This window comes from Pseudoalteromonas pernae, assembly GCF_039831865.1.
In the GTDB taxonomy this organism is placed as follows: domain Bacteria; phylum Pseudomonadota; class Gammaproteobacteria; order Enterobacterales; family Alteromonadaceae; genus Pseudoalteromonas; species Pseudoalteromonas pernae.
Map to the genome: position 1 here is coordinate 1 of NZ_JBDODM010000010.1, position 44,483 is coordinate 44,483.

At 45.0% G+C, this 44,483-nt stretch carries 46 protein-coding genes and 2 rRNA genes; 18 read left to right on the top strand and 30 right to left on the bottom strand.

Translation table 11 applies throughout. The features are described 5' to 3' along the window. Nucleotides 1–119: ribosomal RNA gene (locus tag V1358_RS17335) — 16S ribosomal RNA — on the bottom strand; the annotation flags it as partial. 640 nt (nucleotides 120–759) lie between these two features. Between V1358_RS17335 and V1358_RS17340 the strand changes: the two genes are divergently transcribed. Next, entirely contained in the window at nucleotides 760–1,227 is a 468-nt protein-coding gene (locus V1358_RS17340; protein ID WP_347392093.1) for an RNA recognition motif domain-containing protein, read from the top strand. A gap of 41 nt (nucleotides 1,228–1,268) precedes the next feature. On the opposite strand, the gene V1358_RS17345 is transcribed toward V1358_RS17340, so the two are convergent. The 5 genes from V1358_RS17345 to V1358_RS17365 all read right to left on the bottom strand — a co-directional run bounded on the left by V1358_RS17345 (nucleotide 1,269) and on the right by V1358_RS17365 (nucleotide 7,277). Beyond that, nucleotides 1,269–2,009, bottom strand: coding sequence for a phosphoadenylyl-sulfate reductase (locus V1358_RS17345; RefSeq protein WP_347394336.1), 741 nt, complete (start codon nucleotides 2,007–2,009; stop codon nucleotides 1,269–1,271). A 20-nt stretch (nucleotides 2,010–2,029) separates the two neighbouring features. Beyond that, entirely contained in the window at nucleotides 2,030–3,748 is a 1,719-nt protein-coding gene (cysI, locus tag V1358_RS17350; protein ID WP_347394337.1) for an assimilatory sulfite reductase (NADPH) hemoprotein subunit, read from the bottom strand. A 33-nt stretch (nucleotides 3,749–3,781) separates the two neighbouring features. Continuing rightward, nucleotides 3,782–5,596 carry an assimilatory sulfite reductase (NADPH) flavoprotein subunit gene (locus V1358_RS17355; RefSeq protein ID WP_347394338.1) on the bottom strand — a complete coding sequence of 605 codons (1,815 nt, stop codon included), beginning with the start codon at nucleotides 5,594–5,596 and terminating at the stop codon, nucleotides 3,782–3,784. 293 nt (nucleotides 5,597–5,889) lie between these two features. Next, a complete protein-coding gene (locus V1358_RS17360) occupies nucleotides 5,890–6,273 on the bottom strand; it encodes a hypothetical protein (RefSeq protein WP_347392089.1) in 384 nt (127 codons plus the stop codon). Nucleotides 6,274–6,392: 119 nt separating this feature from the next. Beyond that, the gene (locus tag V1358_RS17365) at nucleotides 6,393–7,277 is read right to left on the bottom strand and encodes a LysR family transcriptional regulator (protein WP_347394339.1); all 885 of its coding nucleotides are present in this window, start codon (nucleotides 7,275–7,277) and stop codon (nucleotides 6,393–6,395) included. 126 nt (nucleotides 7,278–7,403) lie between these two features. Here V1358_RS17365 and V1358_RS17370 point away from each other — a divergent pair, with 126 nt between their 5' ends. After that, the gene (locus tag V1358_RS17370; RefSeq protein WP_347392087.1) at nucleotides 7,404–7,973 is read left to right on the top strand and encodes an NADPH-dependent FMN reductase; all 570 of its coding nucleotides are present in this window, start codon (nucleotides 7,404–7,406) and stop codon (nucleotides 7,971–7,973) included. A gap of 33 nt (nucleotides 7,974–8,006) precedes the next feature. Here the strand turns inward: V1358_RS17370 and V1358_RS17375 are convergent, their stop codons facing one another. Continuing rightward, a complete protein-coding gene (locus V1358_RS17375; RefSeq protein WP_347392086.1) occupies nucleotides 8,007–8,450 on the bottom strand; it encodes a tellurite resistance TerB family protein in 444 nt (147 codons plus the stop codon). 72 nt (nucleotides 8,451–8,522) lie between these two features. Here V1358_RS17375 and V1358_RS17380 point away from each other — a divergent pair, with 72 nt between their 5' ends. Further along, nucleotides 8,523–8,864, top strand: coding sequence for a hypothetical protein (locus tag V1358_RS17380; RefSeq protein ID WP_347394340.1), 342 nt, complete (start codon nucleotides 8,523–8,525; stop codon nucleotides 8,862–8,864). Here V1358_RS17380 and V1358_RS17385 read toward each other — a convergent pair. From V1358_RS17385 to fabR, 6 genes are all read right to left on the bottom strand, one after another. Then, the gene (locus V1358_RS17385) at nucleotides 8,861–9,457 is read right to left on the bottom strand and encodes a hypothetical protein (protein ID WP_347392084.1); all 597 of its coding nucleotides are present in this window, start codon (nucleotides 9,455–9,457) and stop codon (nucleotides 8,861–8,863) included. The genes V1358_RS17380 and V1358_RS17385 overlap by 4 nt on opposite strands. A gap of 84 nt (nucleotides 9,458–9,541) precedes the next feature. Next, nucleotides 9,542–10,141 carry a 3-isopropylmalate dehydratase small subunit gene (leuD, locus tag V1358_RS17390; RefSeq protein ID WP_347392083.1) on the bottom strand — a complete coding sequence of 200 codons (600 nt, stop codon included), beginning with the start codon at nucleotides 10,139–10,141 and terminating at the stop codon, nucleotides 9,542–9,544. Continuing rightward, nucleotides 10,138–11,541 (bottom strand): 3-isopropylmalate dehydratase large subunit, encoded by a 1,404-nt coding sequence (leuC, locus tag V1358_RS17395; RefSeq protein WP_347392082.1) that lies wholly within the window; start codon nucleotides 11,539–11,541, stop codon nucleotides 10,138–10,140. Before leuC ends, leuD begins: the two co-directional genes overlap by 4 nt. An 11-nt stretch (nucleotides 11,542–11,552) precedes the next feature. Continuing rightward, a complete protein-coding gene (gene leuB / locus V1358_RS17400; protein WP_347392081.1) occupies nucleotides 11,553–12,629 on the bottom strand; it encodes a 3-isopropylmalate dehydrogenase in 1,077 nt (358 codons plus the stop codon). Next, on the bottom strand, nucleotides 12,626–14,173 hold the full coding sequence (gene leuA / locus V1358_RS17405; RefSeq protein WP_347394341.1) for a 2-isopropylmalate synthase: 1,548 nt from the start codon (nucleotides 14,171–14,173) through the stop codon (nucleotides 12,626–12,628). The genes leuB and leuA overlap by 4 nt, the downstream gene beginning before the upstream one ends. 388 nt (nucleotides 14,174–14,561) lie before the next feature. After that, nucleotides 14,562–15,176: an HTH-type transcriptional repressor FabR gene (gene fabR / locus V1358_RS17410; protein ID WP_347392079.1), complete on the bottom strand. Its 615-nt coding sequence runs from the start codon at nucleotides 15,174–15,176 to the stop codon at nucleotides 14,562–14,564. Nucleotides 15,177–15,275: 99 nt separating this feature from the next. On the opposite strand from fabR, the gene V1358_RS17415 reads away from it, so the two are divergent. From V1358_RS17415 to V1358_RS17425, 3 genes are all read left to right on the top strand, one after another. Then, nucleotides 15,276–16,406, top strand: coding sequence for an acyl-CoA desaturase (locus tag V1358_RS17415; protein WP_347394342.1), 1,131 nt, complete (start codon nucleotides 15,276–15,278; stop codon nucleotides 16,404–16,406). Nucleotides 16,407–16,423: 17 nt separating this feature from the next. Further along, a complete protein-coding gene (gene sthA / locus V1358_RS17420) occupies nucleotides 16,424–17,857 on the top strand; it encodes a Si-specific NAD(P)(+) transhydrogenase (RefSeq protein ID WP_347394343.1) in 1,434 nt (477 codons plus the stop codon). A gap of 131 nt (nucleotides 17,858–17,988) precedes the next feature. Next, nucleotides 17,989–19,365 (top strand): TonB family protein, encoded by a 1,377-nt coding sequence (locus tag V1358_RS17425; RefSeq protein WP_347394344.1) that lies wholly within the window; start codon nucleotides 17,989–17,991, stop codon nucleotides 19,363–19,365. 48 nt (nucleotides 19,366–19,413) lie between these two features. Here the strand turns inward: V1358_RS17425 and hemE are convergent, their stop codons facing one another. Next, on the bottom strand, nucleotides 19,414–20,478 hold the full coding sequence (hemE, locus tag V1358_RS17430) for a uroporphyrinogen decarboxylase (RefSeq protein ID WP_347392076.1): 1,065 nt from the start codon (nucleotides 20,476–20,478) through the stop codon (nucleotides 19,414–19,416). 622 nt (nucleotides 20,479–21,100) lie between these two features. Here hemE and rsd point away from each other — a divergent pair. Continuing rightward, a complete protein-coding gene (gene rsd, locus V1358_RS17435) occupies nucleotides 21,101–21,568 on the top strand; it encodes a sigma D regulator (protein ID WP_347392075.1) in 468 nt (155 codons plus the stop codon). A gap of 55 nt (nucleotides 21,569–21,623) precedes the next feature. On the opposite strand, the gene fkpA is transcribed toward rsd, so the two are convergent. Beyond that, nucleotides 21,624–22,382, bottom strand: a complete 759-nt coding sequence (gene fkpA / locus V1358_RS17440; protein WP_347392074.1) for an FKBP-type peptidyl-prolyl cis-trans isomerase — start codon at nucleotides 22,380–22,382, stop codon at nucleotides 21,624–21,626. Nucleotides 22,383–22,601: 219 nt separating this feature from the next. Between fkpA and V1358_RS17445 the strand changes: the two genes are divergently transcribed. After that, nucleotides 22,602–23,588 (top strand): WD40 repeat domain-containing protein, encoded by a 987-nt coding sequence (locus tag V1358_RS17445; RefSeq protein WP_347394345.1) that lies wholly within the window; start codon nucleotides 22,602–22,604, stop codon nucleotides 23,586–23,588. Next, complete coding sequence (locus V1358_RS17450) at nucleotides 23,585–23,800, top strand: SlyX family protein (RefSeq protein ID WP_347392072.1); 216 nt, start codon at nucleotides 23,585–23,587, stop codon at nucleotides 23,798–23,800. Before V1358_RS17445 ends, V1358_RS17450 begins: the two co-directional genes overlap by 4 nt. Before the next feature lie 13 nt (nucleotides 23,801–23,813). Here the strand turns inward: V1358_RS17450 and V1358_RS17455 are convergent, their stop codons facing one another. Further along, nucleotides 23,814–24,014, bottom strand: a complete 201-nt coding sequence (locus V1358_RS17455; protein ID WP_347392071.1) for a YheV family putative zinc ribbon protein — start codon at nucleotides 24,012–24,014, stop codon at nucleotides 23,814–23,816. Between the two features lie 123 nt (nucleotides 24,015–24,137). On the opposite strand from V1358_RS17455, the gene V1358_RS17460 reads away from it, so the two are divergent. From V1358_RS17460 to V1358_RS17495, 8 genes are all read left to right on the top strand, one after another. Then, nucleotides 24,138–26,054, top strand: a complete 1,917-nt coding sequence (locus V1358_RS17460) for an ATP-binding cassette domain-containing protein (protein ID WP_347394346.1) — start codon at nucleotides 24,138–24,140, stop codon at nucleotides 26,052–26,054. After that, nucleotides 26,038–26,514, top strand: coding sequence for a TIGR02444 family protein (locus V1358_RS17465; protein WP_347392069.1), 477 nt, complete (start codon nucleotides 26,038–26,040; stop codon nucleotides 26,512–26,514). Before V1358_RS17460 ends, V1358_RS17465 begins: the two co-directional genes overlap by 17 nt. 85 nt (nucleotides 26,515–26,599) lie before the next feature. Further along, nucleotides 26,600–26,746, top strand: a complete 147-nt coding sequence (locus V1358_RS17470) for a hypothetical protein (protein WP_347392068.1) — start codon at nucleotides 26,600–26,602, stop codon at nucleotides 26,744–26,746. Nucleotides 26,747–26,891: 145 nt separating this feature from the next. After that, the gene (locus V1358_RS17475) at nucleotides 26,892–27,896 is read left to right on the top strand and encodes a hydrolase (RefSeq protein ID WP_440589909.1); all 1,005 of its coding nucleotides are present in this window, start codon (nucleotides 26,892–26,894) and stop codon (nucleotides 27,894–27,896) included. Beyond that, nucleotides 27,893–28,156 (top strand): YheU family protein, encoded by a 264-nt coding sequence (locus V1358_RS17480; protein WP_347392067.1) that lies wholly within the window; start codon nucleotides 27,893–27,895, stop codon nucleotides 28,154–28,156. Before V1358_RS17475 ends, V1358_RS17480 begins: the two co-directional genes overlap by 4 nt. A 118-nt stretch (nucleotides 28,157–28,274) precedes the next feature. Continuing rightward, nucleotides 28,275–28,592 carry an antibiotic biosynthesis monooxygenase family protein gene (locus tag V1358_RS17485; RefSeq protein WP_105190305.1) on the top strand — a complete coding sequence of 106 codons (318 nt, stop codon included), beginning with the start codon at nucleotides 28,275–28,277 and terminating at the stop codon, nucleotides 28,590–28,592. A 27-nt stretch (nucleotides 28,593–28,619) separates the two neighbouring features. Further along, nucleotides 28,620–29,282 (top strand): hypothetical protein, encoded by a 663-nt coding sequence (locus V1358_RS17490; protein WP_347394347.1) that lies wholly within the window; start codon nucleotides 28,620–28,622, stop codon nucleotides 29,280–29,282. Nucleotides 29,283–29,344: 62 nt separating this feature from the next. After that, nucleotides 29,345–29,647 (top strand): antibiotic biosynthesis monooxygenase family protein, encoded by a 303-nt coding sequence (locus V1358_RS17495; RefSeq protein WP_347392094.1) that lies wholly within the window; start codon nucleotides 29,345–29,347, stop codon nucleotides 29,645–29,647. A 2-nt stretch (nucleotides 29,648–29,649) separates the two neighbouring features. Here V1358_RS17495 and V1358_RS17500 read toward each other — a convergent pair whose 3' ends face one another. Both V1358_RS17500 and V1358_RS17505 read right to left on the bottom strand, forming a co-directional pair. Next, complete coding sequence (locus tag V1358_RS17500) at nucleotides 29,650–29,865, bottom strand: TIGR02450 family Trp-rich protein (RefSeq protein WP_347394348.1); 216 nt, start codon at nucleotides 29,863–29,865, stop codon at nucleotides 29,650–29,652. 101 nt (nucleotides 29,866–29,966) lie between these two features. Next, nucleotides 29,967–30,431, bottom strand: coding sequence for a nuclear transport factor 2 family protein (locus tag V1358_RS17505; protein ID WP_347394349.1), 465 nt, complete (start codon nucleotides 30,429–30,431; stop codon nucleotides 29,967–29,969). Between the two features lie 210 nt (nucleotides 30,432–30,641). On the opposite strand from V1358_RS17505, the gene V1358_RS17510 reads away from it, so the two are divergent. Next, nucleotides 30,642–31,835 (top strand): dipeptidase, encoded by a 1,194-nt coding sequence (locus V1358_RS17510; RefSeq protein WP_347392063.1) that lies wholly within the window; start codon nucleotides 30,642–30,644, stop codon nucleotides 31,833–31,835. A gap of 65 nt (nucleotides 31,836–31,900) precedes the next feature. On the opposite strand, the gene V1358_RS17515 is transcribed toward V1358_RS17510, so the two are convergent. From V1358_RS17515 to rrf, 12 genes are all read right to left on the bottom strand, one after another. Continuing rightward, nucleotides 31,901–33,328, bottom strand: a complete 1,428-nt coding sequence (locus V1358_RS17515) for a protein adenylyltransferase SelO (protein ID WP_347394350.1) — start codon at nucleotides 33,326–33,328, stop codon at nucleotides 31,901–31,903. Between the two features lie 8 nt (nucleotides 33,329–33,336). Then, a complete protein-coding gene (locus tag V1358_RS17520) occupies nucleotides 33,337–34,041 on the bottom strand; it encodes a DNA-3-methyladenine glycosylase I (RefSeq protein WP_347394351.1) in 705 nt (234 codons plus the stop codon). 99 nt (nucleotides 34,042–34,140) lie between these two features. Continuing rightward, on the bottom strand, nucleotides 34,141–35,085 hold the full coding sequence (locus V1358_RS17525; protein WP_347392060.1) for a hypothetical protein: 945 nt from the start codon (nucleotides 35,083–35,085) through the stop codon (nucleotides 34,141–34,143). Further along, a complete protein-coding gene (locus V1358_RS17530; RefSeq protein WP_347394352.1) occupies nucleotides 35,082–36,149 on the bottom strand; it encodes a vWA domain-containing protein in 1,068 nt (355 codons plus the stop codon). Before V1358_RS17530 ends, V1358_RS17525 begins: the two co-directional genes overlap by 4 nt. Nucleotides 36,150–36,155: 6 nt before the next feature. Beyond that, nucleotides 36,156–36,926 (bottom strand): MotA/TolQ/ExbB proton channel family protein, encoded by a 771-nt coding sequence (locus V1358_RS17535; protein WP_347394353.1) that lies wholly within the window; start codon nucleotides 36,924–36,926, stop codon nucleotides 36,156–36,158. A gap of 133 nt (nucleotides 36,927–37,059) precedes the next feature. After that, nucleotides 37,060–39,048, bottom strand: coding sequence for a PEGA domain-containing protein (locus V1358_RS17540; protein WP_347394354.1), 1,989 nt, complete (start codon nucleotides 39,046–39,048; stop codon nucleotides 37,060–37,062). 5 nt (nucleotides 39,049–39,053) lie between these two features. Further along, entirely contained in the window at nucleotides 39,054–40,496 is a 1,443-nt protein-coding gene (locus tag V1358_RS17545) for a hypothetical protein (protein WP_347394355.1), read from the bottom strand. A 42-nt stretch (nucleotides 40,497–40,538) separates the two neighbouring features. After that, nucleotides 40,539–41,807, bottom strand: a complete 1,269-nt coding sequence (locus V1358_RS17550) for a hypothetical protein (protein ID WP_347394356.1) — start codon at nucleotides 41,805–41,807, stop codon at nucleotides 40,539–40,541. 16 nt (nucleotides 41,808–41,823) lie between these two features. Then, entirely contained in the window at nucleotides 41,824–42,405 is a 582-nt protein-coding gene (locus tag V1358_RS17555) for a hypothetical protein (RefSeq protein WP_347392054.1), read from the bottom strand. Nucleotides 42,406–42,656: 251 nt separating this feature from the next. After that, a complete protein-coding gene (locus V1358_RS17560) occupies nucleotides 42,657–43,382 on the bottom strand; it encodes a hypothetical protein (protein WP_347394357.1) in 726 nt (241 codons plus the stop codon). Nucleotides 43,383–43,434: 52 nt separating this feature from the next. Then, on the bottom strand, nucleotides 43,435–43,659 hold the full coding sequence (locus tag V1358_RS17565; RefSeq protein WP_347392052.1) for a hypothetical protein: 225 nt from the start codon (nucleotides 43,657–43,659) through the stop codon (nucleotides 43,435–43,437). Between the two features lie 705 nt (nucleotides 43,660–44,364). Next, nucleotides 44,365–44,479: ribosomal RNA gene (gene rrf / locus V1358_RS17570) — 5S ribosomal RNA — on the bottom strand. Nucleotides 44,480–44,483: the final 4 nt, after the last annotated feature.

The following is a 44,483-nucleotide window of genomic DNA, read 5'->3' on the forward strand; positions in this document are numbered from 1 at the left end:
ATTACTCACCCGTCCGCCGCTCGTCATCTTCTAGCAAGCTAGAAATGTTACCGCTCGACTTGCATGTGTTAGGCCTGCCGCCAGCGTTCAATCTGAGCCATGATCAAACTCTTCAATTAAAAGTTTTTTGAATCCGAAGATTCGGCGCTCATTGAATTCTGATTTTGATATCTTTCGATATCGAATTGACTGTGCTGAAACAAGTAAACTTGTTTCCGTTGGTCACTCAGTTCAATTGAGACTCTAAATTTGTTTGCGTCATCTAGCGAACTAGAATCTGCTGTTAGAACTCAACCTGTACGAGTGCCCACACAGATGATTGCTTCATATTTTTAAAGAACAGTCCGGTTACCCGGTTTCGAGTTGCTTTCGCGTCTCGAGGGCTGTGCATTCTACTCAACCCTGATTTGTTGTCAACACTTAATTTTGAGAAAATTTAAAGTTTCTTAAAACCCAGTTTTACTTGACTCAACCTTCACTTCGTATTGCTTGTTTGTAAGCAGTCCGCCGTGTCGGTGGATGCGCATTATAGGGAGATCCAAAATCAGATCAACACTTTTTTTAAAGATCTTTTCCGTTCGCTCAAAATACATACAAAAAGTCTTTTTTTGATGTTTTTTCACTCAAAATTAGCGTTAGATCAACCAATATAAGCGAAGTTAACTGCTTTATCTGTTGCTATGTGAAGGAATCTCGTTAAGATAAGACTTTGCATTTTGTTAACTTAATGTTTATTTCATGTATATCTGGTAGATCACAATGACATCACCCAATCTAAAAACAATTATAATTACAGTTTGTATCGCGGCATTAGGCTATTTAGTTTTAGCTTTCGCTTTGTCAGCTTCTGCTTTTTCTTCACCTCTTTCTTTCGCATTAGGCGCATTGATCACAGGAATCGCTTTAGTATTGGCTAACAGCAATAGTAGTGGCAGCACTACCTCTAGTAATACAGAGGATGCCGACACCAAGACCTTATATGTAGGTAATTTGCCTTATCGTGCAAACGAGCACATGGTTAAAGAGCTGTTTGAACAGCATGGTACGGTATTTAGCGTGCGTCTCCTTAAAGACAAACACACAGGTAAGCGCAGAGGTTTTGGTTTCGTAGAAGTCGCAATGAATGATGCGAGCGCTATGATTTCAAAGTTGAACGACAATGAATATCAAGAGCGCACCCTAAAGGTGCGTGAAGCCAAACAAAAGCAAGACGGTAACGACGAATAAAAAAGAGGGCTTAGCCCTCTTTTTTATTTCTATATCCGCAATTAAATACCATCGCCGTCTATATGAAGTCCACATTCCCGGCCAATACCAAAGAATCTCGTTTCTTCCTCTGTCATACCTGGCTCTAGTTTTCTGGTGGTGTGCACATCTCCCATAGACACATAACCTTGCTCCCATAATGGGTGGTACGGTAAATCATGTTGGGTCAGGTATTGGTAAACGTCACGGTTATGCCATTCAATGATAGGATACACCTTAACTGTGCCACGACTGATCTCAACAATGTTCTTGTCTTGACGAGTACTTGACTGTTGTCTGCGCAAGCCACTAAACCAAGTACCGACATTTAGATCTTTTAATGCCTGTGTCATTGGCTCAACTTTATTCATTTGATTGTACAGCTTGATACCGCCTTCACCTTGCTCCCACAACTTACCGTACTTCGCTTCTTGCCATGCGGGACTATACTTAGCTTTATATACTTTCAGATTCAGTTTCAACCTATCTGTCATTTGATCTATAAATTGATAGGTTTCAGGAAACAAATAACCTGTGTCAGTTAATACAACTGGTATATCTTTTTTCACACTAGTAACCATGTGCAGCATGACAGCTGATTGGATACCAAAACTCGAGGACAAGATATGGCTGTCAGGTAAGTGGCCCACAGCCCATTCGACACGCTCAACAGCTGATTTATCAGCCAAAATTGCGTTTACATTAGCTAACTTTGCCTTTCGTGCATTGTCATCGAGCGTCAAAATGTCTTTAAACTCGCTCATTAACCTGCCCTCTTACCTATTTATGCGTGAAAGTCTGTTTTTGAGACTCTAACTTCTGCAACGATCCCCTGACGGATCACAAAATCACCGAAACCTTCATCTTGATTGCGCTCTTTTGCCCAACGTCCGATTAGTTCATCCAGTGCCTCGAGATATACCTCTTCACCAACGTTTTCCAAATACAATTTCGGAATACGCGTACCCTCTCGGTTACCACCAAGGTAAAGGTTGTACTTTCCAGGGCCTTTACCTACCAAACCGGCTTCTGCCAGCATTGCGCGGCCACAGCCGTTCGGGCAACCTACCACGCGAAGGATAATGTGCTCATCTGCGACATCATGCTTCTCAAGTAGTGCTTCTGTTTTTTCGATCAATTCAGGTAAATAGCGCTCAGCTTCAGCCATTGCTAATGGACAAGTCGGCAGTGATACACACGCCATTGATGCTTTGCGCTGCTCTGTGTGACTATCATCAATCAAACCATGCTCACGAGCGAGTTGTTCAATCACGTATTTCTGATCAGCTGGTACACCTGCGATGATCAAGTTTTGGTTCGCCGTCATGCGGAAATCACCTTGGTGGATTTCTGCAATTTTGCGACAGCCCGTTTTCAGAGCTTTATCAGGGAAATCAAGAATACGGCCATTTTGAATGAACACAGTCAGGTGATGCTTACCATCGATCCCTTCGACCCAACCAAAGCGGTCACCGCGATGCGTGAATTCATAAGGACGACTGTCTTCAAACTTTACGCCCGCACGCTTTTCAACTTCGGCTTTAAACGCATCACTGCCGAATGTATCGAGTGTATATTTAGTTTTCGCATTCTTACGATTTACACGGTTACCCCAATCACGCTGCACTGAAACCACATGCTCAGCGATTGCTAAAGTGTGCTCAAGTGGCACAAAACCAAAATCATCAGCTTTGCGCGGATAGGTATTTACGTCACCGTGTGTCATTGCCAAGCCGCCACCAACGAGTACGTTAAAACCAACAAGCTTGCCGTTGTCAGCAATAGCGACAAAGTTCAGATCGTTGGCATGCACATCAACTTCGTTGTTCGGCGGAATGGTCACGGTAGTTTTAAACTTACGTGGTAAGTAAGTCGAACCTAAGATGGGCTCTTCATCCGTTGTTTCTGACTTTTCACCATTTAACCAAATCTCTGCATAAGCGCGTGTTTTAGGTAGCAAGTGCTCTGAAATTTTTGCTGCCCACTCATACGCTTCTTGGTGCAATTCAGATTCAACAGGATTGGTGGTGCACAAAACATTTCGGTTTACGTCACCAGCTGTCGCAATTGAGTCAATGCCCACGCTGTTCAGCATTTGGTGCATATCTTTGATGTTTGGCTTTAACACACCATGGAACTGAAATGTTTGGCGTGTAGTTAAACGAATAGAACCATACATGGTCTTCTCGTCAGCAAACTTATCAATCGCAAGCCATTGCTCCGGCTTGATGATGCCACCAGGCATACGTGCACGCAGCATTACGTTGTGCAGCGGCTCAAGCTTTTGCTTCGTTCGCTCTGGACGAATGTCACGATCATCTTGTTGGTACATACCGTGGAAACGAATCAGTTGGAAGTTATCCGCAGTAAAACCACCTGTAATTTGGTCTTTGAGATCAGCTTCTATGGTACCGCGTAAAAAGTTGCTCTGGGTTTTTAGACGCTCATTGTCAGCAAGTTTCGCTTGTGGATCGTGCTTGCTATTTGGCTTGTAATCGCTCATATCAATTCCTACATTAACTGCGCTGACGGGCGCTTAATAAACATCTTTTTGATAACGGTTGGCACTGCGCAAATCTTTTAGGTATTGCTGTGCACCTTCATCGTCTTTGTTGCCAAATTCTTTAACTACATCAATCAGTGCTTGGTGAACGTCTTTGGCCATGTGATTTGCATCACCACAAATATAGAAATGTGCACCTTGCTCTAGCCATGCAAATACTTGTTCGCCTTGCTCACGGATACGATCTTGTACATACACTTTCTGTGCTTGATCGCGACTCCAGGCAACATCAACACGGCTTAATAAGCCTGATTTCAAATAGCCTTGGATTTCTGTTTGGTATAAGAAATCTTGGGTGAAATGCGGATTCCCAAAGAACAACCAGTTTTGACCTTCTGCTTCGCGGGCATCGCGCTCTTGCAGGAATGCTCTAAATGGTGCAATCCCTGTCCCAGGACCCACCATGATAATCGGTGTATTGTCGTCCACTGGTAAACGGAAGTTATCATTGTGCTCGGTAAACACCTTGATTTGTGTGCCTTCTTCAGCAAATCGGCATAAATAACCAGAACAGCCGCCTAGGTGTTGTTCACCAAAGCTTTCGAACTCGACCACACCGACTGTCAGGTGCACTTCTTCTTCCACTTCAGCTTGGCTTGACGCTATCGAATAAAGACGAGGCTGAACTTTGCGCAGGCTATCCACCAACTCTTGAGCACTTATTTTTGCAGGATTCTGTAAGATTACGTCGTAAGTTTGACGCGCTTCGATGTACTCACGCATCGCAGCTTTGTCATCGACTAAAGCTAACAGATCTGCGGCTTGTGTTAATTGCGCGTATTTTTCAACAAAACCTGGATAAGACTGAGTTAGCTCTAGCTTTTCAATCAGCGCTTCACGCAGGCTCAAAGATTCATCGCCCAGTTTGATTTGCGTTTCGCCATCTAATGCGAGCGCATTCAACACGCTATCCACCTTATTTTCATCATTAAGGAAGTAAACGCCCAACGAGTCACCCGGCTGATATTGAATATCCGACCCTTCTAGTGAAATTTCGATATGGCGCACATCTTTTGTTGAGTCACGACCAGTAATTTTTTGTACCGTTGCTAACTCTGCTGTAAATGGGTTTTGCTTGTTGAATTGACTGTGACTGGCAACACCCGCCGTTAATGGCATACTGACGACATTAGCGTCATTTTGTTGCGCTTTTAGGTCTGGCTCGAATGCATCCAACGCACCTGAGATCCACGCTTCGCTATGATCTTCGTAATCAACGTCGAGATCAGCACGCTGGTGAATTACTTCGGCTCCCAGTTTCACTAGGCGCTCTTCAAAATCTTTTGCTGTTTGACAGAAGAATTCGTAACTAGAGTCTCCCAAACCAAGTACAGCAATTTTGACGCCATCCAGCTTAGGTGCTTTCTTAGTTGTTAAGAACTCATGCAAGGTTTCAGCATCTTCAGGTGGTTCACCCTCACCATAAGTTGAAACCACAATGCTGATAAACTGCTCTTTTTTCAGTGCAGTGGGTTTGTAATCTGCCATGCTAACGAGCTTCACAGCTAAACCACGTGATTGCGCTTGCTGTTGCAACTTGGTCGCAACACTTTTCGCGTTACCAGTTTGCGAGCCATATAAAATTGTCAGGGTTGCAGCTTCGCCTGCTTGCGCGGCAGGTGCTGTTGTTAAACCACCAGCAAGTGCTGCAGTATTTGCATTGGCAGCTAGGTAACCACTCACCCACGCTTGCTGAATTGGATTTAGTTCGGCCACCAAACCTTGAAGCTTTTGCACCTGTTCGGGTGATAACGGACTGGCTGCGGCACTCAGCTGGTTTAACAACATCTTCTTTCCTCTAACCCATAGCTGTGCCCTTGTTATCGACACAGATAAATAAATTCCTACCTAGGTGAGTGAAGATTCACGGCTAGGCTATTGTGAGCATGAAGAATACCTAGATGACGGGTTATAAAAAAAGAATAGAAAATGCTTTGATATTCCATTTGGTTATTAATTTAGATTTTTTCCAAAGAAAACAGTTTATAGCCAATTGGGAAGGGGGAAGTTTTGAATAAACATTGATGGTCACAACGCCCGTAGGCGCTGCGCCAACCGCTCAAAGGAGTTTTTGAAAGAAATTAAGACTCTTGGACAGGATAAATCGTTACTTCGATACCCGCACCAATTGCAGAGATGCGTAATAAAGTATCGGCGCTGATTGCTTCATTGAAACATTTAGGTGAGTGACCAGAGTTAAACCCTAAATCAAACGTTCGACGCGAGCAGCTAAGCCATTGTTTAAGGCCCGCTTTAGAGCATGATTCAATGATTTCGCACAATTCATTAATGGCTTTATCCGGACTCATGGCATCGCTTTTTGCTTCTATGCGCGCTAATTGACGAGTTTCATCTTTGTCGTAATGCAGCACTACAGCACGTTTATCTAAATCCGCCACCAGCGCACTGATGTCATGCTTAGATTCCAACTCAAGATCAACATTAAGAAATTGAATATCTGCCATGTACGGTATTACTCCAATCAACGCATTTGCGTAAGAATTAATTAAGACCTTGTCATTGTGTCATATTGACCATGAATAACAAGGGCACACTGGGCTGTGTGCATGCGAATAAAGCGCAATTAAGCACGAAAATACTGTTTCAGTAATTGTGCAAAAGCCTGCACTTTCGCACTGCGGTGCATTTGGTGATGAGTCACCAACCAGATATCACTGCGCCAACTGAGCTCGCTTTCAAGAATAGGCCGCAACTCGGGGTACAACTTCGCGGCCTCTTTTTGCATACCACCAATACCTAAGCCTCCAGCAATAGCGCGATTCGCATCGGAGGTTTCTGACACCCGCAAAGAAATCTGCGAAGCGGGTATATGTTCATCTACCCAAGCAAAATAAGGAACGCGATTGTTGTATCCCGCGACACCGGAAATAAAGTGATGCTCTCGCAAATCAGCCAACGATTTTGGTTCGCCCATCCTTGAAAGGTATCGCTCATGAGCGAAAAGGCCAGATTCATTGCTACACAAATGTTGTGCAATATAGTCACCTTCATCAGGACGCGGACCAGCTCGCACAGCAATATGTGCTTGCCCATGGTCAAGACGCAAACGCTTTTGATCGAGCAAAATTTCAAGCTGTACATTAGGGTGCTGCTGCTGGAACTGTTCGCACACAGGAGCGAGCAAATCGATAAAGCCACTCACCGTAGTCACTAACAACGAACCTGACAAGGTCGTATCTGCCGCCATAATACTGTTGTGTAAAGACTCGAGCTGCTCATTGATTTGCTCGGCTGTGCTAAACAACTTTTGCCCTGTTTCTGTGACAGTGTAACCGCGAGCATGGCGGTGAAATAACCGCGCGTTTAAGCTTTGCTCGAGGTGATTGATACGCCTGAGTACCGTGCTGTGGTGCACGCCTAATGCTTCAGCGGCTGAAGTGAGCGTCCCTCGACGAGCCACCTCAAACGCCACTTTGATATCCTGCCAATCATTAAACTCAATCGCCATACCCTGCACCTTATGTGTATATACGCACACAAGCTTTGCGTTTTTTGCGCTTTTTTGCAAGTCGGTTTTCTATTAAAGTTACAAACACGCAAACAGTCATCATTGCATCGAATAAGGATCACTATCATGGCAAACGCAAAAATTATCGCCCTAGCAGGCAGCCTTCGTAAAAATAGTTTTAACCACGCTGTGATTGAACACGCAGCAGAGCTTGCAAAGCAACAAGGTGCTGAAGTGGAAATTCTGTCACTGGCTGAACTTGATCTCCCTATGTTCAATGAAGATGTTGAAGCACAAGGCGTACCCGCCAATGTGCAAATCCTCAAAGACAAACTGCGCAGCGCAGACGCTATTTTGTTAGCGAGCCCAGAATATAATGGCTCAATCACAGCCGTACTGAAAAATGCGATCGATTGGGCATCACGTACTGAAGCGGGCGCAGAGCCTGCATTTCGCAATAAGGTCGTGGCACTTTTTGCCGCGTCACCTGGTGGTTTAGGTGGGTTACGTGGATTAAACCACGTTCGTGATATTTTAAGTGGTATCGGCGCACTAGTACTAGGTGACCAACTGGCAGTTCCAGCGATTCATACACTTCTCGATGAGAATGGTAAAATCAGTGATGCAGGCGCAAGTGAGAAGATTGGCGGCCTAACCAGCCAGCTAGTTGAAGTAACCAGCAAGCTTAATAGCTAATTCATAAAGCGCTCGGTGGCTAATACCGAGCGCCTACTCTTGTTGAGCTGCTAGCTTTGCGCGTATGAAGTCATTGTGCGTGACATACAGCAGATCGGCTACCTTTCTAATCACATGCTCTTCATATCTATCTAACTTACCATCGGCATAGGCGAGTTGCCACAACAGCTCAAGTATTTCGATTCGTTGTTCTGCGCTGGTGTTATCGTTTATCTGCTTGGAAAAGCGGTAATAATCAATTGCGTCATCTAGACTCGAGCTTGCGTCTGACACCAAAGTGCTGGCTTCTTCGATACTGAGCCCGAAGTGTTTTTGTAACAAGGCGAGGATCATTTCCTGCTCCTGCGCTTGTAGCTCATCATCAGCTCGCATCACTTCCACCAACAGTGCCGCGACAGCAGTTTTAAAGTCAGGTACTTCATTTTCAGTGGTAACTTCATTGAACGAATTAAATAGACGCTTTAGGTTCTCTAGCATGGCAGTGACCTCGTTAAGTGTTACAATCACTGTAATGGATACGCTGTCGGCATACAACTAGAGGAACTAACCATGCGCAATTCAAGCTTACTGCTTATTCCTTGTGCTCTCTTAGCCGCTTGTTCCTATACAGCACCACCTATAGGTGAACAAGAAAAACTCTATGATTTCGACGAACGCGTGCATTACTACCAAACCAAGTTATCGAGCAAAAAGTATCGCGTCGAAGTAGTTGAAGATGGCTATCAAAATTTCCAAAGACAAAGCGTGTTTATACTGCGCCATGCTAATAACTTGTGCAAAGGACGTACCTTCACGCTCAAGGTTATTAAAGGTGTGCAGGAGTACGACCGTTTCCCTACCACACCCCGTAAATACGAACCAAACTTACTGACCGAAGTCACCTGCGACTAATCGCTGTAACCCCAAGGAGCTGTTGGTGGCGTAATTGGTTTGGTTAAATCAAAATCCACGCGGAATTCACGCCCTTCTCTGACTAAGCGATAGGTAAACTGCTCGGGATAAATATACATTTGCCATGTATTACCCATTGATTGTGGAATACCTTGGCTTATGAATAATTCTTTTGAATATTGATCGGCAGGGAATGATTGCGCATTAGCAAATCCTGCATCAAGGGTGTGGCCACCATACATGGTTGATGCATCATCACTGCCATCTTCATGGCGATGATCATGCTTCAAACTTAAACCACTACCTGTTTTAGTGATGATCCATGTGCGCGATGCATCGTCACCGACATGAAATGGGATTTGTAGCTCGCGGTCGTTACAACGGCGAACATGCATCACTAGCTTGGCATCGCTAAAGCTGCTTGGTCCAGCGTTATCGACTGTTACCTGCCCTTCATAGGCTTTACCACAATGCGCTTTGATGTTGTTAAAAAACGCGTCGTGGCTGGGGATCGATACCAAAGGCGCTGGTCGCGCCAAAACACTCGCACTTAAACAAAAAAGCGTGGCAGTGGCTGCAAAAGCTAATTTCATTAGATTCATCCATAAAGATATAAAGCGCTATAGTAGCGCTTTATATATCGAATGTGCGAACAATTGCGATGAGGCCCGCAGATGCTATTGCCAAGGACGTGCTTCGTTCAATTGTTTTTCAAACGCATCGATTTGCGGATTATATTGCTCAGTCACACCAATAAAATCGAGACCGCTTAGCAAACGCTCTTTGATATCAGCACGCACCTCGAAGTAAATTGGTTCGAATGCATCGCTGTGCAGCACTTGGTTTTGCAAATCGATATCAATGTTTAAAGGCGCATCGCCTTGTGCCAAAGCAAATAACCTGTCGAGTTGTTCACTTGATAAAGCAATCGCCAGCATTTGGTTATTGGCACAGTTATTAAAAAAGATATCGGCAAAACTTTCGGCAATGATGATGTCAAAACCGTATTGCTTTAACGCCCATGGCGCGTGTTCACGAGAAGAACCACAACCAAAATTGTCGCGGCTGAGCAAAATCGTAGCACCTTGATAGCGCTCATAGTTCAACACAAACTCTGGATTCGGTTCACCATTTTCAAGGTAACGCCAATCAAAAAATAGGGCTTTATCAAAGCCATCGCGGCTGGTCGACGTTAAAAACTGCTTCGGAATAATTTGGTCTGTATCCACATTGTTTTTATCCAACGGTGCCACTAAACCACTGTGGTAACTGCTCATTGGGCTTCTCCTTGAATATCTACAAAGCGACCCGCAATCGCTGCCGCTGCAGCCATAGCAGGACTCACTAAATGAGTGCGCCCACCTCGACCTTGGCGACCTTCAAAATTACGGTTTGAAGTTGAGGCACATCGTTTACCCGGCTCTAGGCGGTCATCATTCATCGCCAGACACATAGAGCAACCCGGCTCACGCCACTCAAAACCAGCGGCTTTGAATATATCCGCCAAACCTTCGTCTTCCGCTTGTTTCTTCACAAGGCCGGAGCCAGGTACGATTAAGGCTTCAATGCCTGAGGCTACATGTTTACCTTGAACAATGTGCGCCGCGGCACGCAAGTCTTCAATACGACTGTTGGTGCACGAACCAATAAACACGGTATCTACACTCACATCACTGATTTTTTGCCCGGGTTGTAAATCCATGTATTTCAGTGCATTGCGAATTGCATCGGCTTTAATTAAATCGGTTTCTTTGTCAGGGTCTGGGATCACATCATTCACGCCAATGACCTGCTCGGGGCTAGTACCCCAAGTGATCTGTGGCTGAATTTCCGATGCATCGAGCTCAACCACCTTATCAAATACCGCACCGTCATCGCTGCGCAAGGTTTGCCAATAGGCAACTGCGTCAATAAAATCCTGACCTTTAGGCGCAAATGGACGCCCCTCTAGGTAGGCATAGGTTTTCTCATCCGGCGCGATAAGGCCCGCTTTTGCCCCCATTTCAATGCTCATGTTGCACAGGGTCATCCTCGCTTCCATCGACAGCGCCTCAATGCCCGTGCCACAGAACTCAGCTACATACCCCGTGCCGCCTGCCGTGCCCAACTTACCGATCACCGCCATTATCAGATCTTTAGCAGTAACGGTCGGACGTAGCACACCATTGACTTGGATTTTTAACGACTTGGCTTTTTTCTGCTGCAATGTTTGCGTCGCAAGTACATGCTCAACTTCTGAGGTACCAATACCATGCGCCAGAGCACCAAAGGCACCGTGAGTTGAGGTATGACTATCACCGCAAACGATTGTAGTACCCGGCAAGGTGATCCCTTGTTCAGGGCCCATTACATGAACAATACCTTGATTAATCGAGTTTAAATCATATAAAACGATGCCAAAATCTTCACAGTTTTTTGCTAATGCCATTAGCTGATTGCGTGAAACTTCACTGGCTGCGTCTAACGAACGGCTCTTTGTAGAAACATTGTGGTCCATGGTTGCAAAAGTTTTCTCAGGGCAACGCACTGGGCGATTCTTTTCACGTAAGCCCGCAAACGCTTGCGGAGAGGTCACCTCATGTACAAGGTGACGGTCAATATAAAGCAAGTCTGTCTGCTCATTGATTTTGGCAACCGTATGCGCCTGCCAAATTTTGTCATATAGAGTATTTGCCACGACCCGCTCCTCTAAATACGCTCAACAATGGCATTAGCCACGTCACGCGTGGTATACCCTGCATTCGGGAAGATATCCGGCGTTCCTACACCGGCGGCTACCGCTTCGGCCACGGCCTTTTCAATACGTCTTGCTGCTTCATCTTGACCCAATGAGTAACGAAGCATCAGGGCCGCGCTCAAGATTTGTGCGATTGGGTTGGCCACTCCTTTGCCCGCGATGTCCGGCGCCGAGCCACCGGCTGGTTCATACAAACCAAAACCAGACTGATTAAGACTCGCTGATGGCAATAATCCCATTGAACCGGTGATCATCGCACACTCATCAGAAAGTATGTCGCCGAACAAGTTATCGCACAGCAACACATCAAATTGGCTAGGCTGTTTCACTAGCTGCATCGCAGCATTATCGATGTAGATGTGATCTAAAGTCACATCTGGAAACTCTTTACTTACCTCATTCACTACTTCACGCCATAGCACGCTAGTTGCTAATACATTCGCTTTATCAACCGAGGTAACATGATTATGACGCAAACGCGCCGCTTCAAATGCGAAACGTGCAATGCGCTCAATTTCTTTACGCGAATAAGTTTGCGTATCAAACGCAGCTTCCTGTTCTCCCTCACCACTGCGACCTTTCTCGCCAAAGTAGATACCGCCAGTTAGCTCACGTACACACAAGATATCAAAGCCATTAGCACTGATATCTTGGCGTAACGGCGATGAACTACTCAATGCAGGCAATAACTGTGCAGGACGCAGGTTACAGAACAGGCCAAAATGCTTACGTAGCGGCAGCAAAGATGCACGTTCAGGTTGTTGCTCCGGAGGCAAGTTTTCCCACTTGGGACCTCCAACCGCGCCGAACAAAATGGCATCGGCTTGCTCACAGGCAGATAGCGTCGGGGCTGGAAGCGCTTCACCAAATTCATCGATAGCACAACCACCTACGGCGTGATGATGCAGACTCAAGGAAAAACCGAATTCTTTACTTGTTGCGGCTAACACTTGCTCTGCGGCAGCCATGACTTCTGGACCAATACCATCACCTGCTAATACGGCGATGCTGTAATTCTTTTGACTCATCCTGCTTTCCTTTGTTGCTTTAAGCTAGACACCTGTTGTGCCCGATGAATAATGTTGTAAACGCGCACCATGGCATGGACAGATGCTTCGACAATGTCTGCCGCAAGCCCTGCACCGTGGTATGTGCGCCCTTGGTATTTGGCGATGATGTCAACTTGGCCGAGTGAGCTTGCGCCTTGCCCTGTTGCATCAAGGTTGTATTCAATCACTTCGACTTCCATTCCCGTTAAGCGAGCCAAGGCAGCAAAAGAAGCTTCAACAGGCCCGTTACCCGTGGCGGCTTCTTGCTTTTCCTCGTCACCAATTCTCAAACCAATCGTAGCGCTGGCCACTGACTGAGAATTAGAAGCGGAGTTCACAAAATTAAGTTGATAGTGGTCGTCTTTATCACGGATTTGATTGAAGTAAATCATGGCTTCAAGGTCATAGTCATAAACCGTGCCTTTTTGGTCAGCCAACTCTAGAAAGCTTTCATATAAGCTATCCATGTCATAGTCATCAGCTTGATAACCTAATTCGCTTAAGCGATGTTCAATAACGTGACGACCCGATCGCGAAGTCATATTCAATTGATTATTTGGAACACCCACACTTTCCGGCGACATAATTTCATAGGTGTTTTGCGCTTTAAGCACGCCGTCTTGGTGGATGCCTGAGCTGTGTGCGAAGGCATTTTCACCCACAATAGCTTTATTAGGTTGCACAGGCATATTGCAAATCTTTGCCACTTGGCGCGAAGCGCGGTAGATTTCTTCGCTGCGAATATCGGTATGCACTTTTAAGTGGTCTTGGCGCATCTTCATGATCATCGCCACCTCTTCTAACGAACAGTTCCCCGCGCGCTCACCAATACCATTGACCGTACATTCAATTTGGCGCGCCCCCGCTTGCACTGCTGCAATCGAGTTAGCAACTGCCAACCCCAAATCATTGTGGCAATGTACACTCAATCTCGCCTTATCAATATTCGGCACATTGTTCATTAAGTGATGGATCATCGCTGCGTATTCGTCTGGCGTCACATAACCCACGGTATCTGGCAAGTTGATGGTGTTCGCACCCGCATCAATCGCACGTTCAACAATGCGACATAAGTCGGCATGAGGAGTTCGACCAGCATCTTCACATGAGAATTCAACATCGTCAGTATAGTTACGGGCTTGTTTAATCGCTTTAACCGCCATAGCCGTGGCATCGTCTAACGACATTCTTAATTTATGCTCTAAATGCAAAGGAGAAGTGGCGATAAAGGTATGAATACGACCACGCTCAGCGGGCTTAAGCGCTTCACCACAGGCTTCAATATCTTTTGCAACCGCGCGAGCTAAGCCACATATGACTGGTTTGCGTACTTCGGTTGCAATTCGCTGCACCGCTCGGAAATCAGCAGGACTGGAAACTGGAAAGCCCACTTCCATTACATCCACATTCAGACGGCTAATTGCATGCGCGAGTTGTAGCTTGTCATCTTCCGTTAGACTCGCTTTTAGCGCTTGCTCACCATCTCGTAATGTGGTGTCGAAGATCCATACCTTGTCTTGCATTGTTTGTCCTCATTCTCAGTGCCAGATGCACAAATAAAAAACCCCGCTCAATGCGGGGTCTTATTATTGTGTGTTTATACACAGCTATAACACTACGCCCCGCGATGATGCTCAATGAGCAGCAGGTTAAGTAGAAGTGTAATTAGCTGAGTAAAATGCATCATGTGTGTTCTTTATTTGTAAAGCTGGCTAATTTTTATCATTAACCCGAGCACACTGGCAAGCATAAAAATTCCCGAAAAACGGTTAAAGCAGGAATTTTGTAGGGTTTATAATTCCCAAATAAGACCGAACATGAATTTTTAATGCAGAACAAGCAAACAAAACACAGAGACTAGCTCTGTGTTGATGGAAAATGGTGAAGACTATTTTATTTTCGAGCTAGCAACTAACTGTTGGTTTTTTGCGCGTAATGGTTGCCACCGAAGGAAATATAACGCAGTTGCCAAATCAAGCGTTCAACCAACTCTTCGCGGGAATGCCCCTCAAGATCCAACGCTTCAGCACCGGATGTAAATACAATTGTCACCATGGCTTCTGCTTGCATATAGGCATGATGACTGTCACAGCCCGTTTCATTTTCTAAGTAATGGGCAAGTTCGAGAATAAAGTGCTTAATCTCTCGGGCAACGGCTGAACGAAATGCTTTTGATGTGCCAGAGCGTTCACGCAACAACAACCGAAATTGGTTTGGTTGATTGTCGATAAATTCCATAAAGGTTAAAACAGACGTAGAAATAACACTGCCGCCACTGGCAATGCGTCTTCTAGCTTGGCGCATTAACTGGCGTAATGTTAAGCCAGCTTCATCAACCATGGTTAATCCCAACTCATTCATATCTTTGAAATGTCGATAAAAAGAAGTGGGTGCAATGCCAGCTTCGCGAGCTACTTCACGCAGACTCAAGTTTGAGAAGCTATGTTCAGCACTGAGCTGATTGAACGCCGCTTCTATCAAAGCTTGACGTGTTTTCAATTTTTGCTGGGCACGAACTCCGGCCATGGTTGCCACCTAAGCGATTAAAAACTCAAGTCTAATACTTGACGCTGAGAGATTGAACCTCTATTTTAGCGTACAGTTGTACGCTGAGATTAAATTATCATGAAAAAAGCTCCTATTTTATGGGTCAATGTGCTGTTCTTCAGTATCTCTTTTTTGGCCGCTATCACCCTTGTTCCTTGGTATGGGATGACCTATGGATTCACTAGTTCGCATTGGATAGCGTTTATTGCCTGTATGTTTTACGCGGGGCTTTCGATTACCGCCGGTTACCATCGCTTATGGGCACACAAAACTTATGAAGCGCACCCAGTTATTGAAGTTATTTTTGCTTTGGGTGGTGCGTTTGCACTGCAAAACAGCGCGCTGCACTGGAGTAGTGACCACCGCATTCACCACGGTAAAGTAGATGACCCAATAAATGATCCCTATGCCGCAACCCGAGGTTTTTGGTATAGCCACATCGGATGGATGTTACGAGACTATCAAGGCGAGAAATACAGTGATTACAGTAACGCCCGTGACCTACAAAAAAACAAGGTCGTCATGTGGCAACACCGTCACTATATGAAGCTTGTGGCGCTAATGAACATTGGCCTGCCGCTAACATTAGGAATGATTTTCGGTGATGTTATCGGCATGTTGTTACTCGCTGGCTTATTGCGCCTAGTGCTTTCGCAACACTTCACTTTCTTTATCAACTCACTGGCGCATATTTGGGGCACTCGTCCATACACGGAAAAGAACACCGCACGAGACAATGCCTTTTTAGCCTTCCTAACCTACGGCGAAGGCTATCATAACTTCCATCACATTTTTGCCAGTGACTATCGCAATGGGATCCGTTGGTGGCATTACGACCCAACGAAATGGATGATCCGTACGTTTGCCTTTTTAGGACTTGCGAAAAAGCTTAAGCGCACACCAATTGAGCGTATTGAGCAGGCCAAAGCGCAAACGCTTATGGCTAAAACGCAAGTAAAATTGGCCGCATTTGAAAGCGCACAAGACAAACTCGCTCTTTTGCAAAACGAATATGATATGTTGCTGAAAAAATTGCAGCACTTTTGTCATGTACAGAAGCAGGTTATTGAAGCAAAAAAGAATTCAATGCTGCAACAATGTGAAAAATCCGCTTTAATGAAGCAATACCATGAATTAGAAAGTGCCTGGCAATTACAAAAGCAAGCTTGGTTAGAACTAAACTCGCGCTTGCGTAAGGCACATTGTTAATGCCCCAAGGAGTCACCGTGGCAAAGCAAAAAGCAAGCAAGCATATTCAGCCTGAAGCGTCATATAATTATGACGCTATTATTATAGGCACAGGTCCTGGCGGTGAAGGTACCGCCATGAACCTTGCAAAAAGTAATAAGAAAGTCGCTGTCATTGAGCGTCAACGAGATGTGGGCGGGGGCTGTGTACATTGGGGAACTATTCCTTCAAAAGCGCTGCGTCACTCAGTCAGTCGTTACATTGAGTACAAAGCTAATCCACTGTTTCATATCAATGAGCGACCGGGCCGACTGACCTTCCCTGATATCTTAAAGCACAGCAGCGCGGTGATTTCTAAACAGTCGAGTCTACGTAGTAGCTTTTATGAACGTAATCGCATAGATCTATTCCAAGGTGATGCCAGTTTTGTTGATAAACACACCATTAATGTGCGCCATCAAGACGGTTCCTTTGAGCAACTTACGGCACCAACCATTGTTATTGCCACAGGCTCACGTCCGTATCGTCCGCCTGAAATAGACTTTACTCACCCACGCGTCTACGACAGTGACACGATTTTAAACCTGCAGCATGACCCACAACGCATTCTTATCTATGGTGCGGGCGTTATCGGTTGTGAGTACGCCTCTATCTTTAAAGGATTAGGCACAAAAGTGGACTTGGTTAATACCCGCGATAGGCTCTTAGCGTTTATGGATGATGAAATTTCCGATGCGTTGAGTTACCACTTCTGGAATAGCGGGATTTTTATTCGCCATAATGAAGAGTTTGAACGTGTTGAAACACGTGATGATGGCATCATCATGCATATGAAATCGGGAAAACGTGTCAAAGCCGATTGCTTGTTATTTGCTAACGGCCGAACAGGTAATACAGACACATTGAACCTTGATGCCGTTGGCTTGAAGTCTGATAGTCGTGGCCAGCTCCGAGTAAATGAAAGCTATCAGACTGAAGTAGACAACATTTACGCCGTGGGTGACGTTATCGGCTACCCGAGCCTAGCCAGTGCAGCCTTTGACCAAGGCCGTATCTGCGCCGATGCAATTGTTCATGGTCAATGCAGTGAAAAGCTGATCATTGATATTCCGGCTGGTATTTACACTATTCCGGAAATGAGTTCAGTGGGCAAAACAGAACAACAGCTCACAGCAGCAAGAATTCCTTATGAAGTGGGCCGTGCTCAGTTTAAGCACCTTGCTCGCGCTCAAATCGCAGGCACAGACGTAGGCAGCTTGAAGATTTTGTTCCACAGTGAAACGAAAGAAGTGCTTGGCGTGCATTGTTTTGGCGAACGTGCTTCTGAGATTGTTCACATCGGCCAAGCTATCATGGAACAAAAAAATGGTGGCAATAATGTTGAGTACTTTGTGAACACTACGTTCAATTATCCAACAATGGCCGAAGCGTACCGCGTTGCGGCACTTAATGGCTTGAATCGCCTCGTTTGATATAGATTAAATAACGAATTCATATACTTTAAAAAATGAGCCAATGGCTCATTTTTTGTTATTCATCCCTTGTTCAACTGTAAAATTCTTGTAAACTCGGTGATATAAGAAGAAAAAGTAGGTAAAAGGGAATGAAAATTCGTACTTTTGGTCTATGTACTGCGCTAAGTTTGGCTAGTTTTGCCACGTTCGCGGATTACTCCAGTGCTATGAAAGACTTAAATAATTCAGAATATGATCAAGCATTTTCTGAATTTCAAAAGCTTGCCCATCAAGGTCATGCTAACGCCATGTATGAACTGGCGAAAATGTATGAGCAAGGTTTAGGCACGAAGCAAAACATTTACGATGCTTTTTCTTGGTATATGTTAGCGATCGACTATGGAAATGAAGAGGCTAAAGAAAACTACAAAACCATTCGTAGCCAAATTCCATCGCGCAAAGACGGTAAAGACCGATACAAAGCGCTCGCTTTTGAATATGGCTATGATAAGCACCAAAGCTTATTAGCACCCGTTCGTGATAAGTCTGGCCATGATGCTCGCTATATCACGGTGAAAAGTAAAGTCGCGCCAAGTTACGGCGAAAGCTCTTCATCTTTTAGTGCATGGTCAACAGTAAGCTTTGACGTAAACCAACAAGGCAACGTGATCAACCCTCGAGTTATCGCCTCATTCCCTAAAGACGTTATCGATGCTGCGGCACTCGAAGCAATTTCGCAATGGCAATTCAATGTGCCAAATGACTACAGCGGTGAGCCACAAGCTGTCTTCGATTTAACGCACACCTTTGAGCACAAAGCATCAAAAGGAAACTACCGCCGCGAATATGAAGATCAAAAAGTTGAGTACGCTGGTAAATTGAAAGCTCTAGCTGAAAAAGGCAATAACTATGCGCAAGCTCGTTATGCCATGATGCTAGAAGCCGATCTAATTGAAGGCAGCACCGACGATTACCTTGATTGGTATTATCGAGCAGCTGTAAACGGTAACTACGATGCTCAATTGTGGCTAGTGCGTTGCTTTGAATACGGCACTGCCTGTAAAGCTGATAAAAAGAAAGCCTTTAACTGGCTTGAGGTTGCGAGCGACAGCGGTAATGAACGTGCCCAGTATCAGCTCGCTAATAAGTTATTGGACTACGAAACGGTCCATTACAACTTAGAAAAGGCCGCCCAAATATTAAAAAAAGCAACGCACAACCAATATCTGCCAGCGATGATTGCTTACGCAAAACTTCTGGCCTTTGCAGATAAAGAGTCAATTCGTGATTACGAAGAGGCGGTGAAATACGCCGAGCTTGCGCGTGCCGAAGCTCCAAATAACCCAGTGCTGCTATCGGTATTAGGTGTTGCCTACAGTGAGCTGGGTCACATGCAACAAGGTGAAAAATACCTAAAGCAAGCCTATGACGAAGCAAAACGCCGCAATTGGCCAACTCAGAACTACCTAGAGTTAATGGAAGGGCGCGCATCAATGATGGCAAACGGCACAAGCCTTATCTACTAATCATATTTAGCTAATAAAAAAGCCCGCATCAGCGGGCTTTTTTAATTATTACTTGTGATATTGCGCACTCAATTCATGCACTGCGTTAATAAACGCACCAGCATGCTCAGGGTCTACATCAGGTGTAATACCATGGCCTAGGTTAAATACGTGGCCACTGCCACTACCAAAACCAGCCAAGATAGAGGCTACTTCTTCACGAATGCGCTCAGGAGAAGCGTGCAGCATCGATGGGTCCATATTACCTTGCAGCGCAACTTTATCGCCAACACGACGTTTAGCGTCGGCAATATCGATAGTCCAGTCTAGACCTATTGCATCACAGCCTGTTGCCGCGATTTTCTCAATCCACTGACCACCGCTCTTTGTGAATAAAGTCACAGGCACTTTACGACCGTCATTCTCGCGAATTAAGCCATCAACAATCTTATGCATGTAACGCAACGAGAACTCTTCATAATCGCGAGGACTCAATACCCCACCCCAAGAGTCGAAGATCATGAGTGATTGCGCACCCGCTTTCACTTGTGCATTGAGGTAACTAGTTACTGAGTCAGCAAGCTTGTCCAGCAATAGGTGCAGGGTTTTGGGCTCTGCGAAGGCCATTTTTTTAATCTTGCCGAATGTTTTGCTACTGCCACCTTCAACCATGTAAGTTGCTAGTGTCCACGGCGAACCTGAGAAACCAATTAACGGCACTTCGCCTTTTAGTTCACGGCGAATAGTGCGCACGGCATTCATTACATAACCCAGCTCGTCTTCTGGATCTGGGATAGCAATTTTAGCTACGTCTTCGTAACTAGAAACTGGGCGTTCAAATTTAGGACCTTCACCTGTTTCAAAATACAAGCCTAAGCCCATCGCGTCTGGAATCGTTAAGATATCACTGAACAGAATAGCCGCATCTAGTGGATAACGACGAAGCGGTTGCAATGTTACTTCACAGGCAAGTTCAGCATTCTTACATAAACTCATAAAGTCACCAGCCTGGCTTCGTGTTGCGCGATATTCAGGTAAATAACGACCTGCTTGACGCATCATCCATACCGGTGTTTTATCAACTGGCTGCTTCGCTAAAGCGCGTAAGTAGCGATCATTTTTCAATTCGCTCATGGCGTAACTCTTCGATTCAAACTCAATTGCCGATAATTCTACCACAATCAAACTTACGGATGATGAAATAGATCATTGAAATGCACATTCACGAAATAAAAAAGACTCACAAACAGCGTATAAATACCTAAAAGAGTAGACAGCACCCTACAGATGCGCAGCAGAACATTCAATTGAAACCAATTAAAGATGCAACAAATGCATATTTGTTAATTATTAACAACACCTTACAAAAGCATGAAGCATATTGAAAAAGCCCGTAATTACGGCTTTTGTAGCGAGTTTAGGTGGGATAAAAATGTTTTTTCTATAAAAAAATGTAAATTTTTTTGTTAAAAAACTTGCAAGCCTTATACGACCTTGGTATAACTATTGCCGTTCTAGAGAATAACAATAAAAAGTTAGAACAAACAAAATAAAAAGAAGCTCGCTTGACGAGACTGCTAAAGAAATTCGGCCACCCTTGCGGTGGCTTTTTCTTTTTCTGATAACCACTCTCACCCCTGTCCCCATTAACATTCCATGTTATCAATTGAAACAATTATTTAGCAAAAATAGGTTGACCTTTGAGCGATATTTCCTTTTTATAGGGGTATAGCCAACCGGGGGGTAGGAGAAAAAGATGTTATCACAGTTGGAACAGGCACAAGAAAAATGGGGCGGCAGCCACAGCGTCATAGACAAATGGTTAGCAGATCGCCAAGAGCTACTCGTGCAATACTGCGGCTTAGCTGGCACACCTCATCACGCGAAGCACGATCAGGCACTGCCTGAGCAAGCAAGTATCCAATGTTTTTGCCAATTGCTAATGGATTATCTTTCAGCAGGGCATTTCGAAATCTATGATGACATCGTCAAGCAATGTGAAAATCGTGGTGAAGACAGCCTAAAACTAGCGCAGTCTTTGTATCCTCAGATTTCAGCAACAACCGACATTGCCCTAGACTTCAACGATAACTATGCAGAAACCAAAAGCGATGATTTGTTAGAGAACTTCGACAATGACTTATCTAAGCTGGGTGAAGCGCTTAGCACTCGTTTTGAGTTAGAGGATGAACTAATTCACAACCTCTACACTAATCACACTTAATTCAATACGCACAAAAAAGCCCCGCTCGAGAGCGGGGCTTTTTTTTAACTACCGATTACTCAGAATCAGCAGCTTCTGTTTTAGGCTTAACGATTTCAAGCAACTCAACTTCAAACACTAGTGTTGAGTTTGCAGGGATCTTACCTAGGTCACGTTCGCCGTATGCAAGCTCTGAAGGAATAGTGAACTTGTATTTTGCGCCTACAGGCATTAACTGAAGACCTTCAGTCCAACCTGGGATAACGCGGTTAAGCGGGAAGCTAGTTGGTTCGTTACGAGAGTACGAGCTGTCGAACTCAGAACCGTCTAGTAGCGTGCCTTTGTAATGTACTTTTACTGTGTCAGTTTCAGCTGGCTTTTCACCTTCGCCCGCAGTTAGGACTTCATATTGAAGACCAGACTCAGTCACTGTAACGCCCTCTTTCTGTGCGTTTTCAGCTAAGAATTTTTCGCCTTCTGCTTTGTTCTTTTCAGCAGCCGCAGTTGCAGCTTCTTGTTGCTTAGTGCGAACAGACGCATCAAGTGCAGTTAGCACTTCACGAATTTTCTCTTCGTCTAGCTTGCTCTCGCCTGCTAGCGCATCTTGGAAACCACGGATCATAAGCTCTTGGTCAAGCGCGATGCCTAATTCTTTTTTATCAGCCATGTCTTGATTTAAGTAGGTACCAACAGACGCGCCAATACCGTATGCTTGCTGCTGTGCTTCAGTTTCTAGTTTTACTTCTTTTACTTCTTGCTTAGCAGCTTCTTGATTACACGCTGTTAGGGCCAATACTGACGCCGCAACAAGCGATAGCTTGATTGTTTTCTTCATACTTATCTCCAGCAACATAAGGTTGCCAATTTTGGGTTACAAAACTAAATTTTGAATAACAGCATCAAAACAGATTTGAGCTAATATTCCAACTCCAGCATGAGGCTGTTTTTCTAATTACTTTAATGAAATAATTAGAAAAATATCCTTGATTCAATTGAATCTCAACACCTAGTCTAACTGCTACAGACGGCAGAGTTAAGGGACACCTGCAAATTTATGAGAATTATTCGCACACTGATCGTTACATCCTTGATAAGCCTCACAATTGCATGCCAACCACAGCAGTCTGACGCTATCAAACAATACCCCCACGCCGCCAGCGGTGCGTATGATGCCGCGCTGACAAGTGATGGTCATTACAGCCTCGTCTCTACAGTAGAACATGGTGTCGCTGTGTGGGACAATCAAGTCAATGCACTAAAATTTCAATGGTATCTCAGTGAAGATGAACAGAATCTTGTTATTGCCCTGGATATCGCCCCCGATGGCAGTGCTGCTGTAACGGCAACCAAAGAGCAGTTTGCTGTTTGGGACATGGCAACAGGTAAAAACCGCGGTTATTACCAAATCGACAAATCTCACATTCGCGACATCGCCATTAGTAAAGAGGGACGTTACGTACTTTATGGCCGTGCCGATGGTGTAGCTGTTCACGTGGATTTGCAAACAGGCAGAAGAATCGAGTTTTTAGGTCACCAAGAGAAAATCAATGCTGTAGCCCTATCCCCTAACGGCTTTTACGCCCTTACTGGCGGTAACGACTACAGTGCCTATTTGTGGGATACGCGTTCCGGTCAAGTTGTGTATCGCTTTAACCACGCCAGTCGCGTAACCCAGGTGGCGTTAGACCCACAAGCGCGTTTTGCATTTACGGCAGGCAGTAAAAAGCAAGCGATTATTTGGGATCTTACAACAGGTGCGCAACACAGCAATTTGCAGTATATTGCCCGCCAGAAAATCTTCAGTGCCGTGCGTTTCTCAGATGACGCTAAATGGCTCGCTACTGGTTCACCAAGTAGAGAGCTTGCGTTGTGGAACATTGACACTGGAGAGCGTGTTTTAGACTACCTTGTAGCGGCGCGAGAGCACAGCCAACCCAAATCGGCAGTGGTGTTTGCTGTAGCGTTTACAGGTAACAATCAGTTGATCACTGAAAGCTCAAGTGGTCTCTCTGAATATTTTGAGATTAAGAGAAGCAAATGAATAACCTAGAAGCACGTATTGAGAGCCTTGAAGCTAAGGTCTCTTTTCAAGACGAAACGATAGATATACTGAACGACGAGCTAAAAGCTCATCAACAACAAATGGCTAAGATGCGTCGCCAAATGGAGTTACTTGGCGAAAAGCTAAAAGAAGTACAAGGCGGTTCGTCAATCATGCCGCAGGAGCAAGAGCCACCCCCGCCGCATTACTAAGTTGAGTGACACATCACTCTGGCTTAAAGACGCCGATCACCTGCTCAAACTGACGTGTTGATGCTTGTACGGCGTTTTCCGGCTGAGTCATAATGTGACCACACTCAACGCATTGCACTTTTTCCACATCGTGTTCTTTATACAGCATCATGGTATCCATCTTTTGACACTCAGGGCAGCTTGCCCCAGCGATAAAACGCTTTTTCTGTTTCATTTCATCAACCCCTACAGCCAACACAACTGGCTTATGAAAGCGCCAGTTTAACACAAAAACTTTCCCGCTTGGATGCACACTCCATGTTATGATTACAGCCAATATTAACTCTGTGCAGTAACTATGATTCAAATCAGTGACATCGAGCTATTACGTGGCCCTAAATGCCTGTTAAAAAATGCCAGTGCGACACTTTTCCCTCAACATAAAGTGGGCTTAGTCGGCAGCAATGGTTGTGGTAAATCAAGCTTATTCGCATTGCTCAAAGGCGAACTGCAGCTTGATGCAGGCGAAGCTAGCATTCCTAAAGAGTGGTCCATTGCTTCCGTAAAACAAGAAACGCCCGCACTTGATATAAGTGCGCTTGAATACGTTTTACAAGGCCATCCTGAGTATTACGCATTACGCACAGAGTTAAAACATGCTGAACAAAACGACGATGGTGACACACAAGCCAAAGTCCACCAGCAGCTGGAATTGATGAAGGGCTACAGCATTGAAGCCAAAGCCGGTGAGCTCCTTCATGGCCTTGGGTTTTCTAACGAAAAGATACGTTTTTCAGTCAGTGATTTCTCCGGTGGTTGGCGTATGCGCCTAAACCTCGCCCAAGCATTGATACGCGATGCAGACTTATTGCTTCTGGACGAACCTACCAACCACTTAGATTTAGATGCGGTTTATTGGCTTGAGCGATTCCTACGCGCGTATTCAGGCACCTTGGTGTTAATTTCTCACGACCGCGAATTTCTAGATGCCGTGGTCGATGAAATTTGGCACATCGATAAGCAACTTATCAATGTTTACAAGGGTAACTACTCCCAGTTTGAACGCCAAAAAGCCGAGCGTTTAGCGCAGCACCAAGCTCAATTCGAAAAGCAGCAGGAACAAATCGCGCATTTAGAGAAATTTATTACGCGTTTTAAGGCAAAAGCGAGTAAGGCTAAACAAGCTCAAAGCCGAGTGAAGGCACTCGAGCGTATGGAAAAGCTCGCGCCTGCGCACGTAGACTCACCGTTCGACTTTAGCTTTGCAGAACCAGATGCATTGCCAAACCCATTGATTGCCTTGGATGGTGCTCAGGCTGGCTATGGTGACACCACCATTTTACACAGCATTAAACTCAACCTAGTGCCAGGAAGCAGGATCGCCCTGCTCGGTCGTAATGGTGCAGGTAAATCAACACTCATCAAATTGTTGGCGCAAGAGCTTAAACCACAAGCCGGTGAAGTGTTTTATCATCAGGGCCTAAAGGTCGGTTACTTTGCACAGCATCAGCTTGAAGCCTTAGACTTACAGGCAAGCCCAGTGACTCACCTACAGCGCCTTAACCCACAAGCAAGTGAACAATCGCTACGCGACTTTTTAGGCGGTTTTGATTTTGTCGGTGACAAAGCACTTGAAACAGTTGCACCTTTCTCTGGTGGTGAAAAAGCACGTTTGGTGCTTGCTATGCTTGTCTATCAGAAGCCGAACTTGCTACTGTTAGACGAACCAACAAACCATTTAGACTTGGAAATGCGCCATGCCCTTGTCATGGCATTACAAGGGTTTGAAGGTGCCATGGTGACGGTATCGCACGATCGTCATTTACTAAAAAATACCGCTGACGAGTTTTACTTGGTCGATAATGGCGAAGTAAGCCAATTTGGTTACGACTTAGATGCTTATTACCAATGGTTAGTCAAAGCAAACCAAAGTGAAAAGCCGACGCAAAATAATGATGATAAAGCGCATTCAAGCGCCAATCGTAAAGAACAAAAACGTAAGGAAGCTGAGTTTCGGAAATTGGTGCAGCCTTTGAAAAAAGACATCACTAAGCTCGAAAAACAGCTTGATGTACTTACCCCAGAACTGGAAGAAATTGAAAGCCAATTGGGGGATAACAGCTTGTACGACGATAACAATAAAGAAAAATTAAAACAGTTATTGGCAAAACAAAGTGAGCTCGCGCAAAAGCAGGAGCAAGTGGAAGAGCAACTGCTCGAGCTGATGGCCGAATTAGAAGAGCAAGAGCAACTTTTTTATGAAGACCAAGATTAGCGCTGAGCAGTTTTGGCAATTTAGCCTCTCTATTTATGCCGATGAGCAAGTACAGAAAAGCTTGCTTCATTGGCAAAATGAGCACGGTCTAAACATAAACCTGTGCCTACTGCTCGCCTATTTGGATTGTCACCAGTTGGCCATCTCAGCCGCAGCGCTTACTGAGTTAGAAGCTTGTATTCTCGACTTTGATAGTCAAGCTTTAAAGCCACTGCGAGGCATTCGCGGCTATTTGAAAAAACACCAAACAGAGATTACCCAATACCCCCAATTACGTAAGCAGATGCTCGAGTTAGAATTAGCCTTTGAGAAACAACAACAGCAACAGCTTATCGCAACATGCCAGACCCTGGCACTGGTGCAAGATATCCGCCCAAATAACCTTCAACTCTACGTTCGGGCATCTGAACTGCCGTTAAAAGCTGATCTGGATCAAGCCCTACACGCGATTCAATACTAAGCTAATAACAACCTTGATCTAGGTCATATTTGCAATGGAACAACTACCCTATTCTTAGCACATCAAAGGAACAGGAGACGCCATCATGCAAGTATTCTTTAGAGATTTTTTCTCAGACCCAGTGCTGTTTTTATCATTCGGTATCCTCAGTGTTGTTGTACTACTTTGCTTGTTTTATGTCGGCTTTTTCATCAAAAAAGTTATGGATGCTGAAGTTCCTGAAGGACAGTAATTTTCTGTTGAGACTGGATAAGTAGCAACAACCAACCAAATTAAGCACGACGCACAAAGCCTTCTCTAATCTCTGTATTAGCGAAGGCTTTATTTTTGTGCGATATAAATGAGCACACCGTTAAACTTTGTTACTATAGTGCGCGATGTATTCTGAACTTGTTGGTAAATATTCAGTGAGTAACCACTTTACCCCAGCTTGGTGGATGCCAGGCCGTCACCTGCAAACCATTTTGCCGCGCTTCTTTCGTCCTGGATTCAAAGTTGCTGTTGAGCGCGAAATTATCGCCACAGAAGATGACGACTTTCTTGATCTAGCATGGGCGCAACCAGCACAACCAGATAGGCCGCTTGTTATTATCTTGCATGGTTTAGAGGGGAATATTGATAGCTTCTATGCCAAAGGCATGATGAAAGCACTGCAAAACGCGGGGCTTGATGCCGTGCTCATGCATTTCCGTAACTGCTCTGGCGTGCCGAACCGTCAAGCACGTGCTTATCACAGTGGTGAAACGCAAGATCTTGGTTTCTTTATTCGTTACCTTCAGAACAAGTTTCCCAATAGACCGCTTGCTGCGGTTGGCTTTTCGCTAGGTGGTAATGTATTGGCCAAGTACCTCGGCGAGCAAGGCGAACAAAGTGGTTTAGTTGCTGCCAGCGTGGTCAGTGCGCCTCATGACTTATCGAGTTCATGCCAAGTTATTCGCAAAAGCCTAGGAAAGATTTATCAGCACTACTTACTCGGACGCATGAAAAAGTCCATGACGCGAAAATTACCCCAGCTTTCAGGTACGTTGGATATTACCGCGCAGCAGCTAAACGCGATTGATGACCTATGGGAATTCGACAACCTTATAACCGCACCATTACACGGTTTTGACGGCGCCGAAGATTACTATGCAAAAAGCAGTGCCAAGCCCTATTTAAAACATATCGCAACGCCCACTTTATTAATTCACGCAGAAGACGACCCCATGCTTGCCATACAAGCTGTGCCTCGCCCTGAAGATGTTTCGGGTGCCGTGGATTTACGAGTATCAAACAAAGGTGGCCACGTTGGCTTTATTAGCTGCAGTGGTTGGTTTAAGCCGGAGTTCTGGTTAGAAAAAACCATCCCACACTACTTTTCGGAGCAATTTGCAAAAGCATGATTATTCCTTACCAAGAGCTAAGTAAAGAAGCACTTACCAACCTTATCGAGCAGTTTATTCTGCGCGAAGGGACCGACTACGGTGAAAGTGAGGTTGATAACAAAACCAAAATAGAACAAGTGCTTGGACAAATTAAACGCGGCGAGGCCGTGATTGTTTACTCAGAGCTACACGAAGAAGTGAATATCATGAGCGCGCAGCAATTCAAGCAAATGCAAGCCGAAGAAGGCGACTATCACATTGATAGGGATGAGTTTTAATCGGGGCTGGCAAATACCAGCCCGTACCACTACCAGCATTTTTCGCTAACCAAACTCACCCGCGGCTGTTATGCTGATCACCTAAAGCAGCAGCCCACTCAGCCAACAAGGAATGTGTATGCCGTTAATCGCTCAAACCCCTGAACCGCCCTACTACACGGTTATTTTTACCTCGGTGCGCACCGAGATAGATGAAGGCTATGGCGACACCGCCACCCGCATGGTAGAGCTGGCCGAGCAACAGCCCGGCTTTTTAGGCGTCGAATCTGCTCGCGAGGAAGTGGGCATCACCGTCTCCTACTGGGCCGACCTGGAATCGATAAAAAACTGGAAGCGCAATATGGAGCACCTTGCAGCGCAAAAACTAGGACGCAAGAAGTGGTATGCCTCGTTTAAATTACGGATCGCCAAGGTAGAAAGGGATTATGGCATGTGAGTAACTACCTCAAGGATTGGATTAAACATGGAAGTAAAAACAAAACATCACCAAAATAAAGCGATGGCAATAACGTTACTCACCCTTATTATTGTAATATTGTGGCTGGTAGTTTTCCATTTTACTGCAAAAGTGCTCGTTCATGAACACATTGCACGTCCACTTGCGTGGCTGAGCATTCCACTTATGCTAGCCCTGATAGCACTACAGACTTACACATTCTTCAAACAGGACTCTCAACTGCGCTATCAATTAGCACGTGGGCAATTTAAAAGTCCATGGATGCAATATGTCGCTTATATGCTTATGTGCCTTTTTGGAATTCCTGTCTTTGTATTCATTGCTGTCTCTTTAGGTATCCCAACAACGCTGCATTATCTTAGCTACTCCTTGGCGGATGACGCGACTATGGTTGTTACAATTGAGAAAAAAAGCAGCTCCTATAAGCAAAAGCATTGCAATGGCTCCGTACTGATTAAAGAATATCAGCTGCTATTCAATAACAGTCTTTGCGGCTTAAGTTCTTTTGATTGGCATTGGGTTTCGCCAGGTGACAAATTAACTCTCCATGGTAAACAATCCATTTTTGGATTTTCTTATGATGGCTACAAAGTTCATACGGTGAATGGTATAGACATACCTAAACTGCTAAGTGGCCAATCTAAAGAGCCTAAGGTGAAAGTTGATTAGCTTTTGCTTTCAAATTCATAGCCATACTTCACTCCTTTACTTTGCAATCTTCTCCCCAAGCGATAGAATCACGCCGTGTCGATAATGGCACGTTTCTTCAGGGCGGGGTAGAAGATGAAGGCTATGGTGATACCGCCACACGTATGGTTGAGCTTGCCAAAGAACAACCCGGCTTTTTGGGCATTGAATCCGCTCGTGAAGAAGTTGGTATTACCGTTTCTTATTGGGCTGATTTAGCCGCAATAAAAAGTTGGAAAGCGAATATGGAGCACCTTGCAGCGCAAAAGCTTGGACGCGAAAAGTGGTATGCGGCGTTTAAATTGCGGATCGCCAAGGTCGAGCGGGATTATGGGATGCATATCTAGCCTCACTTCCATCCTTGTAACCATTTAGAGTCGTCCTTTAACTCAGTCCAATTTATTGCATATTCATTGCGAGAAAGAACGGCTTCCAGAGTACAAGAAAGCACAGTGCCGTCCTCGTCGTATTCTACTTCGGTGACTAAAAAGTGCTTTTCTTTGTTGCGAGATTGGACTGCTGTCCATTTACTTTGCGATAGTTTCGCTGGGTTTATTTTGTTCATATAAAAACGCGATGGCGTCAAGGTGTCGAATCAATAGTGATGTTTTACGTATCTATATCACCTAGCGATTATCGCGATTAAAAACAAATTTTTGTATGGCTCTACTGGTGATACTTACGGATCACCGCCACCTTGTCACCTTCCATCTCGAGTACTTCCATCATCACTTGTGAGTATTCGATAGGTTGATTATTTTGAGGGTGAACACCTTTTGCATGATTTCTGTATCGAATAGCGATTGCAGAGTGATTGAAAGTGAATACATCTAATAGCTCTGCGCTGTAATGGGTATGTGCACCTAAATAAAAAGTCATACCTTTACGTTTATCGGCTTTACCTGATGGCGTGCGCGAATCATCGGTGACCCACGGCAGATGCGCATGACCTACGTCATCGGTTAGCAGCGCAAGGTACTCTTCGAGGTCTTTCTCTGTGGCGTTTGGCGCTTGCGTCGCCGTCATTTTCTCAAAATACAAGTGTGCAAAATCTTTTAAATCGATTTGCACTTCTTCTGCCAATGCTGACATAGACAACAATAGTGCTGCTCCAGCTATGATTATTTTCATGTAAACTCCGTTTTTAACCCAACTCACATAAATGAAGTAGCACCCAAAAATAGCGCCAACATATTTACGATAAATCAATAATTTTCTGATAACAACAAGCGTTATATGCAAGCCATTCAGGCTAATTTACTTTAATCTCATATCCTTGTCATACCCAGAAAATGTCGCCACAATGGGACCCTAATTCAATAATAACAATGAGCGGCTACTATGAAATTCACCACCCTTGGTGCGGCGCTGGCAATTGCACTTGGCAGCGCAAGTGTTGCAGCACAGGATGACTACCAAGCATCAGAAAAAGCAATCAAACTGGCAAAAGAAAACATCTTAATCGACACCCATATCGATGTGCCTTATCGCATCCATGACCAGTGGGACGATGTAAGCAAAGCGACCGAACGTGGTGATTTTGATTACCCTCGCGCGATTGAAGGCGGTTTGAATGCGCCATTTATGTCTATTTATATTCCAGCTAATTTGGAGTTTGAAGGCAAAGGCAAAAGCTACCAATTAGCAAACCAGTTGATAGATATGATGGAAGCGTTAGCGTACCGCGCGCCTGATAAATTCGCGATTGCTGATTCAGTCGCTGACATCGAAAAGCAGTTCAAAGATGGCATCATGTCGCTAGCGATGGGGATGGAGAATGGCTCACCGATTGAAGGCGACATTAACAACCTATACCACTTCTATGACCGCGGCGTGCGCTATATCACCCTTGCTCACTCGCAGAGCAACCATATCTCCGATTCAAGCTATGATATTCGCCGTAAATGGAAAGGATTAAGCCCATTTGGTAAAGAGCTAGTTGTGGAAATGAACAAGGTGGGTATGCTGATTGATGTATCACACATTTCCGATGATGCCTTCTATCAAGTCATGGAGCTGTCTAAAGTACCTGTGATTGCTTCACACTCCTCGCTGCGTAAATACACGCCGGGCTTCGAGCGTAATATGAATGACGACATGCTACTTGCCCTGAAGAAAAACGGTGGCGTGATTCAAATTAACTTTGGCTCAAGCTTTGTTACCAGCGGTGCAAACAATTGGTACACCCGTCGTGATGAAGCACGTGATGCTGCAAAAGAGTCAGGAAAAGAAACCACTGACTTTACCGCTGCGTTTAGAAAGAAAAACCCATTCCCATTCGCAACCCTAGAGCAAGTGCTTGACCACATTGATCATGTTGTTAAATTGATTGGCATCGAGCATGTGGGTATTGGTTCTGATTATGATGGTGTTGGTGACTCATTGCCGATCGGCTTAAAAGACGTATCAACATATCCAAACCTAGTTCAAGGCTTATTGGATCGCGGATACAGTGATAGCGACATCAAGAAGATTCTAGGTGAAAACATGCTGCGTGTTTGGCGCGAGGCTGAGGCCTACGCTGAGGCGAATTAATACCCAGCATTCTTAACAACAAAAGCCCGAGTATATCTCGGGCTTTTCTTTTCCCATTGCAGCAATTAAGTACCACAAAAGGTTTGGTAATCCTCATCGTTTGATACCGGAGGCTGTTGCAGATACCTGTGTGCCTCATCCAACTGATAAGGATTGCGCAGCGCACTCAGTAAAGGAGCTAATTTATCGCTGTACCCTTGCTGTTCAAAGTCCTCAATCACCGCTTCGACTTGGTGATTACGTGGTATCACAAGAGGGTTTGCACTACTCATGAGCCTAGCGCTTTGTTCCAAATGATTATCGACCACCGCCTGCCACTTCACTAACCACTCCACCAGCGGTGCCTGAATCTCAACGAGCGAGTCTTTGCGACGTTGGCAATAACCTGTGAGTTCAACAAAGGTATTGGTGAAATCGAGTTGTTGCTCTTGCATGGCAATGAGTAATTCGTTGACCAGTTCATCCGCACTTGCATCGCTTGCCAACAAACCTAGCTTGCTCATCCACATGGCTTTGAGTTTAGCATTGAACTTCTCACCGAATAGATTCAGCTGCTCGGTGAGCAACTCAACCACGTCGTCTTGTTCTAGGGAGAAAAGATCAATCAAGGTCTCTGCGAAACGCGCCAGATTCCAGCTGGCAATTTGTGGTTGATTGCCATAGGCGTAACGACCATGACGATCGATTGAGCTAAAGGCGCGATTGAAATCAAACTGATTCATCATCGCACACGGACCATAGTCAATGGTCTCACCACTCACAAGCGTGTTGTCGGTATTCATCACGCCGTGAATAAAACCAACTCGCATCCAATTCACAACCAAATCGATTTGCTTGTCCATAACCGCGTTGAAAAATGCGACAAGCTGCTCGTCACCGGTAAGTGCAGCAAGCTCGGGATAATGACGCGCGATGGTTAAGTCCACCAGCTGCTGCAGCGCCTGTGTATCTTGCTGCGCCGCCAAAAACTGATAACTGCCAACGCGGATATGGCTACTCGCCACACGACTCACAATTGCGCCAGCACTGGGCTTTTGTCGCATTACAGTGTCACCGCTCAGTGCCACGCTCAAACAACGCGTGGTTGGAATGTTCAATCCAGCCAGCGCTTCACTCATAATGAACTCGCGCACTGCAGGGCCTATGCCGCATAAGCCATCGCCGCCGCGTGAAAATTGCGTGGCGCCTGAACCTTTTAATTGAATATCCCAGCTTTGTCCTTGTTCGTCTGTCACCGCCCCCAGCAAATGCGCACGGCCATCACCCAGTAATGGCACATAGTTACCAAATTGATGCCCAGCATAGGCAAGAGCATAAGCTTGTGGATGCGCTTGACCTGTAGCCAATTGCGCCTTGGTATGCTCATCCTCAGAAAGACCTAATTGCTGAGCTAACACGCTGTTCCAAAGCAATATTTTAGTGCCGCTGAAGTCTTGAACTTTCGCCTCGTGACTCAGCTGATTCACGCCTTGGTAGGGATTATTTAGCTTCATAGCTATCCTTATTGGCCTTGGTTGGACTCAAAACCCACGTAGTTATCACCAACACTGTAGGCAACTAGCTGACTGAGTTCTTGTAAAGAACGACCGCTTTGCTGTTGTAAGTCATTAAACATGGATTGAATTGCATCCAATGAACGCTTTGAGTGTAGTCCACCATCAATGATTTCATTAGCGCGGCAGTACGCCTCTACATCACGGGAGAGGACAAATGTATCCTTGCCCATAGCCCGCAGTGCAAACGAGCCAGTATTACCACCTAGGCGGGCACCACGCTTTTTGAGGTAGAGCCACAAACCTGTGATGTCCTCACTAGGCCAATCAGCGACAAAGTCTTTAAAGCTGCCGTGCTCTTGTGCTGTTTCAAATATCATCAAACAGTTTGATGGGATGGTTTGTACTTTTTTAAAGTTACGAACAATGCGCTCATCGCTGGCCTTTTGCTCAAGCATTTCAGGGGGCATCATAAGTAATTTTTCCACGCTAAAGTCCCAGAAAACCTCACGGAAACCTGGCCATTTGGCATTGATCACTGACCAATAAAAACCACTTTGAAATATTTTTCGGGTAAATTCTTCTAACCAATCATCATCGCTGAACTGCTTTAGCTGGGACGTGCTCAATGGTTTGCTAAGTAATGATTCAAGCTGCTTTTTAGAGCCCTTTCGCGCGAGCGCTCGCTCATAAATTGATTGATATTTTTCCATAAACTGCTGTTGTGTCTTATTCGTGCGAGAAGCACATTAAAGCATGCTTTCGGTAGTGACAAAAAGGGTTATACCTTGGCAACATGCGAGTGGATCAAACTACAGCCCCATAAAGGTGCCATTGTTTTGCCGTGCCACCTCGCGCATCAAAGTCGAGAATTTCACCATATCAGGAGATGCGCCCATATTACGCTTGAAAGCGATACCATGAATACGAGCAATTAACGCGCCCGAAGAAGCGCGATTAAGATTATTAATTTGTGCGAGCGCAGCGTCATAACTGCTTCCTGTGAAGTCATCACCAAAGACATACAATGCCATGTTGCCTTGATAGCGGCTATAAGCGCGCAATGCTGCCTCTATACCCTCTACCGGAGAGCTGTTTGAGCTACCATTCCAGCCTTGTAATCCACGTAACACGCCATTTCTCTGGGCTTTGGAATCCTTTCGCCACGTGCCTAAGCGACTGCCTCCTAACACATCCCCGTTATCTGAGAGCACCTGAAAGCCTTCTACTTTTGGATGGTTGTTAAGTACTTCATCCAAGGTTCTTAACACCCGCGGCCACATGGTTTTCATTGAGCCTGACGTATCGATGATGAACACCACATAATCACTGTCTACCGGAATGCCTCCGACTTCATCATCACGAGACAATGCCTTGCCCGCGTTAATAGCAGCGCGTTCACGCTCAACTAAAGTCTGTTCAAGCCCCGTGGCCGCGTCAGTCAGTTGTTGGACGTTATCTTTAGCGCGAGCTACTTGCGCCTCTAGTGCTTTTTGTTGTTCTGCATTACTCGCGCCCAAGGCCTGAGCCGCTTTGAGTTGCGCTTGTGCTGCGCTGAGCGCTTGTTGTAACCCATTTACAGTTTGCTCAGCTGAATTGACATCGCGAATTAACGTCGCGACTTGGCTTGCATCCTGGTATTCCCCCTGCTCACCATTTTTAGCCAACAAAATCAGCATCACCACCGCACCAAAGGCACACGAGATGATATCTAAAAAAGATAAGCTAAAAATTTCGATAGGCTCTCTACGTTTCATGGCCAACTCCTCGCGGGGCTGATCATGGTACCTCCTGTGTTATTGGCCCAATTCCAGTACAGTGCAGGCGATAATGGATCACCTTCTAGTGGCAGCAACACAATGTGGGTTGGCACTTTAGGTGCCATCTGCGCGATACTAAATTGGTGAATACGCGCTCGACAATCACCATCTATGGTTTTCATATTCCCCGTGATAGGTTTGCAGGTCTTCGTTTCTCTGAACCCTTGTGCGCTTGTCATCATAGTGGGCAAACCATCGGTGATAATATAGAGCGCATCCATGTCCGCAAAGGTATTGCGCATCATCTGCAATGCTCCATATAAGTCGGTGCCATTTTCCGGCACTAAGGCGTCAATGTCTTTAACGATTGCTTGCAAACTAGACTCTACTTTTGCTGAGCTCACAGCACGCGCACCCAATACCTTAGAGGTAGAGTTAAAACTAACAACACTGACTTGCGAGCTTTTCGGTAGGCGCGCCAGCATCCATTTAGCAACTCGTTTTGTGCGCTGCCATTTAGGGCCTTGTTGTTTTTGTGCCGTAGGGCCAATTTTACGGCGGATGATTTGAATCAGTTGTTCATCGGTCATCGACGCGCTGGTGTCAATCATGATGCCGATGCGCTGCCCCTCAACCTTGAGCCCCAACAGGTAATTTTCTTCACCTGTTCCTTGCAGTTGAATGGGGTCGTCCACTTGCTTGGGCGCAGCCGCAGCGACCGCACTTTCTAACTCAGCGACGACGGCTTGCTCTTCTTGAAGAGCTTGCTTTGTAGCTTGTTGCACTAACTCCAGCGCAGCTATTTTCTGCGCTGCTTCGCTATTTTGGGCATCAGCCTGCGTCACGGCTTGTTCTGTGCTTGTTACCTGCTGCTGCAGTTCTTGTGCTTGTTGCAAGGTGGCCGCGAGTTCTTGTTGCAGACGTTCAATTTCATTACTGGGGACGGATGTGCTGGCTTGAAATTTCACTACTATCAGAATAAGTAATACCGCGCCTAAGCCACAGGCCATGACGTCTAGAAATGATAAGTTAAAACCCTCTTCCGTGCGGCGCTTAAACATGTCTGATTACTTATGCAAGTGCGTGAGTAGATGCGTTTCACAATTGTTCTTGGTTTTCAGCACCATCTCATCTTGACGATTATTGAGGTGAAACAACACATACATCAATAAGATAGAGAGCAGCAAAGAAACTAAGGTAGAATTGAACGCCACTCCGAGTTTATCAACCATACCAGCGATATCGCCTGCGACAGCTTCTTCGGCTTTAGCCAGCGCAGAACCGATTCCTCTAACGGTACCCACAAAGCCAATACTGGGAATGGCCCAAATAAAATAGCGAATGGTGGCATTGCCAGCTTCAAGTTGCGCAGCTAAGGACTCGACACTGTCACGTATGGCATCCGCAGCGTGCTGGACATTGTTAGTGTTTTTGTATCGGCGTAAGCAGTTTATCCAAGTTGCAACCGAGCTATTTTTAGCACTTTCACCTTCCTCCAAATAGGCCAACGCGCCCTCAACATCCAATGACTCGTCTTTAGGGAATGATTTGAGGTAATCAAAGGTGAAGACCGGCTCTTCTTTAGAGACAATACGATAGTATTTGTAGCCCATTAAAATTAAACAAAACAAACCTAAAGTGATGCACGCTTGTTGCTCAGCGTCTTTGAGGATCACCCAGACATTGGCTGTGGCACCAGCACCATAGGCAGCAATGGCGGCATCGGCAGCTGGGCGGATAAGTCCTTGATATATCAAGTGCACAATAACTACGGTAGCAATAAAAACCCCCACAGAAACCAAAGGAGGCAGGTTCATACGTGTATTATCAGTTGCCATTTATTTAGTCCTTAAATATCCACAGGGAAGGTTGCTGGAGAATCCAAACTGATTTTTGCAGCTATTGCAGCCCCACCGATGGAGCAACCGATTACTACACAAGCAGCGATTAATAGGTGTTTACGCTTCATATTTACCTCTCATAGCGAGCGATCCTAAACCCTATGGTTTCACTCGGTCCATCCGATACGATTTTTAACGCAGAACGCAAGCTTTGCATTCTTCCCGATTGATAATTACTGCCCTTTGCTAATCGGCTGCCGCCTTGTATTGGGCCAGTATAATCTTTATGGACCACAGACAGGTCCGGCGTGACATACGAGCTGACATCGAACACCCATTCACTAACATTACCAGCAAGATCATACAGTCCCGCTTTATCGGCTCGAAAACTACCGACTGGAGCTTTACCTGTGAATCCATCTTTGTAGTCTTCAAAATAGAACGCTTGCTTGGATTTCAAGGTTTGGTCAGCAAAATTACCAGCTTCACGTGGCAGGCGCTCACTGTCACCCCACACATATTTGGTTGGGCTCGCTCGTTTGGCTTTTTTCGCCAGCCACTCCCATTCTGCTTCGCTTAGAAGTCGATACCCTCTGGCTTGGGTGTTTACACCCACAAGCTGATCATTGTTGATGCGGTAATAAGGCGTTAGCGCTTCTTGCTCACTCAGCCAGTTGCAATACTTGGCGGCATCAATCCAGCTAATATTACTTACGGGCAACTGAGACTTCGCCACGCTATTGTCGAACGCGTGATATTGAGCTTGTGTGACTTCATGCTTGCCCACCCAAACTGGGCGCGTAAAATCCACACGCACAGCAAATTCATTGCGTTGGCGACCTATTTCATTAGCTGGTGAGCCCATAGTGAATGCAGTCATATTGAATAACTGCATCTGCATACCCAAAGTCGAAATAAACAAAGGACGACCCTCTTTGCGACGGGCATCGAATTCGGTCAACATTGTGACATCAACACTTGAGGTATGCTTGGCACTCGGTATCAGCTTTTTCACAACACTACGATAGCCCTGCTTTACCAACTTTATTTCGTGCTCTGTCGCGGGAAGTGTTTTCGTAAGTGGCGTTTTACCCGCTAAGTTGCCATTAATATATACATCGGCTTCAACATTACTTTTAACGCTTACCTTGCCTTGCTCTGGCTTTAAAGTAATCGGATAGGTCTTAATTTCTTTGGGTGGTAAAATCACTTTAGAATTAAAGCTATAAAAGCCTGGCTTAACATAGCGCACGGTATGAATGGCGTTCGCGTCTATAGATATCTGCCCTGGCTCAACCTGATTGCCATCAATGAGTAAAGTGCCGCCAGCAGGCGACGTAGTGATATCTAAATATGCCTGTTGTGGCTTTAAATTGTATTGCCGCTTCACATCACCATTTGAGTTAGTGATGTCTACTTGTTCAACTGTAGGTTCAAACCCCGCTTTGTGTAACTCCACCTTAAAACTTCCCCCTAAGGAGGAAAAACTCACTGGTGTTTTCCCTTTAGCAACACCATCAACATACACATCGGCACCTTGAGGATTAGAGTCTAGAGTCATCTTGCCATCCACAGCGGTCAATTCAGGCGCGAGCATCACTGCCTTATCGCGCTCAACAGTAAGTGACTGTTGCACAGGTTCATAGTAAGGATTTTCGATGCTCAGCTGATATGAACCGGCCTCTAGCGGCTCTTCAATTTGCGCCCCCTTGGCAAGCAAGCGACCATTGACTACCCATAGCGTGCTGTCGCCATAAGCTTGAGCTACACTGCCGTTGAGGATCCCAGGCTTAGGCTTGAGTTCAACTTCAACAACACTGGCACTCGCATCAGTGATGAGCTTTTGCGATTCGAAATACGTTGGCGCCGAGACTGCGATAGTCACATCACCGCCGAAGCGATACACCACATCATCCGATACAAAACCCACCCCACTTTGCACTTCAATTACCATGCTATCTTGTAATTCTAGAGGCATCACTTTGATTGCATGACCTTTCACTACAAAGAGATAAACAATGATAATTAGGGCCACACTAATGGTGACCAAAGTGGCAATTAACAGCGGTAATAACGAGCTTTTTTGTCGTTGTTTTAACTGCGAGTCCAAATCTGACATAGACACTAAATCCTTTGTGTACAGGCAATGGTTAGAGGGGGCATGGCACCTTGAGCGCTAACCTCTAAGGTGTGCTTAACACTCACAAAACCAGTTCTGCGACCCTCAACTGTATAAGTACCGGGCAATAGCTGAATTTGCTTTTTTGCAAATGGTCCGAGTTTTTCAACTCCATAAATGTGCACTTGAGTGTTTTCATCCGAGAGCAAGGTGACGCTGACAGGGGTTGAATAGCGCTCAATATACACTTCGAGATCTTTAATTGTTGTCGCTAAAGCTTGCGAATGTGGCTCAAGCACTTTCGCAGACATAATCGCGTTTTGCGCCTGAGTGCGAATTCCTGAGTCAATCATGCGCTCCGGGCGAGCCTGATATACAGCTAAACTATTTTGCGCTGACAAAATAGCCTTCGCTCGTTGTTGCAATTGCGTTATTGCAGTATCGCCTGGTGCGCTATCAAGATACTGCTGAGTTAAAGTGAGTACTTGTTGCCACTGCTGTTGCTCACTGGCAGCTAGAGCGAGTGCCCGAGTCCGCTCGGTACTCAATTGCCGTTGCTGTTTGGCCAATTGCTGCTGTAAAAGCTTAATTGTTTCAGGGGCTGCTTGCAGCTGCATGAGAGTGTTAATTGAAGATTGTGCTTGGGCTAGGTTTTGCTGTTGCAGTGCCTGCTGACCAAGCTCTACTGCTTGGCTAATTTTCCGCTCTCTCATTAACGCTTCAGCTGCACTTAACTTCGACTGGTATTCTTGAGGCTCCGGCGTTAAAACTACAAGCTGCGAAAGTGTCGTGATTTGCTTTTCTAAATTACGTTCAATCACTGCCGTTTCGTACTCTTTAAGCAAGGTACGCTGAGAGTCGAATTGGTCAATACGCTGCTGCAAGGCATCAATACGCCTATCTTGCTCATCGAGTGAGCGCATTCTATCTAGGTACAATTGCGCCTCTTTTGGGCGTTGCTGCGTCATCGAGTCCAGCGCTTGCATATACCAACTGTCTACCGCTTTGCGCCACTGGCTTTGTGCTTCGTCAATAAACTGTGCACTCGATTCCAACTGCTGTTGGGCTGTTGCAAAGTCACTTTGTGCGAATGCTTGTAGGGATGAATCATACGTAAACTTGGCTTGCTGAATCAGCCGCGGAGCAAAAGACGATAGCTGTTGATTATTAAGTAAGCCTTGATAATCTTCTTCAAAGGCTAAAATTGCCTCTTGGATGTGTTGACGAGTTTGCTCACTGGCTTTTGCGGTTAAATCAGTAACAGTTGCAACACTATCATCCTTGGTTACATCTGGCTCATTACTGACAGAGAATAAAAAAGCCATCGCTATGAGTAACACAACAACGAGAACACTCACCACAATGGCCACATGGTTTACACGCGCGCCTTGATTCGCTTGTTGTTGCTTTAACTGTTCATCCAGAGATGCTGTTTTTTGTTCAGACACAACCTTGACCTACTCTTGTCTATCCTTTGCATGGCAATGGAGCTAGTTAGCGCTTGTTTCTAGTTGGTAAATCTTTTTCAAATGCGTTTTCCATTGCATATACTGCTCAGCAGCTGTGCCAGTTAATTCAACTTCTTGATCATTGAATTCCATTACTTGTGGGCCAACAGTTAAATCCAAGCCTTGCCCCATCTCATCAATCACCGCTGATGCCATACGTAAGTTTTGATTGGCTTTATAAGCATCTTTGAGAAGCCATGCACTGCCCAGTGCACCTGCGGTTTTTGCAACCGATGTAGACGTGGAAGAACTGTTATTGCCAAGTGCAATCGCAGCAATAAGGCCAATGGTACCAATCACCGTTTTCGCATTACGTTCCATCTCGGCTTCCCGGGCGCGGATAACTTCTGGCAATGTTTCCTCTTGCCAATCGCGATAAGGGTTATCGGTCTGCTTTTGAAATTCATCAAACTGATCTTGTAAACGGTCGACGAATAACATCTCCTGATTACGTAACATTTCGACGCGCTGCAACATCGCATCATCTTGCGCTGGCAAACCCTCTAACTCGTATTTGTAAAAGCGAGTGCCATCTTTCTTATCGATTGACACTTTAAGGAATTCACCGAACGCTTCTGGTGAATAGTAGTTGGCATAACGAACTAAGGTTGTGTCTTTAATTTGTTGTTTTCGTTGCTCTGGCATAGTAGTTAGAAGGTTATATACATAGTCTGCAACCGCATCAAAGACAGGCTCGTAAGGGTCTTTCCCTGCATTCATAGAATCGCGAAAAAAGCTCTTAGACACCTGATGCTCAAAGGTTTCTGTATCTAAAGGTTCGCCGGTACTATCAACAACGGTTACTTCTAATCGAACTACTTCCGAGTCGGAGTGTAGGATTGTGCCGAGGACATATAAATCAGCACTGGTATTGGCATCAGGTACTGCTGAGACAGAGCCAAAAGCTTTTGTTTGTGCAATTGCTCTTTTTGTTTCGACAGCAAAACGCTTCGCCTCGGCACGGCGTAATTGTGGCCAAATATCCATTTCGTCCAATTCTTCGTAATCTACTTCGCCATTACGTTTATTTATTGGAAACCCCGGATTAAAAACAGGCACAGCAACATCTAAATAGATCCCGCTATATTGCTTTTGTTTAGTCTGTTGTTCTCTTGCCACAGTTGGGCCACTCATAGAAGGTCCAACCGCCAATGGCTCATCGCGCTTAGTCGTGGTTGATTTGCAGGCAGTGAGAGTAAGGAAAAACACCATAATAAGGGTGACTAACTGAACTGATTGCTTAAATTTCATCTCTGATTACCTCTCCCTACTTTGTGCAATTGTAGTCTTTGTATTGCTGCACTAACGCTTCGCGTGTGGCTTCGTTGGTTTCTTTTTGAATCTCTTCATAGAGCATAGTGCAAATGATTGAGTCGTTGTCCTTGGGCTTCACAATTTGCTGCTCACGGCCTCCACCCGCCTTGTTCTTCTCTTTCTCAGTTGTAACTTGATCATCCATAGTCGATAAAGGAGTTTGCGAATTTTGTTCCGTTGAAGAAGCATTTTGCAGATTCGCGTTAGCATCACTTTCCTGCGAATTTTGAGCGTTGTCTCCTCCCAAATTAGCGCCTTGTGACTGGGATTGAGTCATATCTTTTTGTACTTTCTCCAAGCACGTACTGTAGCGGTTGACCGAATCCAATAATGCATTTTCCATCAACTTGATTTGCTCGGCTTTAGTCAGCATAGCAGGATCAACTTCTGCGATTTCAACTCCCGTGCAATCATAAGCCACACCTAAAGAGCCTTGAGGTGGTTGTTCGGCAAAGAGTGAAACTGCAAAGAATAGCGAGATCAGCACAGTAGAGAGTAGTTTCATATTCAAATAGACAACTCGAATTCGGTTCATAACACATCCTAACTAATTACTAGTTGTACCTGTTCTTCAGTAAGTATGGCAATAAAATGTTTGTAAGGTTTTGTTAGAACGATTTAGTACTTAGTTTACATCTACACAAATGTATCAAGATTTAATAATTGAGGAGACTAGTGAAGTGAAGAATATGACCCGTAGTATCAACCCCATTGCAGTTCGGAGTTACCAATAACTAACTAAGCTCAAGGAACTCCGCGTTAAAACGGCTTTAGTTGATGCCTATATTAACGAATGACTGCTTTGCTCTCATTGGAAGGGAAAAACACTACCCTAGTTCCTCCAACAAAATGGGCGATATATAAATTACCTAAGTGCTCATTTTTAATAAAAAAGTCTTTTTGGAAACTTTCCCACTGCGAAGAATTTTCGTAGTTAAAAGTAGCTCCACAGAGTAAATCACTACAAAATACTCCTTGAGAATTGATATCTAAGTAATCATACAGTAGTTGCTGGTTGAGATTATCTTGCAACTGAATAGACTCAGTAGAAACTTTCGAGTTTGAGATTAGCTCTATCACTTCATTAAAGTTACTACTGGATAATAACACACCGACTTCTTTCGACTTTTCGAGGTTCAGTGAGCCGTCAATTAATTCTTTTTCAATCAAGGCTGGTTCTTTAATTGTGCATATATCAGAATCATCCTCGCACAGTCTTTTTTTAATATCTGCTACTTTATGTGAATGCGGACTGGATTGGTTTTTTTCAAAACCGGAGCCTAAAACTTGTTCGTTTGGTCCATGATGGCTGTTGTCAAAATCATGGCTATGATCCATTTCTTTAATCTGCTCCGAGGTAATTTTTAAACTGGGGGCTTCTAACTGCAAATGTGCCTGTTGTTCAGGGCTATTATCATTCACTGCACTGCTACTTTTTACAAAAAATAATACAACTGAGCCAATACCTATAAGAATCAACATCGAGACTAAAATAATTTTTCTTCTGTACATTAATCATTCCTTTAGTTTGTAAATGGAGGGTCCCCCTCCATATTTATTCCTATTAAGGAGCTTCAGGTGCTGTTTCTGACTCTGGATGGACGGGATATACTGTCGTTACACGCCCACCACAGCAATCCTGAGTTGAAATAATGCCATTACCATTATCGGTAATCACACAGCTATTCGTACAGGTTGTGATGGAGTGCGAAGCTATCGCTAGCGGTGCATAAAACGCTAAGCCAAAGCTAAATAAAGCTGAGATGATCATTAAAAAATAGTTTTTCATAATATTCCTTTCCAAGGCATAGCATACATCTGAGAAGGTGCCATAGATTCCATTCAATGCCAGTCGGACCAATTATAGGCACACAAAGTAAATCATAAACAAGAATTAAACACAAATAGAGTTTTTAAAGAGCACAAACAGCTAACCGGGTCTTAAACTAGGGCTATTAGTTTGCTATGAGCTCACTGTTCGAGGCTTGAAAGGCACTACAATACTTGCAAGATAAATAACTGATCGCGTGATGAAACAAAGATAGTCACTCTTTTATGCTTCTCCATTTATAGTGGTTTAAAGGGGTAATTAAACCCGTCGCACTTCTGCAACGGGTTTCTTTAATTAGGCGAAGTAAGACCGAAGCACCGCTTCGCAGCTTACTAAGGTGAGGTCAGGGATGAGCGATGTAACCACGCTACAGGGACGGCCTAGTATAAGTATAAACTGTTTTATGTGGATTCGTTGAACGCCAGAAAGCAAAAAACCCGCTGCATTACTGCAACGGGTTTCTTTAATTCGGAGTCGGGGCGCCTAGTCGGGGGCGCCTAGCCTGGTGATAGCCCGGCTTACGGCCTGAGGCCGCCAGCGTTCAAGCAGATGAAGTAAAACTCTTTACTTCATTATTTCCGCTTTCTCCCTACTTTCTCGTAGGTCATCAAAACCTTAAACGAAAAAACCCAGCAATAAGCTGGGTTCTTCGTATAATTAGGAGCCTGGTGATGACCTACTTTCACATGGCAAATGCCACACTATCATCGGCGCAGTTCCGTTTCACTTCTGAGTTCGGCATGGGGTCAGGTGGGTCCAGAACGCTATTATCACCAAGCAAA

Coding starts and splice junctions, on each gene's coding strand:
- V1358_RS17450 (WP_347392072.1), top strand. CDS start 23,585: ATGAATAACCTAGAAGCACGTATTGAGAGCCTTGAAGCTAAGGTCTCT.
- V1358_RS17535 (WP_347394353.1), bottom strand. CDS start 36,926: ATGGCAACTGATAATACACGTATGAACCTGCCTCCTTTGGTTTCTGTG.
- V1358_RS17550 (WP_347394356.1), bottom strand. CDS start 41,807: ATGAAATTTAAGCAATCAGTTCAGTTAGTCACCCTTATTATGGTGTTT.
- V1358_RS17555 (WP_347392054.1), bottom strand. CDS start 42,405: ATGAACCGAATTCGAGTTGTCTATTTGAATATGAAACTACTCTCTACT.
- leuA (WP_347394341.1), bottom strand. CDS start 14,173: ATGCAAGACAAGGTATGGATCTTCGACACCACATTACGAGATGGTGAG.
- V1358_RS17345 (WP_347394336.1), bottom strand. CDS start 2,009: ATGAGCGAGTTTAAAGACATTTTGACGCTCGATGACAATGCACGAAAG.
- V1358_RS17360 (WP_347392089.1), bottom strand. CDS start 6,273: ATGGCAGATATTCAATTTCTTAATGTTGATCTTGAGTTGGAATCTAAG.
- V1358_RS17445 (WP_347394345.1), top strand. CDS start 22,602: ATGAGAATTATTCGCACACTGATCGTTACATCCTTGATAAGCCTCACA.
- V1358_RS17475 (WP_440589909.1), top strand. CDS start 26,892: ATGTATTCTGAACTTGTTGGTAAATATTCAGTGAGTAACCACTTTACC.
- V1358_RS17490 (WP_347394347.1), top strand. CDS start 28,620: ATGGAAGTAAAAACAAAACATCACCAAAATAAAGCGATGGCAATAACG.
- hemE (WP_347392076.1), bottom strand. CDS start 20,478: ATGAGCGAATTGAAAAATGATCGCTACTTACGCGCTTTAGCGAAGCAG.
- cysI (WP_347394337.1), bottom strand. CDS start 3,748: ATGAGCGATTACAAGCCAAATAGCAAGCACGATCCACAAGCGAAACTT.
- V1358_RS17425 (WP_347394344.1), top strand. CDS start 17,989: ATGAAAATTCGTACTTTTGGTCTATGTACTGCGCTAAGTTTGGCTAGT.
- V1358_RS17560 (WP_347394357.1), bottom strand. CDS start 43,382: ATGTACAGAAGAAAAATTATTTTAGTCTCGATGTTGATTCTTATAGGT.
- V1358_RS17380 (WP_347394340.1), top strand. CDS start 8,523: ATGCGCAATTCAAGCTTACTGCTTATTCCTTGTGCTCTCTTAGCCGCT.
- V1358_RS17470 (WP_347392068.1), top strand. CDS start 26,600: ATGCAAGTATTCTTTAGAGATTTTTTCTCAGACCCAGTGCTGTTTTTA.
- V1358_RS17510 (WP_347392063.1), top strand. CDS start 30,642: ATGAAATTCACCACCCTTGGTGCGGCGCTGGCAATTGCACTTGGCAGC.
- V1358_RS17565 (WP_347392052.1), bottom strand. CDS start 43,659: ATGAAAAACTATTTTTTAATGATCATCTCAGCTTTATTTAGCTTTGGC.
- V1358_RS17520 (WP_347394351.1), bottom strand. CDS start 34,041: ATGGAAAAATATCAATCAATTTATGAGCGAGCGCTCGCGCGAAAGGGC.
- V1358_RS17340 (WP_347392093.1), top strand. CDS start 760: ATGACATCACCCAATCTAAAAACAATTATAATTACAGTTTGTATCGCG.
- V1358_RS17500 (WP_347394348.1), bottom strand. CDS start 29,865: ATGAACAAAATAAACCCAGCGAAACTATCGCAAAGTAAATGGACAGCA.
- fabR (WP_347392079.1), bottom strand. CDS start 15,176: ATGGCCGGAGTTCGTGCCCAGCAAAAATTGAAAACACGTCAAGCTTTG.
- V1358_RS17455 (WP_347392071.1), bottom strand. CDS start 24,014: ATGAAACAGAAAAAGCGTTTTATCGCTGGGGCAAGCTGCCCTGAGTGT.
- V1358_RS17375 (WP_347392086.1), bottom strand. CDS start 8,450: ATGCTAGAGAACCTAAAGCGTCTATTTAATTCGTTCAATGAAGTTACC.
- V1358_RS17505 (WP_347394349.1), bottom strand. CDS start 30,431: ATGAAAATAATCATAGCTGGAGCAGCACTATTGTTGTCTATGTCAGCA.
- V1358_RS17540 (WP_347394354.1), bottom strand. CDS start 39,048: ATGTCAGATTTGGACTCGCAGTTAAAACAACGACAAAAAAGCTCGTTA.
- V1358_RS17515 (WP_347394350.1), bottom strand. CDS start 33,328: ATGAAGCTAAATAATCCCTACCAAGGCGTGAATCAGCTGAGTCACGAG.
- rsd (WP_347392075.1), top strand. CDS start 21,101: ATGTTATCACAGTTGGAACAGGCACAAGAAAAATGGGGCGGCAGCCAC.
- fkpA (WP_347392074.1), bottom strand. CDS start 22,382: ATGAAGAAAACAATCAAGCTATCGCTTGTTGCGGCGTCAGTATTGGCC.
- V1358_RS17460 (WP_347394346.1), top strand. CDS start 24,138: ATGATTCAAATCAGTGACATCGAGCTATTACGTGGCCCTAAATGCCTG.
- leuD (WP_347392083.1), bottom strand. CDS start 10,141: ATGAGCAGTTACCACAGTGGTTTAGTGGCACCGTTGGATAAAAACAAT.
- V1358_RS17370 (WP_347392087.1), top strand. CDS start 7,404: ATGGCAAACGCAAAAATTATCGCCCTAGCAGGCAGCCTTCGTAAAAAT.
- V1358_RS17415 (WP_347394342.1), top strand. CDS start 15,276: ATGAAAAAAGCTCCTATTTTATGGGTCAATGTGCTGTTCTTCAGTATC.
- V1358_RS17465 (WP_347392069.1), top strand. CDS start 26,038: ATGAAGACCAAGATTAGCGCTGAGCAGTTTTGGCAATTTAGCCTCTCT.
- V1358_RS17355 (WP_347394338.1), bottom strand. CDS start 5,596: ATGTTGTTAAACCAGCTGAGTGCCGCAGCCAGTCCGTTATCACCCGAA.
- V1358_RS17365 (WP_347394339.1), bottom strand. CDS start 7,277: ATGGCGATTGAGTTTAATGATTGGCAGGATATCAAAGTGGCGTTTGAG.
- V1358_RS17525 (WP_347392060.1), bottom strand. CDS start 35,085: ATGAAACGTAGAGAGCCTATCGAAATTTTTAGCTTATCTTTTTTAGAT.
- V1358_RS17385 (WP_347392084.1), bottom strand. CDS start 9,457: ATGAAATTAGCTTTTGCAGCCACTGCCACGCTTTTTTGTTTAAGTGCG.
- V1358_RS17485 (WP_105190305.1), top strand. CDS start 28,275: ATGCCGTTAATCGCTCAAACCCCTGAACCGCCCTACTACACGGTTATT.
- leuB (WP_347392081.1), bottom strand. CDS start 12,629: ATGAGTCAAAAGAATTACAGCATCGCCGTATTAGCAGGTGATGGTATT.
- V1358_RS17530 (WP_347394352.1), bottom strand. CDS start 36,149: ATGTTTAAGCGCCGCACGGAAGAGGGTTTTAACTTATCATTTCTAGAC.
- V1358_RS17480 (WP_347392067.1), top strand. CDS start 27,893: ATGATTATTCCTTACCAAGAGCTAAGTAAAGAAGCACTTACCAACCTT.